Source organism: Pseudomonas sp. BRM28, assembly GCF_002939405.1.
Taxonomy (GTDB): Bacteria; Pseudomonadota; Gammaproteobacteria; order Pseudomonadales; family Pseudomonadaceae; genus Aquipseudomonas; species Aquipseudomonas palmensis.
Genome location: NZ_PEFV01000001.1, coordinates 2,175,108 through 2,231,511 on the forward strand (window position 1 = coordinate 2,175,108; position 56,404 = coordinate 2,231,511).

The 56,404-nt window shown below is 62.4% G+C and carries 56 protein-coding genes and 2 pseudogenes (2 of these 58 only partly in view); 31 read left to right on the plus strand and 27 right to left on the minus strand.

Annotated elements, in window-relative coordinates; all coding sequences use genetic code 11:
* Positions 1-437, minus strand: partial view of a LysE family translocator gene (locus tag CR917_RS10420; protein ID WP_104572257.1) — the 5' portion only. The gene continues 181 nt to the left of window position 1, outside the view; only the first 437 of its 618 coding nucleotides appear in the window; its start codon is at positions 435-437; its stop codon lies off the left edge, out of view.
* Between the two features lie 115 nt (positions 438-552).
* Between CR917_RS10420 and CR917_RS10425 the strand changes: the two genes are divergently transcribed.
* The gene (locus CR917_RS10425; RefSeq protein WP_043859822.1) at positions 553-1,401 is read left to right on the plus strand and encodes a LysR substrate-binding domain-containing protein; all 849 of its coding nucleotides are present in this window, start codon (positions 553-555) and stop codon (positions 1,399-1,401) included.
* Here the strand turns inward: CR917_RS10425 and CR917_RS10430 are convergent.
* Both CR917_RS10430 and CR917_RS10435 read right to left on the minus strand, forming a co-directional pair.
* Positions 1,388-3,031, minus strand: a complete 1,644-nt coding sequence (locus CR917_RS10430; RefSeq protein WP_104572258.1) for an AarF/ABC1/UbiB kinase family protein — start codon at positions 3,029-3,031, stop codon at positions 1,388-1,390. The genes CR917_RS10425 and CR917_RS10430 overlap by 14 nt on opposite strands.
* 96 nt (positions 3,032-3,127) lie before the next feature.
* Positions 3,128-3,721, minus strand: a complete 594-nt coding sequence (locus CR917_RS10435) for a D-Ala-D-Ala carboxypeptidase family metallohydrolase (RefSeq protein WP_104572259.1) — start codon at positions 3,719-3,721, stop codon at positions 3,128-3,130.
* A gap of 87 nt (positions 3,722-3,808) precedes the next feature.
* On the opposite strand from CR917_RS10435, the gene CR917_RS10440 reads away from it, so the two are divergent.
* Positions 3,809-4,933 carry a hypothetical protein gene (locus tag CR917_RS10440; RefSeq protein WP_043859819.1) on the plus strand — a complete coding sequence of 375 codons (1,125 nt, stop codon included), beginning with the start codon at positions 3,809-3,811 and terminating at the stop codon, positions 4,931-4,933.
* 88 nt (positions 4,934-5,021) lie between these two features.
* On the opposite strand, the gene can is transcribed toward CR917_RS10440, so the two are convergent.
* Positions 5,022-5,660 (minus strand): carbonate dehydratase, encoded by a 639-nt coding sequence (gene can, locus CR917_RS10445; RefSeq protein ID WP_043859818.1) that lies wholly within the window; start codon positions 5,658-5,660, stop codon positions 5,022-5,024.
* A gap of 118 nt (positions 5,661-5,778) precedes the next feature.
* On the opposite strand from can, the gene CR917_RS10450 reads away from it, so the two are divergent.
* A complete protein-coding gene (locus CR917_RS10450) occupies positions 5,779-6,102 on the plus strand; it encodes a serine kinase/phosphatase (protein ID WP_104572260.1) in 324 nt (107 codons plus the stop codon).
* Positions 6,103-6,106: 4 nt separating this feature from the next.
* On the opposite strand, the gene rimI is transcribed toward CR917_RS10450, so the two are convergent.
* Both rimI and CR917_RS10460 read right to left on the minus strand, forming a co-directional pair.
* Positions 6,107-6,562, minus strand: coding sequence for a ribosomal protein S18-alanine N-acetyltransferase (gene rimI, locus CR917_RS10455; RefSeq protein WP_043859816.1), 456 nt, complete (start codon positions 6,560-6,562; stop codon positions 6,107-6,109).
* A complete protein-coding gene (locus CR917_RS10460; RefSeq protein WP_043859815.1) occupies positions 6,555-7,337 on the minus strand; it encodes a hypothetical protein in 783 nt (260 codons plus the stop codon). The genes rimI and CR917_RS10460 overlap by 8 nt, the downstream gene beginning before the upstream one ends.
* A gap of 166 nt (positions 7,338-7,503) precedes the next feature.
* Here CR917_RS10460 and mksB point away from each other — a divergent pair, with 166 nt between their 5' ends.
* The 3 genes from mksB to mksF are packed head-to-tail and all read left to right on the plus strand — an operon-like array spanning position 7,504 to position 12,303.
* Positions 7,504-8,781: an Mks condensin complex protein MksB gene (gene mksB, locus CR917_RS10465; protein ID WP_078481776.1), complete on the plus strand. Its 1,278-nt coding sequence runs from the start codon at positions 7,504-7,506 to the stop codon at positions 8,779-8,781.
* Positions 8,771-9,472 carry an Mks condensin complex protein MksE gene (gene mksE / locus CR917_RS10470; protein WP_104572261.1) on the plus strand — a complete coding sequence of 234 codons (702 nt, stop codon included), beginning with the start codon at positions 8,771-8,773 and terminating at the stop codon, positions 9,470-9,472. Before mksB ends, mksE begins: the two co-directional genes overlap by 11 nt.
* Positions 9,469-12,303 (plus strand): Mks condensin complex protein MksF, encoded by a 2,835-nt coding sequence (gene mksF / locus CR917_RS10475; protein ID WP_054916262.1) that lies wholly within the window; start codon positions 9,469-9,471, stop codon positions 12,301-12,303. Before mksE ends, mksF begins: the two co-directional genes overlap by 4 nt.
* A gap of 107 nt (positions 12,304-12,410) precedes the next feature.
* Here mksF and CR917_RS10480 read toward each other — a convergent pair whose 3' ends face one another.
* The 5 genes from CR917_RS10480 to rplU all read right to left on the minus strand — a co-directional run bounded on the left by CR917_RS10480 (position 12,411) and on the right by rplU (position 16,088).
* A complete protein-coding gene (locus CR917_RS10480; protein WP_043860223.1) occupies positions 12,411-12,872 on the minus strand; it encodes a CreA family protein in 462 nt (153 codons plus the stop codon).
* 4 nt (positions 12,873-12,876) lie between these two features.
* On the minus strand, positions 12,877-13,995 hold the full coding sequence (gene proB, locus CR917_RS10485) for a glutamate 5-kinase (protein ID WP_043860222.1): 1,119 nt from the start codon (positions 13,993-13,995) through the stop codon (positions 12,877-12,879).
* 75 nt (positions 13,996-14,070) lie between these two features.
* Positions 14,071-15,294, minus strand: coding sequence for an Obg family GTPase CgtA (gene cgtA, locus CR917_RS10490; protein ID WP_043860221.1), 1,224 nt, complete (start codon positions 15,292-15,294; stop codon positions 14,071-14,073).
* A gap of 191 nt (positions 15,295-15,485) precedes the next feature.
* Positions 15,486-15,743: a 50S ribosomal protein L27 gene (gene rpmA, locus CR917_RS10495; RefSeq protein WP_010225698.1), complete on the minus strand. Its 258-nt coding sequence runs from the start codon at positions 15,741-15,743 to the stop codon at positions 15,486-15,488.
* Positions 15,744-15,776: 33 nt separating this feature from the next.
* Positions 15,777-16,088 carry a 50S ribosomal protein L21 gene (rplU, locus tag CR917_RS10500; RefSeq protein ID WP_038614793.1) on the minus strand — a complete coding sequence of 104 codons (312 nt, stop codon included), beginning with the start codon at positions 16,086-16,088 and terminating at the stop codon, positions 15,777-15,779.
* A 253-nt stretch (positions 16,089-16,341) separates the two neighbouring features.
* Here rplU and CR917_RS10505 point away from each other — a divergent pair, with 253 nt between their 5' ends.
* The 3 genes from CR917_RS10505 to CR917_RS10515 all read left to right on the plus strand — a co-directional run bounded on the left by CR917_RS10505 (position 16,342) and on the right by CR917_RS10515 (position 18,133).
* Complete coding sequence (locus CR917_RS10505; protein WP_104572262.1) at positions 16,342-17,310, plus strand: polyprenyl synthetase family protein; 969 nt, start codon at positions 16,342-16,344, stop codon at positions 17,308-17,310.
* Positions 17,311-17,409: 99 nt separating this feature from the next.
* Positions 17,410-17,751, plus strand: coding sequence for a zinc ribbon domain-containing protein YjdM (locus CR917_RS10510; protein WP_043860219.1), 342 nt, complete (start codon positions 17,410-17,412; stop codon positions 17,749-17,751).
* A gap of 133 nt (positions 17,752-17,884) precedes the next feature.
* Positions 17,885-18,133: a hypothetical protein gene (locus CR917_RS10515; protein WP_043860218.1), complete on the plus strand. Its 249-nt coding sequence runs from the start codon at positions 17,885-17,887 to the stop codon at positions 18,131-18,133.
* Between the two features lie 79 nt (positions 18,134-18,212).
* On the opposite strand, the gene CR917_RS10520 is transcribed toward CR917_RS10515, so the two are convergent.
* The 5 genes from CR917_RS10520 to CR917_RS10540 form a co-directional block, all read right to left on the minus strand.
* Positions 18,213-18,830, minus strand: coding sequence for an FKBP-type peptidyl-prolyl cis-trans isomerase (locus CR917_RS10520; protein ID WP_043860217.1), 618 nt, complete (start codon positions 18,828-18,830; stop codon positions 18,213-18,215).
* Positions 18,831-18,916: 86 nt separating this feature from the next.
* Complete coding sequence (locus tag CR917_RS10525) at positions 18,917-19,222, minus strand: DUF6482 family protein (RefSeq protein WP_043860216.1); 306 nt, start codon at positions 19,220-19,222, stop codon at positions 18,917-18,919.
* Positions 19,223-19,358: 136 nt separating this feature from the next.
* A complete protein-coding gene (locus tag CR917_RS10530) occupies positions 19,359-19,847 on the minus strand; it encodes a TIGR00645 family protein (protein ID WP_043860215.1) in 489 nt (162 codons plus the stop codon).
* 108 nt (positions 19,848-19,955) lie between these two features.
* Entirely contained in the window at positions 19,956-20,297 is a 342-nt protein-coding gene (locus tag CR917_RS10535) for a hypothetical protein (protein WP_043860214.1), read from the minus strand.
* A gap of 216 nt (positions 20,298-20,513) precedes the next feature.
* Positions 20,514-22,952: a Lon protease family protein gene (locus CR917_RS10540; protein WP_043860213.1), complete on the minus strand. Its 2,439-nt coding sequence runs from the start codon at positions 22,950-22,952 to the stop codon at positions 20,514-20,516.
* Between the two features lie 276 nt (positions 22,953-23,228).
* Between CR917_RS10540 and CR917_RS10545 the strand changes: the two genes are divergently transcribed.
* From CR917_RS10545 to CR917_RS10560, 4 genes are all read left to right on the plus strand, one after another.
* Positions 23,229-23,717 carry a DUF3015 domain-containing protein gene (locus tag CR917_RS10545; RefSeq protein ID WP_043860212.1) on the plus strand — a complete coding sequence of 163 codons (489 nt, stop codon included), beginning with the start codon at positions 23,229-23,231 and terminating at the stop codon, positions 23,715-23,717.
* 79 nt (positions 23,718-23,796) lie between these two features.
* Entirely contained in the window at positions 23,797-25,650 is a 1,854-nt protein-coding gene (locus CR917_RS10550; protein ID WP_104572263.1) for a DUF4105 domain-containing protein, read from the plus strand.
* Positions 25,651-25,805: 155 nt separating this feature from the next.
* Complete coding sequence (locus CR917_RS10555; protein ID WP_043860210.1) at positions 25,806-26,156, plus strand: hypothetical protein; 351 nt, start codon at positions 25,806-25,808, stop codon at positions 26,154-26,156.
* Positions 26,157-26,223: 67 nt separating this feature from the next.
* Entirely contained in the window at positions 26,224-26,712 is a 489-nt protein-coding gene (locus CR917_RS10560; protein ID WP_054916265.1) for a GreA/GreB family elongation factor, read from the plus strand.
* Here CR917_RS10560 and gdhA read toward each other — a convergent pair.
* From gdhA to CR917_RS28050, 9 genes and pseudogenes are all read right to left on the minus strand, one after another.
* Complete coding sequence (gene gdhA / locus CR917_RS10565; RefSeq protein ID WP_043860208.1) at positions 26,709-28,046, minus strand: NADP-specific glutamate dehydrogenase; 1,338 nt, start codon at positions 28,044-28,046, stop codon at positions 26,709-26,711. The two genes, CR917_RS10560 and gdhA, sit on opposite strands and share 4 nt — an antisense overlap.
* Positions 28,047-28,311: 265 nt before the next feature.
* Complete coding sequence (gene ettA / locus CR917_RS10570) at positions 28,312-29,976, minus strand: energy-dependent translational throttle protein EttA (protein WP_043860207.1); 1,665 nt, start codon at positions 29,974-29,976, stop codon at positions 28,312-28,314.
* Between the two features lie 120 nt (positions 29,977-30,096).
* Entirely contained in the window at positions 30,097-30,360 is a 264-nt protein-coding gene (locus CR917_RS10575; RefSeq protein WP_054916267.1) for a PAAR domain-containing protein, read from the minus strand.
* 217 nt (positions 30,361-30,577) lie between these two features.
* Complete coding sequence (locus tag CR917_RS10580; protein WP_256589648.1) at positions 30,578-31,216, minus strand: SMI1/KNR4 family protein; 639 nt, start codon at positions 31,214-31,216, stop codon at positions 30,578-30,580.
* Between the two features lie 113 nt (positions 31,217-31,329).
* A complete protein-coding gene (locus CR917_RS27055; RefSeq protein WP_146094998.1) occupies positions 31,330-31,716 on the minus strand; it encodes a hypothetical protein in 387 nt (128 codons plus the stop codon).
* 307 nt (positions 31,717-32,023) lie between these two features.
* Positions 32,024-32,410 (minus strand): hypothetical protein, encoded by a 387-nt coding sequence (locus CR917_RS27060; protein WP_146094999.1) that lies wholly within the window; start codon positions 32,408-32,410, stop codon positions 32,024-32,026.
* A gap of 129 nt (positions 32,411-32,539) precedes the next feature.
* Positions 32,540-32,821: pseudogene (locus tag CR917_RS27065) on the minus strand (hypothetical protein); the annotation flags it as partial.
* A 293-nt stretch (positions 32,822-33,114) separates the two neighbouring features.
* Entirely contained in the window at positions 33,115-33,471 is a 357-nt protein-coding gene (locus CR917_RS27070) for a hypothetical protein (RefSeq protein ID WP_146095001.1), read from the minus strand.
* 340 nt (positions 33,472-33,811) lie between these two features.
* A pseudogene (locus tag CR917_RS28050) lies at positions 33,812-34,016 on the minus strand (RHS repeat-associated core domain-containing protein); the annotation flags it as partial.
* Positions 34,017-34,071: 55 nt separating this feature from the next.
* On the opposite strand from CR917_RS28050, the gene CR917_RS10590 reads away from it, so the two are divergent.
* Positions 34,072-35,291 (plus strand): IS3 family transposase gene (locus tag CR917_RS10590; protein WP_104571780.1). Its coding sequence is split into 2 segments (ribosomal slippage): positions 34,072-34,420 and positions 34,420-35,291, totalling 1,221 coding nucleotides; the frame shifts between segments, so codons are not numbered across the junction.
* Between the two features lie 56 nt (positions 35,292-35,347).
* Here CR917_RS10590 and CR917_RS10595 read toward each other — a convergent pair.
* Positions 35,348-37,012, minus strand: coding sequence for an electron transfer flavoprotein-ubiquinone oxidoreductase (locus tag CR917_RS10595; RefSeq protein WP_043863152.1), 1,665 nt, complete (start codon positions 37,010-37,012; stop codon positions 35,348-35,350).
* Between the two features lie 543 nt (positions 37,013-37,555).
* Here CR917_RS10595 and CR917_RS10600 point away from each other — a divergent pair.
* From CR917_RS10600 to CR917_RS10640, 9 genes are all read left to right on the plus strand, one after another.
* Positions 37,556-38,305 (plus strand): electron transfer flavoprotein subunit beta/FixA family protein, encoded by a 750-nt coding sequence (locus tag CR917_RS10600; RefSeq protein WP_043863151.1) that lies wholly within the window; start codon positions 37,556-37,558, stop codon positions 38,303-38,305.
* On the plus strand, positions 38,306-39,235 hold the full coding sequence (locus CR917_RS10605) for an electron transfer flavoprotein subunit alpha/FixB family protein (RefSeq protein ID WP_104572265.1): 930 nt from the start codon (positions 38,306-38,308) through the stop codon (positions 39,233-39,235).
* 94 nt (positions 39,236-39,329) lie between these two features.
* The gene (locus CR917_RS10610) at positions 39,330-40,136 is read left to right on the plus strand and encodes an ABC transporter substrate-binding protein (RefSeq protein WP_244988700.1); all 807 of its coding nucleotides are present in this window, start codon (positions 39,330-39,332) and stop codon (positions 40,134-40,136) included.
* 9 nt (positions 40,137-40,145) lie between these two features.
* Positions 40,146-40,499, plus strand: a complete 354-nt coding sequence (locus CR917_RS10615; protein WP_043863148.1) for a DUF4398 domain-containing protein — start codon at positions 40,146-40,148, stop codon at positions 40,497-40,499.
* Entirely contained in the window at positions 40,496-41,305 is an 810-nt protein-coding gene (locus tag CR917_RS10620) for an OmpA family protein (RefSeq protein WP_043863147.1), read from the plus strand. The genes CR917_RS10615 and CR917_RS10620 overlap by 4 nt, the downstream gene beginning before the upstream one ends.
* A gap of 189 nt (positions 41,306-41,494) precedes the next feature.
* Positions 41,495-42,940, plus strand: coding sequence for a PLP-dependent aminotransferase family protein (locus CR917_RS10625; RefSeq protein WP_043863146.1), 1,446 nt, complete (start codon positions 41,495-41,497; stop codon positions 42,938-42,940).
* A gap of 67 nt (positions 42,941-43,007) precedes the next feature.
* On the plus strand, positions 43,008-43,538 hold the full coding sequence (locus tag CR917_RS10630; protein ID WP_043863145.1) for a hypothetical protein: 531 nt from the start codon (positions 43,008-43,010) through the stop codon (positions 43,536-43,538).
* Positions 43,539-43,665: 127 nt separating this feature from the next.
* Positions 43,666-43,920: a YkgJ family cysteine cluster protein gene (locus CR917_RS10635; protein ID WP_043863144.1), complete on the plus strand. Its 255-nt coding sequence runs from the start codon at positions 43,666-43,668 to the stop codon at positions 43,918-43,920.
* 35 nt (positions 43,921-43,955) lie between these two features.
* Positions 43,956-44,561, plus strand: coding sequence for an START domain-containing protein (locus CR917_RS10640; RefSeq protein ID WP_058541861.1), 606 nt, complete (start codon positions 43,956-43,958; stop codon positions 44,559-44,561).
* A 134-nt stretch (positions 44,562-44,695) separates the two neighbouring features.
* Here the strand turns inward: CR917_RS10640 and gltA are convergent, their stop codons facing one another.
* Positions 44,696-45,985, minus strand: coding sequence for a citrate synthase (gltA, locus tag CR917_RS10645; protein ID WP_043863142.1), 1,290 nt, complete (start codon positions 45,983-45,985; stop codon positions 44,696-44,698).
* A gap of 350 nt (positions 45,986-46,335) precedes the next feature.
* Here gltA and sdhC point away from each other — a divergent pair, with 350 nt between their 5' ends.
* The 8 genes from sdhC to sucC all read left to right on the plus strand — a co-directional run.
* A complete protein-coding gene (gene sdhC / locus CR917_RS10650; RefSeq protein WP_088515660.1) occupies positions 46,336-46,722 on the plus strand; it encodes a succinate dehydrogenase, cytochrome b556 subunit in 387 nt (128 codons plus the stop codon).
* Positions 46,716-47,084 (plus strand): succinate dehydrogenase, hydrophobic membrane anchor protein, encoded by a 369-nt coding sequence (gene sdhD, locus CR917_RS10655; protein ID WP_043863140.1) that lies wholly within the window; start codon positions 46,716-46,718, stop codon positions 47,082-47,084. Before sdhC ends, sdhD begins: the two co-directional genes overlap by 7 nt.
* A gap of 3 nt (positions 47,085-47,087) precedes the next feature.
* Positions 47,088-48,860 carry a succinate dehydrogenase flavoprotein subunit gene (gene sdhA / locus CR917_RS10660; protein WP_043863139.1) on the plus strand — a complete coding sequence of 591 codons (1,773 nt, stop codon included), beginning with the start codon at positions 47,088-47,090 and terminating at the stop codon, positions 48,858-48,860.
* A gap of 11 nt (positions 48,861-48,871) precedes the next feature.
* Positions 48,872-49,576: a succinate dehydrogenase iron-sulfur subunit gene (locus CR917_RS10665; RefSeq protein ID WP_043863138.1), complete on the plus strand. Its 705-nt coding sequence runs from the start codon at positions 48,872-48,874 to the stop codon at positions 49,574-49,576.
* A 244-nt stretch (positions 49,577-49,820) separates the two neighbouring features.
* Positions 49,821-52,652, plus strand: a complete 2,832-nt coding sequence (locus tag CR917_RS10670; RefSeq protein WP_043863137.1) for a 2-oxoglutarate dehydrogenase E1 component — start codon at positions 49,821-49,823, stop codon at positions 52,650-52,652.
* A 42-nt stretch (positions 52,653-52,694) separates the two neighbouring features.
* Positions 52,695-53,912 carry a 2-oxoglutarate dehydrogenase complex dihydrolipoyllysine-residue succinyltransferase gene (odhB, locus tag CR917_RS10675; protein WP_043863136.1) on the plus strand — a complete coding sequence of 406 codons (1,218 nt, stop codon included), beginning with the start codon at positions 52,695-52,697 and terminating at the stop codon, positions 53,910-53,912.
* Positions 53,913-54,006: 94 nt separating this feature from the next.
* Positions 54,007-55,443 carry a dihydrolipoyl dehydrogenase gene (gene lpdA, locus CR917_RS10680; RefSeq protein WP_043863135.1) on the plus strand — a complete coding sequence of 479 codons (1,437 nt, stop codon included), beginning with the start codon at positions 54,007-54,009 and terminating at the stop codon, positions 55,441-55,443.
* Positions 55,444-55,618: 175 nt separating this feature from the next.
* Positions 55,619-56,404, plus strand: the 5' portion of a protein-coding gene (sucC, locus tag CR917_RS10685) for an ADP-forming succinate--CoA ligase subunit beta (RefSeq protein WP_043863134.1). 381 nt of this gene lie beyond the right edge of the window; only the first 786 of its 1,167 coding nucleotides appear in the window; the start codon lies at positions 55,619-55,621; its stop codon lies beyond the right edge, outside the window.

The following is a 56,404-nucleotide window of genomic DNA, read 5'->3' on the forward strand; positions in this document are numbered from 1 at the left end:
TTGAGCCCCAGCGAGGCCCCCGGCTGCACCACCTGGCTGTAGGCGCTGACCACGAACAGCATGGTCTTGGGGTTCAGCGCATTGGTCAGAAAGCCCGATGCGAACGCCCCCCATGCACCGCGCCCCGTCACCCCCGCCGCGCCCTCCAGGGCCACCGGCGCACGAGTGCGCAGCGACCGATACCCCAGGTAGATCAGGTACCCTGCCCCCACCACCTTCATGGCCATGAACAGCCCCGGCGACTGGCTGATCAGCACTGCCACCCCCAGCACCGTGTACACCACATGCACCTGCACGCCGCAGGCAATCCCCAGGGCGGCGAGCAATCCGCTGCGCCTGCCAAACGCATAGCTGCTGCGTGTCACCATGGCAAAGTCCGCCCCCGGGCTGATCACCGCCAACACGGTAATCAAGGCCACCGCCAGCAATTCACCCACCGTCGATACTCCATGAAATGACGCAGATGATTCTGCGCAGCGCCATTATCGAAAGCTTCAGCACGGCAAAAAAGCGATTTATAGTGGCGCAAATCCGCTAGTTTTCCTCACACATATGAAACTGCCCGCCCTCGCCGCCTTTCGCTATTTCGACGTCGCCGCCCAGACCGAAAGCTTCGTGCGCGCCGCCCAACAGCTCAACGTCACCCACGGTGCGGTGAGCCGTCAGGTGCGTCTGCTGGAAGAATCCCTGGGGGTGCAGTTGTTCGAGCGGCGCAACCGCGCCATTTTCCTCACGCCGGCCGGGCGCGCCCTGCACGACACCACCCTGTCGGTGTTCGAGCAGCTGCACGCCAGCGTGCAACGCCTGCAGCAGGCCCGCGACAACGTGCTGGTGCTGTCATGCGAGCCGACCATCGCGATGAAGTGGCTGATCCCGCGGCTGCCGGCGTTCCATGCCGCGCACCCGGACATCCAGCTGCACCTGGTGGCCGCCGGCGGGCCGGTGGACTTTGCCCGCAGCGGCATCGACCTGGCGCTGCGCCGCGACGACTTCCACTGGGATGCCAGCCTGCACAGCCTCAAGCTCTGCAACGAGGCAGTGGGGCCGGTGTGTCGCGCCGACCTGGCACTGCCCGACAAGGGCTTTGCCGGTACCCGCCTGCTGCACAGCGCCACCCGTCCCGACGCCTGGAAGCACTGGCTGCGCCTGAGCGGCCAGTCGGCCAGGGGCAGCAGCCGCGCCGGCTACGAACACTTCTACCTGTGCATCCAGGCAGCCCTGGCCGGGCTGGGCGTGGCGCTGGCCTCGCGCATGATGGTGCAGGACGAGCTCGACAGCGGGCAGTTGGTGGCACCCTACGGGTTCACCGAGGACGGTTCGGCCTACTACCTGCTGAGCCCCGAGCCCTTCGCTGCCGGCACGGCGCAGCGGCGCTTTGCCGACTGGCTCACGGGCTCTTGAACAGGCTGCGCAAAAACGCCAGCAAGCCGCCCAGGGTGGCGATCGCCGCCAGCCAGCTGACGGCGGGCAAGCCCAGCCACACCGGCCCGGCAGCGGCGATCTGCGGGCCGAAGGCAATCACCAGCGCACTGATCAGCAACGCCAGCGACAGCCGCGTCGAGGCCAGGCGCAACGAACGCTCCAGGCGCTCCAGCCCCGGCACATCGACGCGCATCTCCAGCACACCATGCTTGAAGCGGTTCACCAGCAGCCGCGTCAGCTGCGGCAATTCGCCGAGCAGGCCGCGTCCCAGTTCCAGGCCATCGAGCCCCAGGCGCCTGGCAATCTTCCAGCTCAGCTGCGCCTTGAGCTGAGCCCTGATCGCCGGTCTGGCGGTGGCCACCAGGTCCAGTTGCGGGTCCAGCCGGGTCAGTACGCCGTCGGCGGTCACCAGGGCCTTGAACAGCACCAGCAGGTCGGGCGGCAGCAGCAGGCGGTATTCGCGCATCAGCCCCAGAAAATCCTCGATCAGCGCGCCCATCTTCAGCGCCTTGCCGCCGTGACGCGCCATGTACTCGCCGGCCGCCTGCTCGATGGCGGGCATGTTGCGCACGCCGTCGTCGTTCCAGTCCACCAGCACCGTCACCAGTGCATCGCTGTTGCCCTCTGTCAGGGCGCGCATGAACGTCATCACCTCCAGCCGACGGCGCTCGCCAAGGCGCCCGACCATGCCGAAGTCGATGAAGCCCACGCGGTTGTCGTCCATGGCCTTGAGGTTGCCCGGGTGCGGGTCGCCATGGAACAGCCCGTCCTCCAGCAGCATCTTGATGAACGCGGCGGCGCCGCGGCTGGCCAGCAGGCTCGGGTCCAGGCCCTGCGCGATCAGCGCCTCGCGCTCCAGCGGGGTATGGCTGGGCAGGTACTGCTGCACCAGCAGCCGCTCGCTACTGTGGGCCCAGTAGATGCGCGGAATGACGATGTGCGGCTGGCTGGCGAAATTGGCCGCCACCGCGTCGCAGTGGCTGCCTTCCTGGGTGAAGTCCAGCTCTTCGAGCATGGCCCGGGCCAGTTGCCGCACCATCTTGCGCGGCTGGTAGTCGGCCAGGGCGGTGTTTTGCTCGACCAGTTGCGCAACGCTTTCGAGCAGTTGCAGGTCGGCGGTCATCTTGCGCCGCAGCCCCGGACGCTGAACCTTGACCACCACCTCCTCGCCCCCGAGCAGGCGTGCCCGATACACCTGGGCCATGGACGCCGCCGCCAGCGGGGTGGTGTCGAACTCGGCGAACACCTGGTCCAGTTCGGCGCCCAGGTCTTCGAGCACCTGGGCCTGCAGCTGCGCCCAGGGCAAGGTAGCGGCGCTGCTGTGCAGGGCCTGCAACTCGTCGATCCATGCCGCCGGCAATATGTCGCTGCGGCTGGAGAGGATCTGCCCGAGCTTGACGAAGGTCGGGCCCAGCGCCTCCAGCGCCCGCCGCACGCGTTGCGGGGTGCCTTCGTCGGCGGGCAGGCCGGCCACCGTTTCGGCCTCCCCCAGCAGCCTGCCCAGCCCCAGGCGGAACAGAACGTCCTGGGCGCCGAAGTTGGCCAGCACCACGACAATCTCGCGCACACGCTGATGATGCTTGAGCGCAGTCCAGGTCGATTCGAGCATGGGGCGAGTCCTCGGGGCGGGTTGATGTGCAGGGGGTGAACTACTTCCGTACCTTGCGGGGCCCAGGAGTTCCTCGCCCCGCCATCGCCGAGCTGTTCAGGAGCTGGGCGCCAGGCGCGGGCAAAACGACGAGTCGGCACTCAGGTCGCCGCCCCAGGTGCGGTAGCCGGCGGTGTCGATATGGATGCGCCCCGACGGGTAGCGGCCAAGCCCCATGTTCCAGGCCTGGCCCTGGGTCTGCCAGAACTCGCACAATGGTCGCGGATCGGCCCACGCCGGCAGCAGCAGGTCGACCGCGAAGGCGCGGGTATGCGCACTGTCGCGGGCACCACCGGCGCAGCGGTTGAGGGTGGGGTTGCGATAGGCCGAGACCACTTCGTAGGTTTTCAGGCGCTGCTGCTCGCCCAGGGTCTTGAGCAACTGCAGGGTCGAGCGTACCGCCGGCCACTGGTCGGGCGGCGCCACGGCGAACGGCTCGGCGTTGCACAGGCGCCAGTCGCTGGCCGAGCGCAGCAGCTGGTACAACGGCACTACCCCATACAGCCGCGCCTGCACCAGCATTTCGCGAAACGCGCGCGTATCGTGGCTGCCCGTCCACTGCGCGAACGACCACAGGTCGCGCTCGTCGGCGTGGGCCGGCAACACGCTCAACAGCCCGGCGAACAGTGCAATGCCCGGATACCCCTTCATGATCCTGCCCCCTTCCCCTCGTCCTGAGAACTACCCCAGTATGGCAAGCCTTCCGCACATCGGGAGTTCATCGACAAGGAGTTGAACATGCGTACACCTTTTGCCCTGGGCCTGATCGCCCTTGCCGCCAGCAGCGCCGTGCTGGCCGACGCCCGCGTACCGCTGGGCGATGCGCAGCGCGTGACCCGCCTATTCGCCTACCCCAACAACTGCGGGGTGATCTGCTTTCGCGACTGGTCGCTGGAGCGCACCGTGGAGCACTACCTGACCCAGAGCGTGCAGCGCGATGGCTACCCGACCGCCACGGTGACGGTGCGTCGCGAGCACGACCAGCTGCATGCCGACATCAGCGGCGTACCGACCACCTACGCTGCCCCGCTCAAGGCCCTGCTCGACAGCGGCGAACTGGCCTATGCAGGTGCCGACCGGCTCAATCGCGAGGGCAAGTGGGCGTACAACTGGGCGTTGTTCCTGCCGTTGGGCATGGCCCTGGAGAACCGGCGCAGCATCGAGCTGCTGCACTTTCCGCCGGACTACTCGCTGACCCAGGCCCAGGACTACCTGCGCTCCAACACCACCGACCGCTGGGCCCAGCTGCTGACCTTCAACGGCGTGCCGGCGCAACACACCCCGGCCTACCAGACCATCGTGGACATCGCGCCGATTGCCGCGCCAGCCAGTGCCGGCAAGGACCTAGAAGGGGTGTACGGGTATTTCACCGACTACCAGGTGCGCATGGTCAGGGACATGACCGCGGCCGCTGACGGCGCCAGCCTGCCGATGGTGGCGTTCGGTGCGCCGGTGCGCAGTTGGGTGCAGCAGCAGTACGGGCCAGAGGTGAAGGTACTGGGGCTGGTGAGCATCAGCCCGGTGCCTGGGCGCAACGTGCCGGTGCTGGGCGCAAATCACCCGAGCGCGATCTGGTACGCCGCCGACCCGAAGAACAACGACAACGACCCGGACAAGGCCGATGCGGCCGGTTTGCGGATGATGGGGCAGGACTTGAGCGCGGCGTGCTGGCAGGCGGGAATGGGGCGCAACCCGAAGGCGGATGCAAGTGCCACGCTGGGGGCATGCACGCAAAAATGGCAGGTGAAGGAGAAGAAGCAGACCTGCGGGCTGTTTTTCCGCACGGTACGCCAGATGACGCCGGAGCAGGCCCATGCCAAGTGCAATACGGGGGTGATGACGCGGGCGTTACGCAACCTGTAGGAGCCGGCGTTGCCGGCGAAGGCCGCACCACGGACAGGTAGCGCGGCCTTCGCCAGCCAGGCTGGCTCCTGCAACAGCCAATGGGCGGTCAGTCCTGCGGACGCAACCGGTACTGCGGCGGCAGCTGCTCGAACCCGCTGATGGTGGTGTTCAGGCTTTTCCACAGGCCATCCTTGATCCCGTAGATGCACCCATGGATCGACAGGCTCTGCCCGCGATGCCAGGCGTTCTGCACGATACTGGTGTGCCCCACGTTCGCCACCTGCTGGATCACGTTCAGCTCGCACAGGCGGTCGACCTGCTCTTCCTCGGTCGCCAGCTTGGACAATTCCACACGATGCTCGTAGTACACGTCGCGAATCGCCCGAAGCCAGCCGTCGATCAGGCCCAGCTGACGGTCCTGCATCGAGGCCCGCACGCCGCCGCAACCGTAGTGCCCGGTCACCAGGATGTGCTTGACCTTGAGTACGTCCACCGCGTACTGGATCACCGACAGGCAGTTGAGGTCGGTGTGCAGCACCACGTTCGCCACGTTGCGGTGCACGAACAGGTCGCCCGGCAGCATGCCGACGATCTCGTTGGCCGGCACCCGCGCATCCGAACAGCCGATCCAGAGGAATTCCGGAGTCTGCTGACGCGCCAGCTTGGCGAAGAAGTCCGGATCTTCCTGCTTGATCGCATCGGCCCAGCGCGCGTTGTTATCAATCAGTTCTTGTAGATCGTGCATGGTCAAGCCTCATGGGAATGCGCATGTGTGACTGGCGCCACCCCGTTCGGGTCACGCCTTTGAATCTTCCCGCCAGTGGCCGGTCCACCCCTTACAGGCCACCCGCAGGAGAATAGACATGACCGAATCACATCGCCCGCCGCATTCCCCGGAACCCGTACCGATCGATACCATCGACGACCAGATGGGCTCGGTGCAGCCGCTGGACTTCGATCAAGACCCACCGGTGACCGACACGCACTACGACCCCAGCGACGATGACCTGACGCCCGAAACCCTGATCCCCGAAGACGGCGCCCGCTCAGCCGATGAAGTCGGCGGCGACCACCCGGCCGACTGGGACCTGAGCGTAGTCGACGAAGATGACATTGGCGGCGGCAACGGCCTGGACGAGGCCGAACTGGCACGCCGCGACCCGCTGGACGGCAAGCGCGAGCGCTGAAGGGTTATTCTTCGAACAACGTGCAGGCCATCACCAGCGCATCTTCGCGGCCACCTGCCACCGGGTAGTAGTCGCGTCGCCGGCCGATCTCGTTGAAGCCGAAGCGCTCGTACAGGCGATACGCCGACTGGTTGCTGGCGCGCACTTCGAGGAAGCACTCGCGGCCGTTGCTGGCGTAGGCGCGCTTCATCAGCTCTTCGAGCAGGCGCAAGCCCAGGCCACGGCCCTGGCTTTCGGGCTTGACGGTGATGTTGAGCAGGTGCGCCTCGTCGATGATCACGTTGATCACGCCGTGGCCCACCTGCTGCTGGCCTTCGAACATCAGCCAGATTTCGTAGTTCTTCAGCCCGTCGAGAAAGATCCCCCGGGTCCATGGGTGGCTGAAGGCGGCGTATTCGATCTTCAGCACGGCATCCAGATCCGCCTCGGTCATGCGGCGAAAACTGATGTTGTCACTCATTGCGTGGTTTCCAGCGCGCCATCAGCCGGCGCATGGCTTGCCAGACGTGCGCCTTGCGGGCGGGCTCGTCCATCAACAGTTCAAGGCCAGGCAAGGCCCAGCAGTTGCCCAGGCCCTCCACCGGCAATTCGCGGTAGTACGCCTGCTCGTCGGCTTCACCGGCAAAGCGCACCGCCGGCAGGCCGACCAGCCACAGGCAGCTGCAGGGCGCCTCTTCAAGGCGGGCCTGGATGAAACCCTGGACAAAATCACGCGCCGCCAGCGGGCCCTGGTCGAGGGTGCCGCGCACCAGCAACGGCCAGCGTACCGGCTCGCCGATGATCTGCGGGCTGTCGGGCAGGCCGGCGGCGCGCAGCATGTCCTTGAGCAGCAGGTAGGACGGGTCGCGGCTCTGGAACGGCTGGCCGGTGACCAGCTCCACCAGCACCAGGCAATCGCCGGCACGCAGCAACTGCAAGGCAAAGCGGGGCGGCGGTACCAGCGCTGGCTTGACCACGGCGGCGGTTTCTTCGGCGTCGAGCACCGGCTTGCTGGCCGGCTTGGCGCTGACCGTCGGTCGCGGAATCTCGATTTTTGGCCGCTCGGCCGGCTTGGCAGCCGGTGCAGACGCCTTGGCTACCACTGCCGGCAGCACCACCGGCGCCTCGACCAGCGGTTCGGGTACCCGCAGCAGCTCGGGGCGCGATGGCGCGGCGAACGGCAGTTCGGCGCGCGGCAGCCAGTGCACCACTTGCATGGCGTTCAGGTAGGCGCGGCGGCGGGACTCGGTAAGCAAAGGGCGGCCATCTGTGGATAAGTCGGGGCGAGCATTCTACCGCCGTTACGCCGCCGTTGCAGGCACAAAACCGCCCGACAACACCGGCAAACGATCAGGGGGTGAATCGATCCCCCCCTGATGCAGTACAATCGGCGCTTTTACTTGGCAGCGAGTCGACCCGCCAATGATCGAACCCAAGCGCGTCCTGCGCGCCCTAGCCGAACACTGGGCCCTGCTCGAGCCGTTGTGCGAGCGCTTCGACGGGGGCACCCTGAGCCTGGCCGAGCTGCGCGGGCAACTGGCCGCACAACAGCTCGACAGTACGCCCCAGGACATCACCAACCTGCTGGACGTGTGGATTCGCCTGGACATCCTGGTCCCGGTGGCCAAGAGCCCGAACCGCTTCGAGCTCAACGCCCAGATCCACGACTTCCTGGCCTACCTGCGGCGCGAGCACCGCCTGGGCCTGTGCCTGGAGATCGAAGCCTACCTGCGCCACCTCGAGCGCCTGGCCGGGCATATCCAGGACGCCTTCGACATCCGCGACGGCAACGACCTGGCGCGCCAGCTGCGTCTGCTCGACATGCGCGTGCGTGACGTGCTGAAAAAACTCGACAACGACGAGCAGGCGCTGGTGGCGGTGGCCGAGCGGGCCAAGACCAGCGACCGGCAGATCCCGCTGCGCCAGCGCTACGCCGAAGTGCTGGCCACCTGGGACGAATACGTCGAGCCGATGATCCAGCTGGTGAACGCCGACGGCGCCTTCGAACAGGGCGTGCGCAAGGTCGAGACCGTGCTGTTGCGCCTGCTGGGCGAGCAGGCGCGACTGGGCCACCTGGTCGATGACGACATGCTGCTGCGCACCCACGCGCGCATCCTCGAGATGCAGACCAGCGCCCAGCTGACCCTGCGCCACGCCCGCGAGCTGCTGCTGCCGCTGCGTGAAGAGGCGCGCCGGCACAACGCCGTGACCCGTGGCGCCGCACTGGCGCTGTCGGTGATCCGGCGCAAGGGCATCGACGCCGTGCCGCAGGCGGCCATGCCGCTGTTCACCCGCCCGCAGAGCACCTTCCTCGGCAGCGCCAGCCAGGTCGAGGCCTACGTGTATGCCCTGGCCCGCTTCGAAGCCAAGCCGGCGCAGTTCCCCAAGGCGCACAAGAGCCACAAGGGCGACGCGCCGCGTGCACCGCGCACGGTCAAGGAAATGCTCGAGCGCTGCGAAGACGCCCTGCCGCTGCCCGACCTGATGGTGTGGCTGCTGGAGCAGGAGCCCGAAGGCGCCACCGACGAACTGCTGTACTGGTTCTCGCGCCTGTCGCGGGAAAAACGCTTTACCCGCGCGCGCCTGGAGCGCCGCGAGTACACCACTCAGGAACACCTGGTCAGCCTGCGCTCGTTCGCCCTGACTTCAAGCCGCGAACCGTCGCCCGAGCCTACTGCGAGCCCTACCCATGCATCTTGATCTTTCCGAACTGTCCCAGCTCGCACCGATCTTCCGCGAGCTGTTCAAGGGCTTCCACATCAGCCGGCGCGACCCGGAGCTGTACGCCCAGCTGTCGAACTTCCAGGACCAGTACCGCGGCCTGTTCAAGGCTCTGGGCTTCGAACTGGTGTGCGACACCCGTGGCTTCTACTACTTCGTGCCGGAACTGACCGCTGCCCAGGTCAACAAGACCGCCCAGCGCCTGTCGCTGTTCACCTTCATCCTGGTGGAGCACCTGGCCGACCAGGGCCGCGACCCGATGTCGGTGCTCGACGGCGGCAGCCTGGGGCGCGACGAGCTGCCCTCGCTGCTGGAAAAGTACCGCGACCTGTTCCTGCAGGCCGAGGTGCAGACCCCCGACGAGCTGGAAGAGAAGATCATGCGCCGCATGACCCAGCTCGGCTTTGCCAGCGAAGACAACGGCATCTACCGCTTCCTGCCGCCGATGCACCGCTTCCTCGACGTGTGCCTGTCGGTGCAGCAGGACCGCGACCTGGCCGCCAGCCTGCACAGTGCCCTGCCGCTGCCGACCCCGGTGCTGGTGGTGGAAGAAACCCCTGAAGAGCTGAACAGGACCGACGACCCGCTCGACCTGAGCCCGTTCGAGGAAAGCGAAGAAGACGCCTTGGCCCGTGCCATTGCCCAAGAGCAACAGGAGATTGACGCATGAGCCAGGACCGCTACGGCATTCGCCGCTTTGCATTGCTCAACACCGCCGGCTACAGCCTGGGCCTGTTCCCGCTGGAGCACCCGCTGTCGGTGTACGGCGCCAACAACCTGGGCAAGAGTGCGTCGATCAACGCCCTGCAGTTCCCGATCCTGGCGCGCATGTCGGACATGAGCTTCGGCAAGTACAGCCTGGAGCAGTCACGCCGCTTCTACTTCGCCAGCGACACCAGCTACATCCTCTGCGAGGTCAACCTGCCCCACGGCCCGCACGTGATCGGCGTGGTCGGGCGCGGCCCTGGCGGCGGCTTCGGCCACCAGTTCTTCGCCTATGCCGGCGAGCTGGACCTGGGCCACTACCAGAAGAACGACACCTGCCTGCGCCAGAAGGAGCTGTTCACCAACCTGGAGCGCAACGGCCTGAAAGCCTACGAGCTCAAGCCCGACGAACTGCGCCGGCTGCTGGTGGGCGGGCACACCTCGGTGCCGCTGGACCTGACTCTGATTCCGCTGCGCTCCACCAGCGAGCAGAGCCTGAAGACCTTCCGCGCCCTGTTCATCAACCTGCTGCACATGCGCGAGATTACCGCGGCCAAGCTCAAGCAGCTGTTCCTCGATGCGTTCGAGCACAGCCTGCGCTCGGGCAGCGTCGACTACATCGCTGCCTGCGAAGAAGCCTTCCGCGACGTGCGGCGCATGGAACAGGACTACAACTCGCTGGTAGCCGCCGGCCCGCTGGTCGAGGCCCTGGCCAATGGCGTGGCCCAGCGCGACATCCTGCGCGGCAAGCTGCACCGCCTGTCACCGCTGCTCGACCAGTTGCTCGGCACCTGGCAGGACTACGCCGGCGCACGCAAGGAAGAACTGGTGCTGCAGGCCGAGCACTACAGCCACGAGCAGGACGCGCTGCAGAACAACCAGCGCGGCGGCACCCAGGAGCTGATGCGCCTGGAACGCGAAATGACCGGTATCCAGCGCTGGCTGGGCGAACTGTCGGTGCTCAAGCACCGCTTCGCGCTGGTGGATGACGTCAAGGTGCTGGAGCAGCAGCTGCTGGCCGCCAAGGACGCCCACGACGAACTGGCCGGTGCCCTGGCGCAGTCGCGCCAGTTCAGCGCCGAGGACCTGGAAGAGCGCCTGCGCGACCTGGAGAAACGCCTGAAGTCGGTCAAGCAGCAGCTCGACCATGCCGACAACAACAGTTATGCACGCCTGCGCGAAGAGTTCTCGCAGCAGGACGTCGAGCGCCTGATGCGCCTGTTCAACGGTGCGCTGTTCAGCCTGCCGCTGGGCGAGCGCGGCATTGAGCTGGATGACAGCGACGTGTGGGTCAAGTCTCTGGAAGCGGTACTCGACGGCTTCAAGGGCGAGCGCTTCGAGGCGCCGGGGCTGTCCATCGACCTCAGCCATATCGAGCCGCCGGCCTTGCAGGCTCTGGCCGACCGCGCCGCGCTGCGCGACCAGAAGGAGCGCCTGGAAAAAGAGCTCAAGCAGCTCAAGACCCAGCAAGCCGTGGCCGCCGACCGCGCCGCGAGCAAGACCCAGACCGAAGCGCTGTACCAGCAGGTGCTGGATGCGCAAAAGGCCCTGGAAGACTACCGCCGTACCCAGACCCTGTCGGCCGAGGAAGGCGACAAGCTGGAACAGCTGGCGCAGATGGAGGCGGCCCAGGACGAGCTCAAGCGCTCCAGCGACGCGTTCACCGAGCGCGTGCAGCAACTGTCGGCCAAGCTGCAACTGGTCGGTCGCCAGATCGCCGACATGGAGGCCAAGCAGCGCACCCTCGACGACGCCCTGCGCCGTCGCCAGCTGCTGCCGGCCGACCTGCCGTTCGGCACGCCGTTCATGGACCCGGTCGACGACTCCATGGACAACCTGCTGCCGCTGCTCAACGACTACCAGGACAGCTGGCAGGGCCTGCTGCGGGTGGATGGCCAGATCGAGGCGCTGTACGCCCAGGTACGCCTCAAGGGCGTGGCCAAGTTCGACAGCGAAGACGACATGGAGCGCCGCCTGCAGCTGCTGATCAACGCCTATGCGCACCGTACCGACGAAGCCCTGACCCTGGGCAAGGCGCGGCGCGCGGCGGTGACCGACATCGCGCGTACCCTGCGCAACATCCGCAGCGACTACGACAGCCTCGAGCACCAGCTGGCACTGTTCAACCGCGAGATCAACAAGCGCCAGGTATCCAACCTGCAGAGCTTTCGCATCGTGCTGGCGCCGAACAAGGAAGCGCTCAAGCACATCGACCAGATCATCCACAGTGCCGGCCAGTACGAGGAAGGCGAGACCCTGTCGGTGTTCGACCTGAGCCAGAGCGCCGAGCAAGACAACAAGAACGAAGAGGCCAAGGAGTACCTGGCGCGGCTGGTGGCAGCCAACCACAACCAGCTGGGCCTGAAGGACCTGTTCGAGCTGGCGTTCGAGATCACCAAGGTAGGCGGCCAGCCGATCATCCATACCGACATCGATGGCGCGGCCTCCAACGGCACCACCATGACCATCAAGGCGCTGACCAACATGTACCTGTTGCTGCACCTGATGGACCGCGACCAGGCCGGGCGCGTGCGCCTGCCGTACTACCTGGACGAGGCGGCCGACATCGACGAACGCAACCAGGCGGCATTGCTGGAGACCAGCCTGCAGTTGGGCTTCGTGCCGATTCTGGCGAGCGTGAAGCCGCAGGTATCGGCGCACGTTGCAATCGACCTGGAGGGCGGTAGCGGGCCGAACGGGATCTACATCGACGAGGCGGACTGGAAGTACATCAGCCGTCGCGATCAGGTGAAGGTCGAGGTGCGGGAAGTGGAGGTTGAGCCGGCGTCGATCTGACGGCCTTGGGGGCCCTTTGGGCCCCATCGCGGGTCAAGCCCGCTCCCACAGAGGGCACCATTGGACCTGTGGGAGCGGGCTTGACCCGCGATGGATTCAACGCGGTCTTATTCTGCCCAAGGCAGAATCGGAATCGCTGTCACCGCGTTCTGCGGGCTGCCTTCGATCAGGCGGTCGCTGTACACCAGGTACACCAGCGTGTTGCGCTTCTTGTCCAGAAAGCGCACAACCTGCATGGTCTTGAACACCAGCGAGGTGCGCTCCTTGAACACTTCATCGCCATCCTTGAGCTCGCCCTTGAAGCGAATCGGCCCCACCTGACGGCAGGCGATCGACGCCTCGGCACGGTCTTCGGCCAACCCCAGCCCACCCTTCACGCCGCCGGTCTTGGCGCGCGACAGGTAGCAGGTCACGCCCTCCACCTTGGGGTCGTCGAACGCCTCGACCACGATGCGGTCGTTGGGCCCGACGAACTTGAACACCGTCGACACCTGGCCGATTTCCTCGGCACCGGCCAGCATCGGCAAGGCCAGCAAGGCGGCTGCAAAAATCCCTTTGATCACGCTCATTTCCTCATACCAGAATCAGGTTGTCGCGGTGCACCAGTTCCGGCTCGGCGCTGTAGCCCAGCACGGCCTCGATGGCCTCGGATGACTGGCCGATGATCTTCTGCGCTTCCAGCGCACTGTAGTTGGCCAGGCCGCGGGCCACCTCAAGGCCGTCCGGCCCTACGCACACGACCATCTCGCCACGCCGGAAACTGCCCTGCACGGTCTTGACGCCCACCGGCAGCAGGCTCTTGTTGGCCTGGCGCAAGGCCTGCACCGCACCGGCGTCCAGCACCAGGGTGCCGCGGGTCTGCAGGTGCCCGGCCAGCCATTGCTTGCGTGCCGCGAGCATGCCGCGCTCGGGCGAGAGCAAGGTGCCCAGGCGCTCGCCGGCCTTGAGGCGGTCGAGCACGCGCTCGATGCGCCCGCCGACGATGATGGTGTGCGCCCCCGACCGCGCGGCCAGGCGCGCCGCACGCAGCTTGGTCTGCATGCCGCCACGCCCCAGTGCGCCACCGGTGCCGCCGGCCACGGCGTCCAGCGCCGGGTCATCGGCGCGCGCCTCGTAGATCAGCTGGGCTTCGGGGTTGTTGCGCGGGTCGGCATCGAACATGCCGTCGCGGTCGGTGAGGATCACCAGCAGGTCGGCTTCCACCAGGTTGGCCACCAGTGCGGCCAGGGTGTCGTTGTCGCCGAAGCGGATCTCGTCGGTGACCACGGTGTCGTTCTCGTTGATCACCGGTACCACGCCCAGCTCCACCAGGGTGCGCAGGGTGCTGCGGGCATTGAGGTAACGCTTGCGGTCGGAGAGGTCGTCGTGGGTCAGCAGAATCTGCGCGGTGTGCCGGCCATGCTCGGCAAAGCTCGACTCCCAGGCCTGCACCAGGCCCATCTGGCCGATGGAGGCGGCAGCCTGCAGCTCGTTCATCGCACTCGGTCGCTTGCTCCAGCCCAGGCGGCTCATGCCGGCAGCCACGGCCCCCGAAGAGACCAGCACCAACTCGACCCCTGCCTCATGCAGGGCCACCATCTGCTCGACCCACACGCCCATCGCCGCGCGGTCCAGGCCCTTGCCATCCGCCGTCAGCAACGCGCTGCCGATTTTCACGACCCAGCGCTGCGCACCCGTCACCTTGCTCCGCATCTTCTTCCAACCTATAGAGATCTTTAGATACCAAAACGCCGCTTGAAAAAGCGGCGTTTAGTGTACTGCAACGAATCAGTCGCGCACGTAAATGATTTCCGGGCCGTCTTCGTCGTCTTCCCAGTCGTCATCGTCATCATCGTCGCCGATGTCGTGCACGCTCTTGACGCCGGTACGGCGCAGGGCGCGCGCGTCGTCCAGGGCCTGCAGCTGGGCACGGGCCTCGTCTTCGATGCGCTGGTCGAGGTCGGCCAGCTCGTCGCGGTAGGCAGGGTCGGCCGCCAGGCGGTCGGCACGGTCTTCGAGGTAGCGCATGATGTCGCGGCTGAGCTGCTCGGTGCCCTGCTTGGAGATCGCCGAGATCACGTACACCGGGCCTTCCCACTGCAGGCGCTCGACCACTTCCTTGACGCGCTCGTCGCGCTCGTCGTCCATCAGCATGTCGGTCTTGTTCAGCACCAGCCAGCGGTCACGCTCGGCCAGCGACGGGCTGAAGCGGGTCAGCTCGTTGACGATGACTTCGGCGGCGTCGGCGCTGCTGCTTTCATCCAGCGGGGCCAGGTCGACGAGGTGCAGCAGCAGGCGGGTACGCGCCAGGTGCTTGAGGAAGCGGATACCCAGGCCGGCGCCTTCCGAAGCGCCTTCGATCAGGCCGGGGATGTCGGCGATGACGAAGCTCTTCCAGCGGTCGACGCTGACCACGCCCAGGTTCGGCACCAGGGTGGTGAACGGGTAGTCGGCGACTTTCGGCTTGGCGGCCGACACCGAACGGATGAAGGTGGATTTGCCGGCATTGGGCAAGCCCAGCAGGCCGACGTCGGCCAGCACTTTCATTTCCAGTTTCAGGTCACGCTGCTCCCCGGGCTTGCCCGGGGTGGTCTGGCGTGGCGCACGGTTGGTGCTGGACTTGAAACGGGTGTTGCCCAGGCCGTGCCAGCCGCCCTGCACCACCATCAGTTTCTGCCCGGCCTTGACCAGGTCGCCGATCACTTCCTGGGTGCCCGCGTCGATCACGGTGGTGCCGACCGGCACGCGCAGGATCAGGTCGTCGCCCTTCTTGCCGGTGCAGTCGGTGCTGCCGCCATTGGAGCCGCGCTGGGCCTCGAAGTGACGGGTGTAGCGGTAGTCGACCAGGGTGTTGAGGTTTTCGTCGGCAACCATGTACACCGAGCCGCCGTCGCCACCATCGCCACCGTTGGGGCCACCGTTCTCGATGAACTTCTCGCGGCGGAAGCTCATGCAACCGTTACCGCCGTCACCGGCCTTGACCTTGATCGATACTTCGTCAACAAACTTCATAAAAACCGCCTCTCGTCAGTTGGACGAGCTGAGTGACACAAAGACATAAGGCTCTTGCAAAAGTGAGCGCGGCGGCCCCGATACGGCCAGAACACCAGCGCCGGCAGCCCATACAAACAGCTTTGCAAGAGACTCACCCCACAAACGAAAAAGCCCCGTCGCGAGACAGGGCTTTTCCAGCGATCGCGCGATTACTCGGCAACGACGCTCACGTAACGACGACCGAAGGCGCCTTTTACTTCGAACTTGATCTTACCCGCGATCTTGGCGAACAGGGTGTGATCCTTGCCCATGCCAACGCCGTAGCCAGCGTGGAATTGGGTGCCGCGCTGACGCACGATGATGTTGCCCGGGATGATAGCCTGGCCGCCATACATCTTCACGCCAAGGCGTTTGGCTTCTGAGTCGCGACCGTTACGGGTACTACCACCAGCTTTTTTGTGTGCCATGGTTCAATTCTCCAGAAATGGGGATTTGGGCGATTAAGCCGAAATACCGGTGATCTTGATTTCGGTGAACCACTGGCGGTGGCCCATACGCTTCATGTGGTGCTTACGGCGGCGGAACTTGATGATGCGCACTTTGTCGTGACGACCTTGCGAGATCACTTCAGCAACAACCTTGGCACCAGCAACGACTGGAGCGCCGATGTTCACGTCGTCGCCATTGGCAACCAACAGAACGCGGTCGAAAGTCACGGATTCGCCAGTGGCGACTTCCAGTTTTTCGATTTTCAGGTATTCACCTTCGGCGACTTTGTACTGCTTGCCACCGGTAACAATTACTGCGTACATGGGTATTTCTCCGATAATCCTGCTCACCCAGCTCTTTATAGGAAGAGTATTGGCTGGCATGGCTGCATAGGGCTGGAACGGCCCAGTGCAATTGCGTAAGGCAGGTGCTGCCCAGGAAGTTCAGGGTGCGCGATTGTACGCAAGCCAGCTTTGCCTTGCAAGTGTGGCCATTGACCCCACGGGCAGTGCGCCTTGACACGCCGGGACCCGCAACCTAGCATGCCGCGCAACCCTTATGGAGCACCTGTGGCCGATGCAACCCCAAGCTTTCTACCGTGCGGTAGCGGACGACTTCAGCGCCGTTGACGAGATCATCAAGAAGCAGCTGACTTCGCGTGTGCCGCTGGTATCGAAAATCGGCGACTATATTACCTCGGCCGGGGGCAAGCGTCTGCGCCCGCTGCTGGTGTTGCTGTGCGGCAAGGCACTGGGCCGCGAAGGCGACGACCTGCGCCTGCTGGCAGCCACCATCGAGTTCCTGCACACCGCCACCCTGCTGCATGACGACGTGGTCGACATGTCGGGCATGCGCCGTGGCCGCTCTACCGCCAATGCCCTGTGGGGCAACGCGCCAAGCGTGCTGGTGGGCGACTTCCTGTACTCGCGCTCGTTCGAGATGATGGTCGAGCTGGGCTCGATGCCGGTCATGCAGATCCTCTCCAAGGCCACCCGCGTGATTGCCGAGGGTGAAGTGCTGCAGCTGTCGCGCATTCGCGACGCCAGCACCACCGAGGAAGTCTACATAGACGTCATCCGCGGCAAGACCGCCATGCTGTTCGAAGCTTCCACCCACAGCGCCGCCGCACTGGCCGGCGCCAGCGATGAACAGCGCGAAGCCCTGCGTACCTTCGGCGACCACCTGGGCGTGGCCTTCCAGTTGGTCGACGACCTGCTCGACTACAAGGGCGACGCCGAGACCCTGGGCAAGAACGTCGGTGACGACCTGGCCGAAGGCAAGCCGACCCTGCCGCTGATCTACACCATGCGCGAAGGCACCCCCGAGCAGGCGGCGCTGGTGCGCCAGGCCATCCAGAAAGGTGGCCTTGAAGACCTGGAGAGCATCCGCAACGCAGTGGAGGCCGCCGGCGCGCTGGAGTACACCGCACAGATGGCGCGTGACTACGTGGCCCGTGCCATCGCCTGCCTGGACGTGCTGCCGGCCAGCGAATACCGCGATGCGCTGGTCGAACTCAGCGAATTCGCCGTCGCCCGCACGCACTGATCCCCTGCCCCGGCCCATCGCTCGATGGGCCTGCTTTTCCTCTGGCCGGCAAAACCCTATACAATGTGGGTTTTCTGCACGTAGTCCTGAGGAACCGTAGTGAGCACTTTGCCACCCTGCCCCAAATGCAACTCCGAATACACCTACGAAGACGCCAGCCAGCTGATCTGCCCCGAGTGCGCCCACGAGTGGTCGGCCAGCGGTGAAGCCGAAGCGGCCAGCGACGAAGCGGTGAAGAAGGATTCGGTGGGCAACGTCCTGCAGGACGGCGACACCATCACCGTGATCAAGGACCTCAAGGTCAAGGGCACCTCGCTGGTGGTCAAGGTCGGCACCAAGGTCAAGAACATCCGCCTGTGCGACGGCGACCACGACATCGACTGCAAGATCGACGGCATCGGCCCGATGAAGCTGAAATCGGAATTCGTGCGCAAGGTCTGACCCCTGCCTGCCCGGGGCTGCACTCGCAGCCTCGACCCTACCGCCCGGCGGTAATCGCAAGAAAAATCCAATAGTCACTTGCTATTTTGATAATAAGAATTATTCTCATTGAACGCTTTCAAGGAGAATAGCCATGACTTATCTGATAGACGCCTGGCTTGACCGCCCCCATCCGTACCTGCGCATCCTGCACCGCGAAACCGGCGAGGTATGCGCCGTGCTCGAAGAAGACGCGCTGGGCGAACTGCGCGACCAGGGCGACCTGGATCTTCACGGGTTGAATTCGAGCGAGCCTGTGGTGCTCAAGGAGCTGGTGAGGAATCTGTTCCTGTTCTGCTATGCCCGGGCGTTGCGCCCTGGGGGTGGCGCGCAGTGGAACTGAAAACGCTTCGCCGGCAAGGCCGGCTCCTACACGGGTACGCGCTGACCCTGTAGGAGCCGGCCTTGCCGGCGAAGAGGTATTACAGTACGTCCAGCAGCTCGACGTCGAACACCAGCACGCTGTGCGGCGGGATGCTGCCAACGCCCTGGGCGCCGTAAGCCAGCTCGCTCGGTACGTACAGGCGCCATTTGCTGCCCGCGTTCATCAGTTGCAGGGCCTCGGTCCAGCCAGCGATCACGCCGCCGACCGGGAATTCTGCCGGCTGGCCACGCTCGTAGGAGCTGTCGAACACGGTGCCGTCGATCAGGGTGCCGTGGTAGTGGGTGCGCACGCTGTCTTCACGGCTTGGCTTGGCGCCTTCACCGGCAGTCAGTACTTCGAACTGCAGGCCCGAGGCCAGGGTGGTGATGCCGTCACGCTTGGCGTTCTCGGCCAGGAAGGCCTTGCCTTCGCCAGCGGCCGCTTCGGCCTTGGCAGCCGCTTCGGCCTGCATGATTTCACGGATGACCTTGAAGCTGGCCGACAGGTCTTCTTCGCTGACGCGGCTGGCCTGGCCATTGAAGGCGTCGGTCAGACCGGCCAGGATCGCGTCCAGGTTGACGCCCGGTGGCGGGTTGTCACGCAGCTGGCCACCCAGCTGACGGCCAATGCCGTAGCTGACGCGGGTTTCGTCGGTGGACAGGTTGAGTTCGGACATGTTTCTGCTCCGCTACAGGGCGCACAAAAGCCGCGCCCGCTGTGAAAAGGGCAAGCAGCCTAGCACACTGCGGCAAAGCAGTTCAGCTACCAGGCAGTACGTCGCGGCATCGGCACCTTGAGGTCTTCTTCGGGGGTGCCGTGCAGGCCGCACATCTCGTCCTGCACCGACCAGTGCACCAGGTGCAGCGGCACGGCGGGCAAGCCATTGAGCAGGCGCTGGCCATCGACCACCGAGTGCACCTTGAGACGTACCCCCTTGGCATCCAGCAACGGGTGCGCCTTGCCCTTGACCCGGGCCTCGAGCACGAAGTCCCCCCCTTCGATGGCGATCAGGTTCAGTTCGTCCACGCGGCCGGCCCTGGCCTCGCTGTTCAGTTCATGCAGGTTCATTGCGATACCTCGCTACTGGAACATTCCACAGGCCGTTCATTTTTTGTACAGCATCGACCAAAGCACAAGCCAGAAACGCAACCGCCCGTCCGTTATGCACCGGACGGGCGGCTGACAAGGCGTGATACCCCGCAGGTCAGTGCTTGGTCATCTTGTCCAGGTAGCCCATGGCGAACGCCGAGACCACGAAGGTCATGTGGATGATCACGTACCACATCAGGTACTGGGTCTCGATGTTGCGCGCGTCCATGAACACCCGCAGCAGGTGGATGGAGGAGATCGCCACGATCGAGGCGGCCACCTTCATCTTCAGCGAGGAAGAGTCCATCTTGCCCAGCCAGTTGAGCTTTTCGGTGCCTTCGGCGATATCCAGCTGCGACACGAAGTTCTCGTAGCCGGAGATCATCACCATCACCAGCAGGCCGCCCACCAGGGCCATGTCGATCAGCGACAGCAGTACCAGGATGAGGTCGGACTCGGCCAGCGAGAAGACGTTGGGCAGCACATGGAAGATCTCCTGAAAGAACTTCAGCGCCAACGCCAGCAGCCCCAGGGACAGGCCAAAATAGATGGGTGCGAGCAGCCAGCGTGAGGCGTACATCGCATTTTCGATAAAGCGTTCCATTGAGCAGATCACCAGGTGGCTGGAAAAAAACGAGCGCGAGTATAGCAGCCACCTGTGACAGGAAAAGCCCGCGACACGCTGCCACAGGCCGGAGGATGAACGGTCGGCTCAGGTGTCGGGGTTGGACTGCAGGTCACCCACATGGTGAACCCGTTCGCCGTTGATGCGACGCAGCTGCGCCTGCAGGTGCACGCACCAGATCTGCGGGTCGTCGGCCACCTGGTAGCCGTGCAGGGTCAGGCTGTCGACAATCGCGCTGAGCACCGACTCGGCCACGAACGGCCCGTGAAACGGCCCCTGGGCCTTGATCGCGGAGGGTTGCTCGCCGGCCATGCCGGCGGCGAACAGCAGTGTCCACATGCCGGTGTCACCGGCCAGCGGGCGGATACGGCACTCAATGCGGGTCACCAGGCCCAGGCATTGACGGGTAAGGCTGAGGGTACGCGGCATGGCGACGGTCCTCGGTGAGGCGTTGCGTAGCCTGTGGCCAGGCTGGTTTCGATCCTTTTGCGCACGACGGTCCATGCCTTGAGGATAGAAGAAATCCGCCGGCGACAAGCGGTCGGCGCCGAGCGGTCATGTGCCGTGCGCCGAACTGCCCCCTTCGCCCGTAATGCCGACTCCCACGTGTGGGAGCCGGCATTACGGGCGAAGAACCCACCGCGGTCAGGAAGGCTTCACCTGCGCCAGCGCCTCTTCGGCCTGCTCCTTCTCGGCTTCCTTGAGGTCCTCTTCGCTGATCATCTCGGCAATCACCCGCAACCGCTCGACTACCCGCGCATTGATGCTGCCTTCGGGGAACTCGCCCTCCTCGTTCGGCTGCCCGGCCGGCTCGCCCACCAGCAGGCTCAGGGCCTCGTCGGCCTGGCTGACTGCGTACACATGGAATTGCCCGGCGCGCACCGCCTGCAGCACGCGCTCGTCGAGCATCAGCGTGGCCACGTTGGCCCGCGGGATGATCGCGCCCTGCTCACCGGTCAGGCCACGAGCCTCGCACAGGCGGAAGAAGCCCTCGATCTTCTCGTTGACCCCGCCCACCGCCTGCACTTCACCGAACTGGTTGATCGAGCCGGTGATCGCAAAGCACTGCTTGAGCGGGGTTTTCGACAGGGCCGAGATCAGCGTGCAGGCCTCGCCCAGCGATGCGCTGTCGCCATCCACATAGCCGTAGGACTGCTCCAGCGCGATGCTGGCCGAAATGGCCAGGGGGAACTCCTGGGCATAGCGGCTGCCCAGGTACCCGGTGAGGATCATCACGCCCTTGGAGTGGATCGGCTGGCCCAGGTTGACCTCACGCTCGATATCCACGATGCCGCTGCCGCCCGGGTACACCGTGGCGGAAATCCGCGCCGGCACGCCGAACGCCGAATCGCCCACCTCCAGCACGGTCAGGCCGTTGCACTTGCCCACCGCCGCGCCTTCGGTGTCGATCAGGATGATCCCGGCCAGCATGTCGTCGAGAATCCGCGCCGATACCCGCCCGGTACGCGTGGCCTTGGCCTTGAGCGCCCGCTCGATGTGCCCGGCGTCGGTCATCTCGTCGTTGGCCAGGTGGCGAATGAAATCCGCCTCGCTGACCAGCTGGAACAGGTCGCCGATGCGCGCCGACAGGCGCCCCTGGTGCTCGGCCAGGCGGGCGCTGTAGGTGGCCAGGCGCGCCACCGCATCGGCGGTCAGCGGGGCCATGCCCTCCTCGCTGGTGCGGGTCTTGAGCAACTGGGCGAACTGCTCCAGGCTCTCCTCGACCATGGGAATGTCTTCGTCGAAGTCCACCAGCACCCGGAACATCTCCTGGAAGTCCGGGTCGTGGTCCTGCAGCGCGTAGTACAGCTGGCGGGCGCCGATGATGATCACCTTGACCTGCAGCGGGATCATCTGCGGGGTGAGGGTCACGGTGGCCAGGCGACCGAACTCGCCCAGCGGCGACTCCATCTTCAGCTTGCGCGATTGCAGGGCGCGCTTGAGCGCATCCCACACGAACGGCTCGCCGAGCATCTTCTCGGCTTCCAGAATCAGGAACCCGCCATTGGCGCGGTGCAGAGCCCCCGGGCGCAACTGGCGATAGGTGGTGTACAGCGCGCCCTGGTCGTTGCCGTATTCGATGCGGCCGAACAGGTTGTCGTAGGTAGGGTGCGGCTCGAACACCACGGGCGCACCGCCGCTGGCGTGATGGCCGACCACCAGGCTGGGGGCGTACTGCTCTTCGAGCATCTTGCGCGCCACGGCGTCGGTCTTGCTGTCGTCGACCAGTTGCTCGACCACGGTGCGCAGCAGGTTGACCTGCATGGCCTGCAGGTAGGCGCACACCGCGGCGTTCTCGGCGTATTTCTCCGACAGCGGGGCCAGCAAGGGCTGCAGGGCCAGGGTGATGGTTTCTTCGTTGAGCTGGCGCAGCTGGTTGTTCGACTCGCGCTTCCACTGCGGCAGGCTGGCGAGCTCTTCGTTGAGGCGCTCTTCCAGCGCGGCGATGTCCTCGTGGAAGCGCTCGCGCTCGGCCTCAGGCAACTGGGCGAACTCGGCCTCATCCAGCGCCTTGCCATCGGCCATGGGGGTGAAGGCGACGTTGCTGCTGTCGCGGTACAGGGCCACGTCCTTTTCCAGCGAGGCGCGCTCGATCACATCCAGGGCACGGTCGTAGCGCTGGTTGAAGGCGCGGTCGATGGCGCTTTTCTTCTGCTGATAGGACGGGTGCTCGAACACCGCCGGAAAGGTCGCCAGCAGGTTGTCGATCAGGCCCCCGATATCGGCGATGAAGGCCCCGGCACTGCCGGCCGGCAGCTCGAACGCCTTGGGCTCGCGGGGCTCGTCGAAGTTGTTGACGTACAGCCAGTCGGACGGCGTCTGCAGGCGCTTGCCTTCTGCCTTGAGGTAGCGCTTGACGAACGAGAAGCGGCCGGTGCCCGGCTCGCCCATGACAAACACGTTGTAACCGGGGCGTGGCATGGCGACGCCGAACTGCAAGGCTTCGACTGCACGTTCCTGGCCTAGCACACCGCGAAAGGGCTCCAGATCATTGGTGGTGGAAAAATCGAACTGTTCAGCGGAAAACGGCCGGGTCAGGGCTTCGGGCGCAAGACGCAGGCTCGCAGCAACAGGATCGGGCATCGGGCTTCCTTACTTCGGCGGGGCGGATGACGGCATTCTGGCGCCGCCTGCGCCCGGCTTGCAAGGCTCTTCAACGCTTTAGCGCGCAGGGTCGAAAACCTGCTCCGCGTCAATTATTTCAAGCAATCTTTTGCAATTAATCACGGAACCCTTAGATCGTGCCTAAACTCCAAACTGCGCGGCTGGGTAAACAACCGACCCGTCCTGGCAACTAGTCCTACAGACATGCCAGATAACCCTGACCTTTGGTTTGAACATCAGAAAGAGAACAATGCTATGAAACGGATTCTTCTGGGTACTCTGTTCACCGCGGTTTCGCTCAACGCCATGGCCCAGGCGCCAGGCGGCCCGGACTGCGGCTGGGGCAACATGCTGTTCGAGGGCCAACGCGGCACGCCGGCTCACTTCCTCGCATCCACCACCAACGGTACCTCGGGCAACGCCACCTTCGGCATGACCTCGGGCACCAACGGCTGCTCCACCAATGCGTCGCTGACCTATGGCGGCAAATCCTGGTTCGCCATGAATGGCATGATGAACGAGCTGTCCGAAGACATGGCGCAAGGCCAGGGCGAAGCACTGACCACCTACGCGGTGGTACTGGGCGTCGCACCGGAAGACCGTGCGCACTTCGCGGCCGTGACCCACCAGCACTTCCAGGAAATCTTCACCACAGCCGACGCTACCGCTGAAGATGTTCACACCAACACCCTCGCCGTCCTGAAAAGCGACGCCCGTCTGGCCAAATACGCAACCCCGGCCTAAGCTCGGCACACCCGCCCCGACCACGGGGCGGGTTTGTTTGCCCGCCTCTATCGGCATCATTCAGACGTAGTTGCCCGACATGCTCAAACGCCTTGCCTACCTGGCGCTCTGTGCCTGCGCCCCGCTGCACGCTGCTACCGTGCTGGACGATGCTCGTCTGCACGCACTGGCCAACGACCGCTACTGGATCTCCCTGGGCCATTACGAAACCGCCAAGCTCGGCGGATGGCGCAGCTACGTGGACGACCCCAAATTCTTCCTGGCCAAGGACGGTGCGCACCACCCTGACCAGGAACTGCGCGCCACCTATGAGGCGCTGTACGCCCCGGCCAGCCTGGGCGACCAGCACGCGCAATGCGTATTCCCGGCGCGCACCCGCTGGCTGCGCGAGCAGTTGCAGCTCACCGACCTGCCGGCGCCGGACTGCAAGGCCTACACCCAGTGGTACTCGGACGTGTCGCCGCACAGCGCGGTGATGATCTTCCCGGCGGCCTACCTGAACAGCCCCTCGTCGATGTTCGGGCACACGCTGCTGCGTATCGACCAGGCCGACGTGCAGAGCGACAACACCGCACTGCTGAGCTACGCGATCAACTTCGGCGCCTACATCGAGGGCAACGACAACAGCATCCTGTATGCCTGGAAGGGCCTGATGGGCGGCTACCCCGGCCTGTTCGCGCTGGTGCCCTACCAGGAGAAGCTGTCCGAATACCGCAGCCTGGAAAACCGCGACCTGTGGGAATACCGGCTGAACCTCACGCCCGAGGAAACCGGGCGCATGGTCGAGCACATCTGGGAACTCAAGCAGATCCAGTTCGACTATTTCTTCTTCGACGAAAACTGCTCGTATCGCCTGCTCGAACTGCTGCAGGTGGCACGGCCGAGCCTGGACCTGACCTCGCAGTTCCCGCTCACGGCGATCCCCACCGACACGGTCAAGGCGGTGAAACAGTCCGGGCTGGTGGCGCGTACCGACTACCGCCCATCGCGCGAGCGCGAGCTGCTGGAGCGGGCCAAACCGCTGGACCATGCCGAACAGCAGCAGGTGCTGGCCGTGAGCGCCGACACCGCGCAACTGCAGAGCCCCGCCTTCACCGAGCTGCCGCGCGAGCGCCAGGCGCTGGTGCAGGACGCCGCCTATCGCCTGGAGCGCTACCGCGCCAATGGCCTGGAGCGCGACTCGGAGCGGGCCAGGCGCAGCTTCGAGTTGCTGCGCGCGATCAACCGCAACCCGCCACCGCCGTTGCAGATCGAACGCCCCGGGCTGCCGGAGGACGGCCACGAGTCGCGCACCTGGCACCTGGGCGTGGGTACCCGAGAAGACCGGGCCTTTGCCGAGTACGGGCTGCGCATGGCCTATCACGACCTCAACGACAACGCCTACGGCTTCCCGCTGGGGGCGCAGATCGAGATCCTGCAACTGAAGGTGCGCCAGTACGAACACAACGACTGGCAGGTGCAGCGCCTGGACCTGGCCACGATCCGCTCGCTGACGCCGCGCAACGACCTGCTCAAGCCGTGGTCGTGGCAGGTGGCCGGCGGGTTGGAACGGGTGCTGGGCAAGCATGAGAACGAGGTGCTGGTCAGCCATGTGAATGGCGGCGCCGGGGGCACCTGGCAGTTGGGCGAGGACATGCTCGGGTTTGCCCTGGGCACGGTGCGGGTGGAGCACAACAATGACTTTGCCGGGTTCATCGCACCCGCGGCAGGGTTCAACACCGGCGTGCTGTGGCGCAACGGGCTGGGCAACCTGAGCCTGGAGGCCAAGGGCGACTACTTCACCAATGGCGAGGTCCGCCGCAGCCTGAGCCTCAACCAGCAGTGGGAACTGTCGCGCAACCTGGGCCTGCGCCTGAGTGCCAGGCGCGAGTTCAGCCAGCTGGCGACGGCGCAGAACGAGGTGATGCTCGAGGTGAAGTGGTACAACTACTGAAGTCATCGCGGGTCAAGCCCGCTCCCACAAGGGCAGTGAGAAACCTTGTGGGAGCGGGCTTGACCCGCGATGCGATCCAATTGTTTGACATCTTTTTGACCTCTCTTGCACACACCAGCACCTAGACTTCCCCCCAACAGGTGGAGAGTTCGAACATGCGCGGGCACTGGGTACTGGTGGCAATGATGCTGGGCGGTTGCGCCAGCACCCACGATCAACTGATCGAGCAAGGCTACCCTGCCCCCTACGCCGACGGCTTCCAGGCCGGCTGCAGCAGCGGCCACCAGGCCGCAGGCGTGATGATGGGCGAGTTTCGCAAGGACGTGCCGCGCTATCTGCACGACCGCCAGTACGAGACCGGCTGGGACGACGGCTTTCGCCAGTGCCAGGCCATGCAGCAGAGCCAGGACCAGGACACCTACCGCAGCCGCCACTGGGACGAGCGGGACCAGCAGTGGCAGCAGGAAAAGGACCGCGACGCCGCCCGCGCCTATCGACGCCAATAGGTCGCCCTCGAACATTCGATGCAACCGGTGACCGCGCATCATGGTCTTCCTACAAAGGAGGCCAACCATGAGCCGAGCATTCGTCAACGAAGACCAGGCCGCCGATCAGGCCAATCAACCGGTAGAGCGGCGCATCAGCGAACAACCCAACCACGTCACCGCCCAGGGCCTGACCCTGCTCAAGCAGCGGGTCAGCGAACTGGAGACCCTGCGCAGCACGCTGCTGGGCGACCCCGACAAACAACGCCTGGCCGAGGTCGAGCGCGACCTGCGCTACTTCAGCGCCCGCGTGCAGAGCGCCCAGGTGGCCGCACCCGCCACCTCGCAGAGCAAGGTGCAGATCGGTAGCCGGGTGGTGTTTGTCGATGAAGAAGGCCGCCAGCATGAAGTGCAACTGGTCGGCGAAGACCAGGCCTATGCCGCCAGTGGCCTGATCAACTGGGGGTCACCCCTGGGCCGGGCACTGCTGGGGGCAGCGCCCGGTGACGAGGTGCTGTGGCGACGACCGGCGGGTGATCAACTGATCGAGGTCGTCGCCATCGAGCCGCAGGCCTAGACCACGCCCTGGGCCAGCATGGCGTCGGCAACCTTGACAAAGCCGGCGATGTTGGCGCCCTTGACGTAGTTGATGCGGCCGTTCTCTTCGCCGTAGTACACGCAGGCATGGTGGATCGACTGCATGATGTTGTGCAGCTTGCTGTCCACCTCGCCGGCCGTCCACAGCAGGCGCATGGCGTTCTGCGACATCTCCAGGCCGCTGACGGCCACGCCGCCGGCGTTGGAGGCCTTGCCCGGGGCGAACAGGATGCCGGCCTCGATGAAGAGGTCCACGGCGTCCAGGGTGGTCGGCATGTTGGCGCCTTCGGCCACGCAGATGCAGCCGTTGCGCAGCAGGGTGCGTGCGTCTTCGGCGTCCAGCTCGTTCTGGGTGGCGCACGGCAGGGCGATGTCGCAGGCCAGGCTCCAAGGGCGCTGGCCGGCGCGGAACTCCAGGCCGAACTCGCCGCCCAGCTCGCTCAGGCGGCCGCGCTTGACGTTCTTGAGCTCCATCAGCGCATCCCACTGCGCATCGTTCAGGCCGGCTTCGCAGTACAGGGTACCCTCGGAGTCGGACAGCGAGATGACCTTGCCGCCCAGGTCCATGACCTTGCGCGCGGCATATTGCGCCACGTTGCCGGAGCCGGAGATGGCCACACGGCGACCGTCGATGCGCAGGCCGTCGCGCTTGAGCATTTCTTCGGCGAAGTACACGCAGCCGTAGCCGGTGGCTTCGGGGCGAATCAGGCTGCCGCCGTAGTTCATGCCCTTGCCGGTCAGCACCGAGGTGAACTGGTTGGCCAGGCGCTTGTACTGGCCGAACAGGAAGCCGATTTCGCGACCACCTACGCCGATGTCACCGGCCGGCACGTCGAGGTCGGCGCCGATGTGGCGGTACAGCTCGCTCATGAATGCCTGGCAGAAGCGCATGACTTCGGCGTCGCTCTTGCCCTTGGGGTCGAAGTCCGAGCCGCCCTTGCCGCCGCCCATGGGCAGCGAGGTGAGGGAATTCTTGAGTACCTGTTCGAAGGCCAGGAACTTCAGCACGCCGAGGTTCACCGAAGGGTGGAAACGCAGGCCGCCCTTGTATGGGCCGATGGCGCTGCTCATCTGGATGCGGTAGCCACGGTTGACACGCACCCTGCCCTTGTCGTCGACCCACGATACACGGAACAGAATGGCCCGCTCCGGCTCGACCATGCGTTCGAGAATACCGGCCTGCAGGTAGTGCGGGTTGGCTTCGAGGAAGGGCCACAGGCTGCGCAGTACCTCTTCCACGGCCTGATGGAACTCGGGCTGGGCAGGGTCGCGTTTTTGCAGGCGTGCGAGGAAGTCTTCGACGGATTCGATCATTTAGACATTCACCAGATAGAGTTGGACTTATTAGTTTTTTCAGGACTTTACCAAGAACCACTCGCACCGCAACAGGGCAAAATGTCGTTTTTATGGAAATAAATGGTGCATTTCTATAAATGTATACACCTTCGCCGGCAAAGCCGGCTCCTACAGGAGATCGCACAACCCTGTAGGAGCCGGCCTTGCCGGCGAAGGATTCACCCGGATTCCAGGCAAAAAAAACGGGGCCCGAAGGCCCCGTTTCAGTGCAAGACCGTGAAGGTCATGCCAGTTTCTTGTGCCGTACCCGGTGCGGCTGGGCAGCGGCTTCACCCAGGCGCTTCTTGCGATCGGCTTCGTACTCGGTGTAGTTGCCTTCGAAGAACACCGCCTGCGAATCGTCTTCGTAGGCCAGGATGTGGGTAGCCACACGGTCAAGGAACCACCGATCGTGAGAGATCACGATAGCGGCGCCCGGGAAGTCCAGCAGGGCTTCCTCCAGCGAACGCAGGGTTTCGACGTCGAGGTCGTTGGACGGTTCGTCGAGCAGCAGCACGTTGCCGCCCTCTTTGAGCGTCAACGCCAGGTGCAGGCGGCCACGCTCACCACCGGAGAGGTCCTTGACGAACTTCTGCTGGTCGCCGCCCTTGAAGTTGAAGCGCCCCACGTAGGTACGCGCCGGGATCTCGTAGTTGCCGATGCGGATCTGGTCGGAACCGTCGGAGATCTGCTGGAACACGGTCTTGCCGCCGTCCAGGTCTTCGCGGCTCTGGTCGACGCAGGCCAGTTGCACGGTTTCACCGATCTCGATGCTGCCCGAGTCCGGTTGCTCCTTGCCCATCAGCATGCGGAACAGGGTCGATTTACCGGCGCCGTTACCGCCGATCACACCGACAATGGCGCCTTTTGGCATGCTGAACGACAGGTTGTCGATCAGAACGCGGTCGCCGTAGCCCTTGGTGACGTTCTTGAACTCGATGACCTTGTCACCCAGGCGCGGGCCGGCCGGGATGTAGATCTCGTTGGTTTCGCTGCGCTTCTGGAATTCCTGCGACTGCATTTCTTCGAAGCGTTGCAGACGCGCCTTGGATTTGGACTGGCGGGCCTTGGCGCCTTTGCGCACCCATTCCAGTTCTTCCTTCATGGCCTTTTCATGGGCCGACTGCTGCTTGGACTCCTGGGCCAGGCGGTCCGACTTGGCTTCCAGCCAACCCGAATAGTTGCCCTCGTAAGGAATACCGGCGCCGCGGTCGAGTTCCAGAATCCAGCCGGCGACGTTGTCCAGGAAGTAACGGTCGTGGGTAATCGCGACCACGGTGCCCGGGAAGTCGTGCAGGAAGTGCTCCAGCCAGGCGACCGAGTCGGCATCCAGGTGGTTGGTCGGTTCGTCGAGCAGCAGCATGTCGGGGGCCGACAGCAGCAGGCGGCACAGGGCCACGCGGCGCTTCTCGCCACCGGACAGGTGTTCGACCTTGGCGTCCCAGGCCGGCAGGCGCAGCGCGTCGGCGGCGACTTCCAGCTGGCGCTCGAGGTTGTGACCGTCGCTGGCCTGCAGGATCGCTTCCAGCTTGGCCTGTTCGGCGGCCAGCTTGTCGAAGTCGGCGTCCGGGTCGGCATAGGCGGCGTAGACCTCGTCCAGGCGGGCCTGGGCGTCCTTGATCACGCTGACGGCCTCTTCGACCACTTCACGCACGGTCTTGGTCGGGTCCAGTTGCGGCTCTTGCGGCAAGTAGCCGACATTCAGATCGGGCATCGGACGCGCTTCGCCGTCGAACTCGGTGTCGACGCCGGCCATGATTTTCAGCAGGGTGGATTTACCCGAACCGTTGAGGCCGAGTACGCCGATCTTGGCGCCGGGGAAAAAGGACAGCGAAATGTTCTTGAGGATTTCCCGCTTCGGCGGCACAACTTTGCTCAGCCGATGCATGGTGTAGACGTATTGAGCCAAAACGTGAGCTCCAGTAAGTAGGTCAATCAAAGGAGCTGATTGTAGACACAATTGGGTACCCCGGCCATCGTCGCGACTGGCGGTGCGGCCGGGGGGGAAAGTGCACGTTGCGGGCAATGCCTAGCTGATGACTGCGCCCTTGGGGCCACTGGCGATCAGCGCGGCGCCGCAGGCGGTCTTCATGCCATCCAGCGCCACGGGCGTACCGCCGACGCTGTAGGTGCTGCTGCCCTCGGCAATGGGAAATACCCCTTTGCACAGGGGGCAACTGACGCTGTGCCCTACCCCGGCAATCGGCTTGCCATTGAGGTTGGTGTTGGAAAAGGCTTCGAGTACCACGCCACCGTGGGTGGTGGCATCGCCCAGGCGAACAATGTCTTTCATGAGGTGGGTCCGTCCTTGTGTGATGGGATGTATTACGTGTGGAGGTGCAGGCCTTTGCACTCACGTCCGATGGTGCCTGATTGGAAGAGGGCTGAACATCAACATGCCGTTGCATGTCGTGGGAAGGCGGGCGTCATCGAGCGGGTATCACGCTGGGCTGCCCAGATCCTCATAGTCGCTGTCAAACATTCAAGCCATCCAGGGCTACTGATGATCGTTAAGGAGCAGGATCAACGCTACTCAGCCACTGCTCAAAGTCATCCGCAACACGGCGGGCACTGCCCGTTTCATGATCCCACAACACCACGGCAGGTTCGCCTGAGGCGCCTCGCGCGTCATAATCGAAGCAATAATAATCACCTGTTCCAAACTCTGCGAAGGGCAACAGCGGTGCAAAACGCTCAGGCGATTGCGAGAAATTTTCCAGCCACGCCTGCCACCCTGACGTGTAATTTCGGACGATCGAGTCCCAGGTCTTCCTCGGGTCTCGGCTGTCGAACACGGGGAACACCACCAGGCCACCCAGTGACCGTCCATTGTTGGCAAGCAGCCAGCGGGAAAAGGATGTGGGGAACGTTCTGTTCAGTTCCTTCTCTGCAGAAGCGATTGCAGAAAGCGTTGTGCCGATGACACGCGTTTTTGACATTCGGTTTCGATGTCCATCACTGGAGGCTACAAGAATCCCGCGTTGAGCACTGTATTGGTGGCCCTGACTCACGTCCAGAGGATCATCGTGCAGCAAGTAGTGATTGAAGCAGGTTTTCAAAACGTCTGAGGACACTGCGCTGTCCTGCGAATATGCCAGATCGGTAACACCCTGAAACGGCTCCATCATGTAACAGAATTTGAGATCCAACTCCTTGGCACGCTATGGCCTGGTCGATCACGCCGCATGAGGTCGCTTGTATTTTCGTTCACATGCCAGTAACTGCTTTAACCTGCGCCACGTCCGAGCACAAAAAATACAACTCACTCAACCTCAACCACCTCGACAGTATCGCCAGTTATGTAGCAAGAACCGTACTTTCTAATTTCTTCAAGAGAAGATGGATCATTTGGCCCGTAATCTCCATCCACCTCAACACACCACACCTCACCGAATTTCAAAAGCTTGACACCAGAGCATACAACATTTGTTTGCCCACCAGAAAATGTAGAACGAACTTCGTCAACGTGAGCAACAATCACCCTGACCCTTTTCCATACATTCCCCTCAATCCTGTAATCACGGGCGCAGAATTCGATATGCACAGAAAGCGTACCGTCCCCCAAAAATTCATACTTAAAATAGTTCATTACTCCATCATTGAATCGATCAAATCCGTCAACAAGCCCAACTGCGTCTTCATTAAACATTTCAACCACCTAATGGCTGCGAAGGCTTGGTGCCAGGTGGAATAATACTCCAACCGTCTGGAACCTTGCTTGGGTGAACATGTACCGCGCCGGATCCATGTGCACTCTTGAAGTTACCGGGAGGATCTAGAAGGTGCCCATGACCTGACGCAGCTGTACCGTGCCGCGTAAACTCACACTAAAAGTGTTCACGATACCATCGTGAAATCGACCCAATCCTCCAGCAAACCTAACTAACCCTTCCAGTTAATCTGAAAACAATTTTAACCAGCCACTCCCAAACAGCATCCGACATTAAGCTGCTACGTTATTCATCGACCTCCAGCACTTCCACCCTCTCCCCCAGAACGTAGCACATACTGTAGCTTCTAATTGCCTCCAGCGATATAGGGATATCACCAAAGTCTCCATCGACCTCAACACACCATTTACCATCAAAATTCAATAGCTTCACACGAGAGCAAATAACATTAAAAGCACCCGCTTCGAACACAGACCGCACCTCACTGACACCATCAATAATTATTCGAACAGTTCGCCACACATCACCTTCGAGTTCATAGTTCCTAGCATACACATCTATTTTTATTCTCAATGCATCCGCGTGAAAAAAATCATATTCAAATGATTTGATCAAACCATCATCAAAACCATAATAGTCATCGAATATTTTACTTGCTGCTTCGTTAAGCACTTTAACCTCTTATCGGTTGTGATGGTTCAGCCCCCGGGGGGGAATGACGCTCCATTCTTTAGGGACTTGGTTTGGCGGAATGTGAACCGCACCCGGGCCATGCCCGCTTTTGATATTTTCAGGCGGAGACAACCGTATCGGGGCCTTGCGCAGAGCCTGCGCCACCGGCACAAAGCTCCCCGGTTCGTACAGGTAGTGCACCGTGCGCCCGGTGTCACCTTCATCCTGCGCAGGCGAGCTTTCCAAGGCGAGGGAGTCGCCGTCCCAGCCGAACAGGGTGAAGCCGCAGTTCAGCTCGCGCTGGCGCTTTGCTCGCTCAAGCTGGTTCCAGCCAGTACCGGCTTCAGGTTTGTTCCAGTAATGCGCCGTCGAGTGCTTGTGCAACCGACGCCCAAAGGCGTCATAGCTGTACTAGTCCTTGAGCTTGTCGTTCTAGGCTCGGTACGAAAAGCCTTGATACTCGGCGATGCTGCGTTGAAAACAACCTCGGAATGCTCATTTACAACCCGTAAACTCCGCTTCCTAGGCTGTTTTCGTCTTGCCTGACCTTCGTCTCAAGACTTTTCATACAGCCCCTAGTAGCGGTGCAGTCAACATCAGGGCGTGTAATTAACGGCAACGTTCAAATGAACCCTTTCACAATCCCCACTCATGGCCATTTCTTCCGCCATACTTTCCGAAATTTGCGCATACACCTTGCGCAATTAAGCCCCCCTCATGTCCTTCAAGGCTTTTTCAAGTGCAGAAATATCCGGAGGATTTTTCTTTGACGCTTTACTTCTCATCCAGGCTGGTACCTTTTTCCGACATAGCTCAAATCCTTCATCAGAAAAATCTTTTCTCCTATACACCCTATCTATAAGCTCCCCTTCTTCCGAAAATGGATTTACAAGCAAAAGCCCATTTCGATAAAAAAAATCATACTTAGCAGCTATCGCCTTCTTCACAAGATCCTGAGACTCGATATCATCCACCAACTCATTTTCACTATTCATTTTCTTATAAGCGGAAACCAATTCACTAACCGCCCCCCAAACAGCAAAGTTATTTTTTATTGTCATGGCAGCCTAACAACCTCTGAAATCCCCATAACAGGTACAAGTTTTTTTGTACTTCTATCACGAATGAACGTTCCGCCCTCATCCCGGATATTCTGTTCCTTCATAAGCTGATCCGTCTTATCCGCAGTCATACTTGTAACCTCATAAGTGTCCGCCTTGCCATTCTCAATTACTGCAGTATCAACCCTCCTCCGCTCATTCGTCACAGGGTCTCTTACTGACTTTCCGTTAGCATCTCGAAGATAACATTCGCTCTGTATCGTAGCATTAGGGTGCTGAGCACTCATTCGTGCATTAAACTCTTGATGCCGCCTATCACCTTCAACAGCATTCTTGATCCGAGCCAGCCCCCAAGGATCGATCCAATCAATCGGATTCGGAACATATTGGTAGAGATTGAAGCCGCCCAGGTAGCCAATCGGATCCTGCCCAACAAACCGCCCAACCGCCGGATCATAGTACCGATACCGGTTGTAATGCAGTCCCGTCTCATGGTCGTGATACTGGCCCTGAAAGCGGATCGGGTTGTTCAACCCCACCTGTTTCTGTCCCGTCCTGAATAAGGTTTACACCTCCCATCCCGAATTTCCGGAGAGTCAGATGGAGCAAGGTGTAAAGCGCACACAGCGTGATTACTCACTGTCTTTTAAATTGGCGGTGGTTGATCAGATTGAAAAAGGCGAACTGACCTACAAGCAGGCCCAGGTGCGGTATGGCATCCAGGGACGGTCGACGGTTCTGGTATGGTTGCGTAAGCACGGTCGGCAGGATTGGAGCCAGGGGGCCTCGATCCGCGACGAGAGGAGCTGCGCGATGTCTGACCCCAAAATGCTCACTCCAGAGCAGCGAATCAAAGAGCTTGAGCAGCAGCTTGAGCTGATGAGCCAGAAGGCCCAGTTCTTTGAAACGGTCGTTGATGTTCTGAAAAATGACTATGGTGTCTCGGTCGTAAAAAAGCGATCCGGCAAGTCCTCTCGCAAGGTCAAGTCGCAGGACTGAGCATTGCCAGGGCTTGTCAGTTTCTAGGCATCAGTCGACAGGCTTACTACAAGCGCAACCGAGCTGCTGATGGCAAAGAGCGCCAGGCAGATCGGGTGGTTCAGTTTGTTCAGCAAGTCCGGCTGCGCCAGCCCCGTCTGGGTACCCGTAAGCTGCACTATTTGCTGCATTGCCAACCTGACAAACGATTCCAGGTCGGCCGAGATAGGCTGTTTCAGGTCTTGGGAGAGCGCCGTTTGCTGGTACTGCCCAAGCGGGCATACCACAAGACAACACAGAGCTTTCATCGCTTCTACCGCCATCCCAACTTAATCAAGCCCGGTCCAAGCCAAGTCGTTCCGACAAGGCCGGAGCACGTCTGGGTTGCCGACATTACTTATCTGCCCGCACGTAACGGCCCGCTGTACCTGAGCCTGGTAACGGACGCGTACTCCAGGAAAATTGTTGGTCACCACGTCCATGAAAGCCTGCATGCCGAGTCAGTAGCGCAAGCCTTCAAGCAGGCCTTACGAAAGCGACGTCGTCGCCAGCCATTAGTCCACCATTCGGATCGAGGCATCCAATATTGCTCGGCGCTATACCAGTCACTGCACCAACGGCACGGCGTTCAGTGCTCCATGACTGATGGGTATGACTGCTACCAGAACGCGCTGGCTGAGCGAATCAACGGAATCCTCAAGATGGAGCTGCTGTTAAGCAGACCTGAAGATCTGGAGCAAGCGAGGCAGATGGTTGATGAGGCAGTGCAGATCTACAACACAGAACGGCCCCATATGGCCCTGAAAAACAAAACGCCCGATGCGGTGCATCGGGCGTTTTGAGGCCTATCGGCCTACCTGAACAGGTGTAAACCTATTTCAGGACTAGACAGCGGTACTTACATGTTCGGGTAAGTCGGGCCGCCAGCACCTTCCGGGGTCACCCAGGTGATGTTCTGCGAAGGGTCCTTGATGTCACAGGTCTTGCAGTGCACGCAGTTCTGGGCGTTGATCTGGAAGCGCTTGCTGCCGTCTTCCTGGCTGATCACCTCGTATACGCCGGCCGGGCAGTAGCGCTGCGCCGGTTCGTCGTACAACGGCAGGTTGGTGCCGATCGGAATGCTCGGGTCGGTCAGCTTCAGGTGGCACGGCTGCTCTTCTTCATGGTTGGTGCTGGAGAGGAACACCGAGCTCAGCTTGTCGAAGCTCAACTTGCCATCGGGCTTGGGGTAATCGATCTTCTTCGAGTCGGCCGCCAGCTTGAGGCAGGCGTAGTCCGGCTTGGTGTCGTGCAGGGTGAACGGCAGCTTGCCGCCGAACCAGTTCTGGTCGACATAGTTGAATGCCGCGCCGAGCATCGGGCCGAACTTGTGCATCGCCGGGCCGAAGTTGCGGCTGGCGAACAGTTCTTCGTACAGCCAGCTGGCCTTGAAGCCGTCGACGTAGGCGGTCAGTTCGTCGCCACCCTCGCTACCGGCCAGCAGCGCATCGGCCACCGCTTCGGCTGCGAGCATGCCGGACTTCATGGCGGTGTGGCTGCCCTTGATCTTGGCCACGTTCATGGTTCCCAGGTCGCAGCCGATCAGCGCGCCGCCCTTGAATACCATTTTCGGCAGCGAGTTCAGGCCGCCCTTGGCCAGGGCACGGGCGCCATAGCTGATGCGCTTGCCACCCTCCAGGTACTGGGCGAGCACCGGGTGGTGCTTGAGGCGCTGGAACTCGTCGAATGGGGAGAGGTAGGCGTTGGCATACGACAGGTCGACGATCAGGCCGACCACCACCTGGTTGTTTTCCAGGTGATACAGGAACGAGCCGCCGGTGTTCTCGGTGCTCATCACGTCCAGCGGCCAGCCGGCGGTGTGGATCACCAGGCCTTGCTGATGCTTGGCCGGGTCGATTTCCCAGATTTCCTTGAGGCCGATGCCGTAGTGCTGCACGTCGCTGGCATTGTCCAGGTCGAATCGCTTGATCAGTTGCTTGCCGATATGCCCACGGCAGCCTTCGGCGAACAGCGTGTACTTGCCGCGCAGTTCCATGCCGGGGGTGTATACGCCTTCCTTGGGGTTGCCTTCGCGGTCGACACCCAGGTCGCCGGTGATGATCCCGCGGACCACGCCGTTTTCATCGAACAGCGCTTCCTGGGCAGCGAAGCCTGGGTAGACTTCCACGCCCAGGTTCTCGGCCTGCTGGGCCAGCCAGCGGCACAGGTTGCCCAGCGAGATGATGTAGTTGCCTTCGTTGTGCATGGTCTTGGGCACGAACAGATCGGGCACCTTGACCGAGCTGCTGGCGTCGCGCAGCACGTAGATGTCGTCGCGCTTGACCTCGGTGTTCAGTGGCGCGCCGAGTTCTTTCCAGTCCGGGAACAGTTCGTTCAGGGCACGCGGCTCGAACACCGCACCGGAGAGAATGTGTGCACCGACCTCGGAGCCTTTCTCGACCACGCAGACGCTGATTTCATTACCGGCTTCGGCGGCCTTCTGCTTCAGTCGGCAGGCGGCGGACAGGCCTGCCGGGCCAGCGCCGACGATGACCACGTCGAATTCCATGTATTCGCGTTCCACAGGTTCTCTCCTACTCAAGGCTCATCGGTTTTTCTTTGTTGGCGGGTGTCAGGCGGTCATTTCGAAGTACCCGGGTGTGTAGCTCGGGTGATGACGGACTACACCGCTTTCTCTTGGCCGCGCATTATATCTACACCACTTGCGAGGTCCAATACAAACGTTTGTTTGAATTTGCCGCAGCCCAGTAAAATCAAAGACGCACGGCTTGAAGCTGGCTGGTTTGCCGTATTGACCGGATTGGGCGTTACGGTCAAGATACGGGCGGTTTTACGCTCGCCGTAGGCTGACCGTCGGATGCAGGAGCACCCCTAAAAACCAGGCAAAAAGCAGGGCAGTTACGCCAGGACCCGCCTTTGTAGTGGAGTTTACACGCCACGACAAACAATGACCCACGGGTTTTGCGCGCAAGCGTCGAGAACAGACTGCACAGTCAGTTGAATTTCACCTGCTCGCGTTCGTTTTTGGAGGTGCCCTTGTACCCACGCGCAATCGCCCGGTTCTGCCCAGGCGACATTCTTTTCACCGGAGAGTAACGAGGAATCCATGAAGGTTCTTGTAGCTGTCAAACGAGTGGTCGACTATAACGTCAAGGTTCGCGTCAAGGCGGACAACTCCGGCGTAGACCTTGCTAACGTCAAGATGTCCATGAACCCCTTCTGCGAAATCGCCGTAGAAGAAGCCGTGCGCCTGAAAGAGAAGGGCGTGGCGAGCGAAATCGTCGTCGTTACCGTCGGCCCGGCCACTGCCCAGGAGCAGCTGCGTACCGCCCTGGCACTGGGTGCCGACCGCGCCGTGCTGGTCGAGTCGGCTGAAGAGCTGACCTCGCTGGCCGTGGCCAAGCTGCTCAAGGCTGTGGTCGACAAGGAGCAGCCGCAGCTGGTCATCCTTGGCAAGCAGGCCATCGACAGCGACAACAACCAGACCGGCCAGATGCTGGCTGCGCTGACCGGTTATGCCCAGGGTACTTTCGCCTCCAAGGTGGAAGTGGCCGGCGACAAGGTCAACGTCACCCGTGAAATCGATGGCGGCCTGCAGACCGTTGCTCTGAACCTGCCGGCGATCGTGACCACCGACCTGCGTCTGAACGAGCCGCGCTATGCGTCGCTGCCGAACATCATGAAGGCCAAGAAGAAGCCGCTGGAGACTGTGACTCCGGACGCGCTGGGCGTTTCCACCGCCTCTACCAACAAGACCCTGAAAGTCGAAGCGCCAGCTGCACGCAGCGCTGGTATCAAGGTCAAGTCGGTGGCTGAACTGGTCGAGAAACTGAAGAACGAGGCGAAGGTAATCTAAATGACTATCCTGGTTATCGCTGAACACGAAAACGGCGCCGTTGCCCCGGCGACCCTGAACACCGTTGCTGCCGCCGCGAAAATCGGTGGCGATATCCACGTACTGGTCGCTGGCCAGAACGTGGGTGGCGTTGCCGAAGCTGCCGCGAAAATCGCTGGCGTGGCCAAGGTGCTGGTAGCCGACAACGCTGCCTATGCGCACCAGCTGCCGGAAAACGTCGCGCCGCTGGTGGCCGAGCTTGGCAAGGCCTACAGCCACGTGCTGGCACCTGCCACCTCCAACGGCAAGAACATCCTGCCGCGCGTTGCCGCGCTGCTGGACGTCGACCAGATCTCCGAGATCATCGCGGTCGAGTCGGCTGACACCTTCAAGCGTCCGATCTACGCCGGTAACGCCATTGCCACCGTGCAATCGAGCGCTGCGGTCAAGGTCATCACCGTGCGTGCCACCGGCTTCGACCCCGTTGCCGCCGAAGGTGGTTCGGCTGCTGTCGAAGCGGTTGGCGCTGCCCACGATGCGGGCAAGTCGGCATTTGTCGGCGAAGAGCTGGCCAAGTCCGATCGTCCTGAGCTGACCGCTGCCAAGATCGTCGTTTCCGGCGGACGCGGCATGCAGAACGGTGACAACTTCAAGCACCTGTACGCGCTGGCCGACAAGCTCGGCGCCGCCGTGGGTGCTTCGCGCGCCGCGGTCGACGCAGGCTTCGTGCCCAACGACATGCAGGTCGGCCAGACCGGCAAGATCGTTGCGCCGCAGCTGTACATCGCCGTCGGTATCTCCGGCGCGATCCAGCACCTGGCCGGCATGAAGGACTCCAAGGTGATCGTTGCGATCAACAAGGACGAAGAGGCGCCGATCTTCCAGGTGGCCGACTACGGCCTGGTCGCCGACCTGTTCGAAGCCGTACCTGAGCTGGAGAAGCTGGTTTAATCCAGCCGCTTCACTTATAAAGAGCCCGGTCTTTTGATCGGGCTTTTTTATTTCGCGACGCAAGGGAGGCATGTGCATGGGGTGGCTTGGCCGAATGGCGATGGCGGGATTGCTGGGGTTTGCCTGCTTGCCCACGGCGGCGCTGGCGGTGGGCAAGTGCGAGCGTCTGGTGGCGACCGGCAGCCCCGATGCGCCGCCCTATGCCTGGCGCGACCCGCAGGACCCCAGGCACCTGATTGGCGCCAACGTCGACCTGCTCAAGCAGGTGGCGACGGAGCTTGGGCTGAAGGTCGAGGTGCTGTACGCAGGCAAGCGCAACGAGGCGCAGGATGAAGTGCGCAGCGGACGCATGGACCTGCTGGTGGATGCGCCGCTGGCCACTGAAGACCTGACCCGCGTCGACTTCATCCACCCGGCGCTGCTGCAGAACGACTACCTGGTGTGGACCCGGCACGACTCCACGCTGGCCTACGACGGCCTGGCCGATCTGCACCAGCACCAGGGCGCGATCTCGGAGAAGGCCAGACTGACCCCGGCGTTCGCCCAGTTTGCCAAGGACCAGTTGAAGCTGGCGCCGGCGCAGAACCTGACCCAGGCATTCCAGAAGCTTTTGCTTGGCCAGGTCGACTATGTGCTGGCCGGGCGTTACGCCGGCATGGCCATGGCGCAGACCCTTGGCATGGCCAACGACCTGATCGCCCGCGGCCTGCCGCTGGATCGGCCCGGGCTGTACCTGGCGCTGTCGCACAATTCGGCGTGCAATGACGCCTGGTTGCGCGGACAGCTGGCCAAAAAACTGACAGAATTGCCGGCCTCAGGCGTGCCTCAGGCAGTACTGCAACGCAATGTCGAGCGCTGGAAGGCGCAGCTGCAGCAACCGCTCGACGCCCCCAAACAGTAGGAAGATTGTGTGAGAACTCAACCGCTTTTCGCTGCCATGGCGTTACTGGCCCTGGCCGGTTGCGCTGCCGACCCGGCGCCCCACGAGCAGATGCGCCTGTCCGAACAGGCGCTGGAGCAGGCCAAGGCCGTCGGTGCCACCGACGAAGTGGCCGAGCTGAAGCTGGCCGAAGACAAGCTTGCCCGCGCCCGCAGCAACATGGCCAGCGAGTCGTACCGTGATGCGCGGCTGCGCGCCGAGCAGGCCGAACTTGATGCGCGGCTGGCCGAAGCCCGGGTGCTGACCCTCAAGAGTCAGGAGCAGCTGTCGCTGCTGCAATCGCGGGTCAATCGTCTGCGCAAGCAGTTGGGGGAGCAACAGTGAGTTCGATCAAGCCCTTGGTGGCCGTGTTGTGTGCAGGTGTGCTGGGGTTGCAGGGCTGCGCCAGCGAGCGCAGCGAAACCGCCCTCGACCAGGCCGCCGCCAGTTTCCAGGCAGTGAAGGACGATTCCAATGTGCTGCGCAGTGCGCCGCGTGACGTGATCCGCGCCGGCGAGTCGCTGGCCCGTGCCGAGCGGTTGTCCAGCTACGTGGGCAGTGGTGCGGACGTGCGCCATTACGCCTACCTGAGTCAGCGCTACAGCGAGATTGCCCGCGAGCACAGCAACCTGGTGCTCAATCAGGAGCGCCTGGCCAAGCTCGAACTGGAGCGCCAGCGCCTGCAGCTGGCCCTGCGCGAAGCCAAGCTGGTCAGCGTGCAGCAGCAGGGCAAATGGCTGGAGGCGCAGATCGTCAGCCTGGCCACGACCCAGAGCGACCGTGGCCTGGTGATGACCCTGGGTGACGTGCTGTTCGATACCGGGCAGGCCGAATTGAAGAACTCCGCCAGCCGTACCGTGCTCAAGCTGGTGCAGTTTCTGCAGCTCAACCCCCGGCGCGTTGTGCGCATCGAGGGGTATACCGACAGCACCGGCACTCCCGAGGACAACCTGACGCTGTCGCGTGATCGTGCGCAGGCCGTGGCGGACATGCTGGTCGACCTGGGCGTCGACGAAAAACGCATCCAGGTCGAAGGCTATGGCGACCAGTACCCGATCGAGGCCAATGCCTCGGAGCGGGGCAGGGCGCAGAACCGTCGGGTGGAGATCGTGTTTTCCGACGAGAAAGGCCACCTGGGCGCGCCGCGCTGAGGTCGAGGTAAACAAAAAACCGGTGATAGTCACCGGTTTTTTTATGCCGCAAAGCTTGAAAAAGCCGCTGTCACACAACTGTGTAGTCGACTATTCTGGCATCTGTGCCCGTACACTTATGCACTGTTCCGGTATTCTTCGCCGACTGTACAAGAACAATTAGATAGCCCGCGTTTCGAGATCCGTCCCATGACCAATCTGTTGCTCTACCAGCGCATCGCCCAGCAACTGGCGGAAGACATCCGCCGCGGCGTCTATCAGCCCGGTGAGCGCGTACCGTCGGTACGCAAGATGAGCTCGCAGCTCAATGTCAGCCATGCCACCGTGCTGCAGGCCTATGCCAACCTCGAGGACCAGGGGCTGATTCGCGCTCGGCCGCAATCGGGCTACTACGTCCACCAGACCCCGGCCCTGACTGCGCAGACCCCGGACATCGCGCGGGTCGAGCGTCCAGGGCTGGTCACGCGCAGCAGCATCATCCAGCAGGTACTGACCGAAGCCCGGCGTGATGGGGTGTTCCCGCTGGGGGCGGCGGTTCCGCATGTGGACTACCTGCCGGTGCGGGCGCTGCACCAGCAACTGGCCAAGGTCACGCGGTTCCAGAGCCCGCGCGCGTTCAGCTACATGTTCAGCCCGGGTTTCGAGCCGCTGCGCCGGCAGATCGCCATTCGCATGCGCGACGCCGGGGTGGTGGTCGACCCGTCCGAAGTGGTGGTGACCCACGGTTGCGTCGATGCGCTGCAGATGTCGTTGCGGGTGCTGACCCGGCCAGGCGACCTGATCGCCGCCGAGTCGCCCACCTATTACGGGCTGCTGCAACTGGCGGACCTGCTGGGGCTCAAGGTGATCGAGATCCCCAGCGACCCGGCCACCGGCATCAGCCTGGAGGCCCTGCAACTGGCGGCCAACCAGTGGTCGATCAAGGCGCTGGTGCTGACTGCGCGGTTGAGCAACCCGCTGGGCGGCACCATTCCCGAGGAACGCCAGAAGCAGTTGCTGCGCCTGGCCTCGGATTTCAATATCCAGATCGTCGAGGACGATATCTACGGCGAGCTGATGTTCGAGCAAGGGCGCACCAAGGCACTCAAGGCCTTCGACCGGCTGGGGCGGGTGATCTATTGCTCGAGCTTTTCCAAGACCCTGTCGCCGGGGGTGCGTATCGGCTGGATGATCGCGGGCAACTATCAGCAGGAAATTCAGCGACTGCAGACCTTTACCACGCACTCGGCGTGCAGTGTGACGCAGATGGGGGTGGCGGCCTACCTTGAAAATGGTGGCTATGACCGCCATCTGCGCTACATTCGCCAGGAATATCGCAAGAACCTCAGTGCCTACCAGCTGGCGGTACAGCAGCACTTTCCGGAAGGCACCCAGATGAGCCGGCCTACCGGGGGCTTCATCCTGTGGGTCAGCCTGCCGGGGCGGGTCAACACCCAGGAGTTGCATGTACGTGCCTTGCAGCAGGGCATCAGCATCGCGCCCGGGCTGATCTTCAGTAACACGGAGCAGTTCAACCACTGCATTCGCCTCAACTGCGGCATTCCGTGGAACCGCGAGGCTGAGCGGGCGCTGCTGACATTGGGGATGCTGGCCCATCAGCTTTGCCAGGAAACCGCCTCGGGCGGATACCTCTAGATCGCGGGCTTGCCAGCGACTGCAGGAACAAGGAGCATGTGCGACTCATGAATACGTCTCGTTGCCTATGAAAGCGTTGAGCTGTGCTGCCGTGATGTTGTGTGCGCTGGGCCTGTGTGCAACGGGCCCGGCACTGGCTGTGCCCGGACCGGGGCCGATACTGCTGGCACAGGCGTCGGCTGCCCCGGCACCGGACCGGAAGCCTTCGACCCAGGCCCCGGTAAAAGCGAGTGCCAAGCCACAGGCCAAGCCCAAGGCGCAACCCAAGACCAAGGCTGGCGACCCCAGGAAGACGCCGGCCAAGGCGGTAAAGTCGGGCAAGCGCAAGGCCTCCGAGGTGATTGCCGCGCCCTTGCCCAAGGCGCGCCTGGATCTGAGCCTGCCCCCGGAGATGGTCAAGGACCTGCAGCCGAGCAGTCAGGAGGAAGTCCGTGTGCGACGTCCGCTGCTGCCGTCGTTGTTCGAAGAAAAGCCTGCCGCGGACAGCCCGTTCCAGCTCAATGGCCGCTTGATCAGCAACGAAATGCAATTGCAGTTGCGCAATGATGCCCGTCAGGACATTGAGGGTGCAGCCATCGATTTCGAGTTCAAGCAATAAACGCTGCTCGACCTGCCGGTCACATTCTGCGCGGCGATATTTCATCTGAGCGGTAATTTCAAACACCTGTTTTAGCGGTTACTATCCCCATTCACCCATCATTTGTTAGGCCGAGGTCCATGTCGTCATGAACTGCCGTGAAGGCTGTGGCGCTTGCTGCATTGCCCCTTCCATCAGCTCGCCCATTCCTGGCATGCCGCACGGCAAGCCGGCTGGCGAACGCTGTGTGCAACTGTCCGAGCACAACCTCTGCAGCCTGTTCGGCCAGCCTGAACGGCCGGCGGTGTGCTCGGGCTTCCAGGCGGAGGTGGACACCTGCGGCAATGATCGCGACGAGGCGATCAGGATCATCGGTTGGCTGGAGCAAGTGACGGCGGCTTGAGTGAGTGGAACTTCGCAAACAAGGAAAACAACACGATGGGTTCGATGAAGCGGGTAGCGGTGATTTGTGGTCTGAGTGCGATGTTCATGTCGGTGGCGCAGGCTGAAGACTGGAAGGTTGCCAAGCAAGCGGATGGCATCAAGGTATCGCTGAGCGAAGTGAGTGGTTCGAACTACAAGGCCTATCAGGGCGTGACGACCATCAAGGCGCCGCTGGCCAAGGTCCGGGCGCTGCAGGAAGACGTGGCCGGGGCCTGTGCCTGGATTCACGAGTGCAAGAGCCAGAAGCTGCTCAAGCACGAGGGTGACCAGAGCTGGACCTACACCCAGTTCAATACGCCGTGGCCGGTCACCCCGCGCGATTCGATCATCCATGTAACCACCAGCGAAGGTGCTGACGGCAGCCTGACCCGCAAGCTGGAGGGTGTGCCCAAGTACCTGCCGGAAGAAAAAGGCTATGTGCGGGTGGCTGAAGTGCAGGGTTTCTGGAAGCTGGTGCCCAAGGGTGACACTACCGAGGTGACATACCAGGTGCACACCGAGCCAGGCGGGAGTGTGCCAGCGATGGTGGCGAACAAGTTCGTGGTCGATGCGCCGTTCAATACGCTCAAGGCGTTGAAGGAGCGGGCGGAGAAACCGTAACAGTTTGATGGTAGGCTGCAATATGCCTCAACTGTAGGGGCCGCCAAGGCTTGCTCCTCCTGCATGAAGCGTTACGCAACAAAAAAGGCTGCCCGAGGGCAGCCTTTCTTGTTGTTGCAGGCGAGCCGTTTGGCTTACTTGCGGTCTTCCAGTTTGACGATGTCACGTGACTCGTAGCCGGTGTACAGCTGGCGCGGACGGCCAATCTTGTACGGGCTGGAGAGCATTTCCTTCCAGTGCGAGATCCAGCCGACGGTCCGCGCCAGGGCGAAGATCACGGTGAACATGCTGGTAGGGATGCCGATCGCCTTGAGGATGATCCCCGAGTAGAAGTCGACGTTCGGGTACAGCGAGCGCTCGATGAAGTACGGATCGGTCAGGGCGATCTCTTCCAGGCGCATGGCCAGTTCCAGCTGCGGATCGTTGGTGATGCCCAGCTCGCGCAGCACTTCGTCGCAGGTCTGCTTCATCACGGTGGCACGCGGGTCGCGGTTCTTGTAGACGCGGTGACCGAAGCCCATCAGCTTGAACGGGTCGTTCTTGTCCTTGGCCTTGGCGATGAAGGTGTCGATGTTCGAGACATCGCCAATTTCGTCGAGCATGGTCAGCACGGCTTCGTTGGCGCCGCCGTGGGCAGGGCCCCACAGTGCAGCGATGCCGGCAGCGATGCAGGCGAACGGATTGGCGCCCGAGGAGCCCGCCAGGCGTACGGTGGAGGTCGACGCATTCTGTTCGTGGTCGGCGTGGAGGATGAAGATCCGGTCCATTGCCTTGGCCAGCACCGGGCTGATCGGTTTGATCTCGCACGGGGTGTTGAACATCATGTGCAGGAAGTTTTCGGCGTAGGTCAGGTCGTTGCGCGGGTACATCATGGGCTGGCCCATGGAGTACTTGTAGACCATCGCGGCCAGGGTCGGCATCTTGGCGACCAGGCGCACGGCCGAGATTTCCCGGTGCTGCGGGTTATTGATGTCCAGCGAGTCGTGATAGAACGCCGACAGGGCGCCAACCACGCCGCACATGACGGCCATCGGGTGGGCGTCGCGGCGGAAGCCGTTGAAGAACGACTTCAACTGCTCGTGCACCATGGTGTGATTTTTGACGGTGCTGACGAACTGAGCCTTCTGCTCGGCATTCGGCAGTTCGCCGTTGAGCAGCAGGTAGCAGGTTTCCAGGTAGTCGGATTGCTCGGCGAGCTGTTCGATCGGGTAGCCGCGATGCAGCAGGATGCCCTTGTCGCCGTCAATGTAGGTGATCTTGGACTCGCACGATGCGGTCGCCATGAAACCAGGGTCGAAAGTGAAGTGACCCGTGGCCCCCAACCCTCTAACGTCGATAACATCGGGACCAACGGTGCCGGTTAAAATGGGCAGCTCGACGGGGGCTGCGCCCTCGATGACCAACTGCGCTTTTTTGTCAGCCATGTGGCCTCCTATTAATGCTTGAAATCATCAGACAGACCCCCCACGCAGGGCCCGCACCACTATAGTGAGATAAATTCGAATGTCAATTTGCCTAAAGCACGGTTGTAAAGGGCTTTGGGCGCTGTTTTTCCGCGAAATTGCGGCCCGTTTACGCCTTTTGTTCGCCAAAGGCAATGCGCTATTTGGGCTAGGGCTTCACGTTGTCATTAGTAGCCTAACTGTCTATACTCGGCACCCGACCGCCAGGGGCTTTAAAGCCCGCTTTTCTGGGGTCGTCACTCCCTGGGTGGTGGGTACCTGACCAGTACACTTACCAACAACTTTGCCCTGCTTGCTAGGGGCTCTTCAGTGTGAAAAAAGCCGTGAAAAGCCAACGACCTGTAAACCTAGACCTAAGGACCATCAAACTCCCCATTACCGGCGTTACGTCATTTCTTCACCGTGTTTCCGGCATCATCCTCTTTCTGGGCCTGGGCATCATGCTGTACGCATTGAGCCAATCCCTGAGTTCCGAGGAAGGTTTTGCCGAGGTGAAGGCATGCCTGACCAGTCCGCTGGCCAAATTCGTGGCGTGGGGCCTTCTGTCCGCCTTGCTGTATCACCTGGTTGCCGGTGTGCGCCATCTGATTATGGACATGGGCATCGGTGAGACGCTGGAAGGCGGCAAACTGGGCTCGAAAATCGTTATCGCCATTTCCGTGGTGGTGATCGTTCTGGCGGGAGTTTGGATATGGTAACTAATGTCACGAACCTGTCGCGTTCGGGCCTCTATGACTGGATGGCGCAGCGCGTTTCTGCGGTCGTTCTCGCGGCTTACTTCATTTTTCTGATCGGCTACCTGGTGGCGCACCCTGGCATCGACTATGCCCAGTGGCACGCCCTGTTCTCCCATAACGCGATGCGGATCTTCAGTCTGCTGGCCCTCGTTGCCCTGGGCGCTCACGCCTGGGTCGGCATGTGGACCATTGCCACTGACTACCTGACGCCGATGGCGCTGGGCAAGTCGGCGACTGCAGTTCGTTTCCTGTTCCAGGCGGTATGTGGTGTCGCGATGTTCGCGTACTTCGTCTGGGGTGTGCAGATTCTCTGGGGTATCTGATTCATGGCTAACATTCCAACGATTTCCTTCGACGCCATCATCATTGGTGGTGGCGGTGCCGGCATGCGCGCTGCGCTGCAGCTGGCTCAAGGCGGCCACAAGACCGCCGTGATCACCAAGGTGTTCCCGACCCGTTCGCACACCGTATCGGCCCAGGGTGGCATCACCTGCGCCATCGCTTCGGCCGACCCGAACGATGACTGGCGCTGGCACATGTACGATACCGTCAAGGGTTCCGACTACATCGGTGACCAGGACGCTATCGAATACATGTGTCAGGAAGGCCCGGCTGCGGTGTTCGAGCTGGACCACATGGGTCTGCCGTTCTCGCGTACCGAAACCGGCCGTATCTACCAGCGTCCGTTCGGCGGCCAGTCCAAGGACTACGGTAAAGGTGGCCAGGCCGCCCGTACCTGCGCCGCTTCCGACCGTACCGGTCACGCGCTGCTGCACACCCTCTATCAGGGCAACCTGAAAGCCGGCACCACCTTCCTCAACGAGTGGTACGCGGTTGACCTGGTCAAGAACCAGGACGGCGCCTTCGTCGGCGTGATCGCGATCTGCATCGAAACCGGCGAGACCGTCTACATTCGCGCCAAGGCCACCGTACTGGCCACCGGCGGTGCAGGGCGTATCTACGCCTCCACCACCAACGCCCTGATCAATACCGGCGACGGTATCGGCATGGCCCTGCGTGCCGGCGTGCCGGTGCAGGACATCGAGATGTGGCAGTTCCACCCGACCGGCATCGCCGGCGCAGGTGTACTGGTTACCGAAGGCTGCCGTGGTGAAGGTGGTTACTTGATCAACAAGCACGGCGAGCGTTTCATGGAGCGCTACGCGCCAAACGCCAAGGACCTCGCCGGTCGCGACGTTGTGGCCCGCTCCATGGTCAAAGAGATCATCGCCGGCAACGGCTGTGGCCCGAACGGCGACCACGTGATGCTCAAGCTCGACCACCTGGGCGAGGAAGTGCTGCACAGCCGCCTGCCAGGCATCTGCGAGCTGTCCAAGACCTTCGCGCACGTCGACCCGGTCGTTGCACCCGTACCCGTCGTTCCAACCTGCCACTACATGATGGGCGGCGTTGCCACCAACATTCATGGCCAGGCGATCTCGCAGAACGCCGACGGCGAAGACACCATCATCGAAGGGCTGTTCGCGGTCGGTGAAGTGGCTTGCGTATCGGTTCACGGCGCCAACCGCCTGGGCGGCAACTCGCTGCTCGACCTGGTGGTGTTCGGCCGTGCGGCCGGCCTGCACCTGGAAAAGGCCCTGAGCGACGGTATCGAATACCGCGACGCCAGCGACACCGACGTGGAAGTCGCGCTGAACCGTCTGAACAAGCTCAACGAGCGTACCGACGGCGAAGACGTGGCAACCCTGCGTCGCGAGCTGCAAAGCTGCATGCAGAACTACTTCGGCGTGTTCCGCACCGGCGAATACATGCAGAAGGGTATCGAACAGCTGGCTGGCCTGCGCGAGCGTATCGCCAACGTCAAGATCAACGACAAGTCCCAGGCCTTCAACACCGCGCGTATCGAAGCGCTGGAGCTGCAGAACCTGCTGGAAGTCGCTGAAGCCACTGCAATCGCTGCTGAAGTGCGCAAAGAGTCCCGCGGTGCCCATGCCCGTGAAGACTTCGAAGACCGTGACGACGAAAACTGGCTGTGCCACACCCTGTACTTCCCGGGTGAAAAGCGGGTTGCCAAGCGTGCAGTCAACTTCTCGCCGAAAACCGTTCCGACGTTCGAGCCTAAAGTCCGGACTTACTAAGGGTGGCCACTATGTTGAAAGTCGAAGTTTATCGCTACAACCCCGACACCGACTCGGCACCTAAGACCCAGGTGTTCGAAGTCGATACCGGCGGCAAGGACCTGATGGTTCTGGATGTGCTGGCACTGATCAAGGAACAGGACGAAGGTTTCTCCTATCGTCGTTCGTGCCGCGAAGGCGTGTGCGGTTCCGATGGCATGAACATCAACGGCAAGAACGGCCTGGCCTGCATCACCCCGCTGTCGGCGGTGGTGAAGAAGAACAAGCTGGTCGTGCGTCCGCTGCCCGGCCTGCCGGTCATCCGTGACCTGGTCGTTGATATGAGCATCTTCTACAAGCAGTACGAGAAGGTGAAGCCGTTCCTGCAGAACGATACCCCGGCGCCGGCGATCGAACGCCTGCAGTCCCCGGAAGAACGCGAGAAGCTGGACGGTCTGTACGAGTGCATCCTGTGCGCTTGCTGCTCGACTTCCTGCCCGTCGTTCTGGTGGAACCCGGACAAGTTCCTGGGTCCGGCCGCTCTGCTTCAAGCTTATCGCTTCCTGGCCGATAGCCGTGACACCAAGACCCAGGAGCGCCTGGCGTCCCTGGATGACCCGTTCAGCGTATTCCGCTGCCGCGGGATCATGAACTGCGTAAACGTTTGCCCCAAAGGTCTGAACCCGACCAAGGCAATCGGCCACGTACGTAACATGCTGCTGCAAAGCGGCACCTGATTCAAAAGTGTTGTACCCGTAGCACACCGAAGTGCGGGCCCTTGCCCGCACCGAGGTGCAACTTGAGCAAAGGCCAAAAGCCCGAGCTTTTACCTATGAAGATATGAGACCAGCAGGGGCGTCCGGGCTGGTACCCGGTAAATCTGCGGAACTCTCGGTGGCTTGGTTCAGTCGCTGCATACGGACTCAACTCAGCTTGCTGTGGTTCTTGCCGATCGAGGCCCCTAACCGAGGGTGACCAAGCATGCAAGAAAGCGTGATGCAGCGCATGTGGAACAGCGCCCACCTTTCAGGTGGTAACGCTGCCTATGTGGAAGAGCTCTACGAGCTCTACCTGCACGACCCTAACGCTGTGCCAGAAGAGTGGCGCACTTACTTTCAGAAGTTGCCCGCCGAAGGCAGCACTGCCACCGATGTATCGCACTCGACGATCCGCGACCATTTCGTACTGCTGGCAAAGAACCAGCGCCGCGCCCAACCGGTTTCCGCCGGTAGCGTGAGCAGTGAACACGAGAAGAAGCAGGTTGAAGTGCTGCGACTGATCCAGGCCTACCGTATGCGCGGCCACCAAGCCGCGAAGCTCGACCCCCTGGGGTTGTGGCAGCGCCCTGCGCCAGTAGACCTGTCGATCAATCATTACGGCTTGACCAATGCCGATCTTGATACGACCTTCCGTGCCGGCGACCTGTTCATCGGCAAAGAGGAAGCGAGCCTACGCGAAATCTTCGAGGCGTTGCAGCAGACATATTGCCGCACCATCGGCGCCGAGTTCACCCACATCGTCGACTCCGAGCAGCGCAGCTGGTTCCAGCAGCGTCTGGAGAGCGTGCGTGGGCGTCCTGAATTTTCCGCAGACATCCAGAGCCACCTGCTCGAGCGCGTTACCGCGGCAGAAGGCCTGGAGAAATACCTGGGTACCAAATACCCGGGCACCAAACGTTTCGGCCTGGAAGGCGGCGAAAGCCTGATTCCGATGCTGGACGAGCTGATCCAGCGCTCCGGTTCCTACGGTACCAAGGAAGTCGTGATCGGCATGGCCCACCGTGGTCGCCTGAACGTTCTGGTCAACACCTTCGGCAAGAACCCGCGCGAGCTGTTCGACGAGTTCGAAGGCAAGAAGAAGGTCGAGCTGGGTTCCGGTGACGTGAAGTATCACCAGGGCTTCTCGTCCAACGTGATGACCGCCGGCGGTGAAGTTCACCTGGCCATGGCGTTCAACCCTTCGCACCTGGAAATCGTCTCGCCAGTGGTGGAAGGTTCGGTGCGTGCCCGTCAGGACCGCCGCAACGACAGCGTTGGCGACAAGGTACTGCCGATCTCGATCCACGGCGACGCGGCCTTCGCTGGCCAGGGCGTGGTCATGGAAACCTTCCAGATGTCGCAGACCCGCGGTTTCAAGACCGGCGGCACCGTGCACATCGTGATCAACAACCAGGTTGGTTTCACCATCAGCAACCCGCTGGACTCGCGTTCCACCGAGTACTGCACCGACGTCGCCAAGATGATCCAGGCGCCGATCCTGCACGTCAACGGCGACGATCCGGAAGCGGTGCTGTTCGTGACCCAGCTGGCGGTCGACTACCGCATGCAGTTCAAGCGTGACGTGGTCATCGACCTGGTCTGCTACCGTCGTCGCGGCCACAACGAGGCCGACGAGCCGAACGGCACCCAGCCGCTGATGTACCAGCAGATCAGCAAGCAGCGCACCACCCGTGAGCTGTACGCCGATGCGCTGACCCAGGCCGGTCGTCTGGATGCCGAGCGCGTCCAGGCCAAGGTCGACGAGTACCGCAATGCGCTGGACAACGGCCTGCATGTTGTGAAAAGCCTGGTCAAGGAGCCGAACAAGGAGCTGTTCGTCGACTGGCGTCCATATCTGGGCCACGCCTGGACCGCGCGTCACGACACCCGCTTCGACCTCAAGACCCTGCAGGAGCTCTCGGCCAAGTTGCTGGAGCTGCCGGAAGGCTTCGTGGTTCAGCGCCAGGTCTCGAAGATCTACGAAGATCGCCAGAAGATGCAGGCCGGTGGCTTGCCGATCAACTGGGGTTACGCCGAAACCATGGCGTACGCCACCCTGGCCTTCGAAGGTCACCCGATCCGCATGACGGGTCAGGATATCGGTCGCGGCACCTTCTCTCACCGCCATGCGGTGTTGCACAACCAGAAGGACGCCAGCACCTATATCCCGCTGCAGAACCTGTTCCCGGGCCAGCCACGTTTCGACCTGTACGATTCGTTCCTGTCCGAAGAGGCGGTACTGGCGTTCGAATACGGCTACTCGACCACCCAGCCCAATGCGCTGGTGATCTGGGAAGCCCAGTTCGGCGACTTCGCCAACGGTGCCCAGGTGGTTGTCGACCAGTTCATCACCAGCGGCGAGCACAAGTGGGGCCGTCTGTGCGGTCTGACCATGCTGCTGCCACACGGTTATGAAGGGCAGGGGCCTGAGCACTCCTCGGCGCGTCTGGAGCGTTACCTGCAACTGTGTGCCGAGCACAACGTTCAGGTCTGCGTACCGACCACGCCGGCTCAGATCTACCACCTGCTGCGTCGTCAGGTCATCCGTCCGCTGCGCAAGCCGCTGATCGTGCTGACACCCAAGTCGCTGCTGCGCCACAAGCTGGCCATCTCGACCCTGGAAGAACTGGCCGAAGGCTCGTTCCAGACCGTCATTCCGGAAATCGACAGCCTCGATCCGGCCAAGGTGACGCGCCTGGTGCTGTGCAGCGGCAAGGTCTACTACGATCTGCTGGAAAAACGCCGTGCCGAAGGTCGTGAAGACATCGCTATCGTGCGTATCGAGCAACTGTATCCGTTCCCTGAAGACGATCTGGTTGAAATCCTTGCGCCTTACACCGGTCTGAAGGACGTGGTGTGGTGTCAGGAAGAGCCGATGAACCAGGGCGCGTGGTACAGCAGCCAGCACCACATGCGTCGCATCCTGAGCCGTCACAACAAGGACCTGGTCCTTGAGTACGCCGGTCGTGACGCCTCGGCAGCACCTGCCTGTGGTTACGCTTCGATGCACGCCGAACAGCAGGAAAAACTGCTGCAAGCTGCCTTCACCGTTTAATGCCATCGCGCACCAGAAACCGAATTTAAGGAACCACTGATAATGGCTATCGAGATCAAAGCCCCTACTTTCCCGGAATCGGTTGCCGATGGCACCGTTGCCACCTGGCACAAGAAACCGGGCGAAGCCGTCAAGCGTGACGAGCTGATCGTCGACATCGAGACCGACAAGGTCGTCCTGGAAGTGCTGGCCACCGCCGATGGCGTGCTGGGCGACATCGTCAAGGGCGAAGGCGAGACCGTGCTGTCCGACGAAGTGCTGGGTTCGATCAATGAAGGCGCTGCACCAGCTGCTGCTCCGGCCGCCGCTGCCGCCGCACCTGCCCAGGCTGCTGCTGCGGCCGACGCTGGCGAAGACGACCCGATTGCTGCGCCTGCCGCACGCAAGCTGGCCGAAGAAAACGCCATCGACCTGGCCAGCGTCGCTGGCACCGGTAAAGGCGGTCGCATCACCAAGGAAGACGTCGTCGCTGCCGTCGCCAACAAGAAGGCCGCTCCGGCTGCCGCTGCTGCCAAGCCGGCCGCTGCTGCCGCTGCCCCGGTTGTCGCCACTGGCGACCGTACCGAGAAGCGTGTGCCGATGACCCGCGTGCGTGCCACCGTGGCCAAGCGTCTGGTCGAAGCACAGTCGAACATGGCGATGCTGACCACCTTCAACGAAGTCGACATGACCGAAGTCATGGCACTGCGTTCGAAGTACAAGGACCTGTTCGAGAAGTCCCACAACGGCGTGCGCCTGGGCTTCATGTCGTTCTTCGTCAAGGCTGCCACCGAAGCGCTGAAACGCTTCCCGGCCGTCAACGCCTCGATCGACGGCAGCGACATCGTCTACCACGGCTACGCCGACATCGGTGTTGCCGTGTCCAGCGACCGCGGCCTGGTGGTACCGGTACTGCGTAACGCCGAGCAGATGAGCCTGGCCGAAATCGAAGGCGGCATCGCCACCTTCGGCAAGAAGGCCCGTGACGGCAAACTGTCGATCGACGAGATGACCGGCGGTACCTTCACCATCACCAACGGTGGTACCTTCGGTTCGATGATGTCGACCCCGATCGTCAACCCGCCGCAGGCTGCAATCCTGGGCATGCACAACATCATCCAGCGTCCGATGGCCGTCAACGGCCAGGTCGTGATCCGTCCGATGATGTACCTGGCACTGTCCTACGATCACCGCCTGATCGATGGCAAAGAAGCCGTGACGTTCCTGGTGACCATCAAGAACCTGCTGGAAGACCCGGCTCGTCTGCTGCTGGACATCTGATAAACAGCTGCAGGCTGCAAGCGACAAGCTTCGAGCAGAAGCGTGTTCGCCTTGCCGCCTGCAGCTTGCCGCTTGACGCTAAAAGGAATCTTTTATGACCCAGAAATTCGACGTGGTAGTGATTGGTGCAGGTCCTGGCGGCTATGTAGCCGCGATCAAGGCTGCCCAGCTCGGCCTGAGCACTGCCTGTATCGAGAAGTACGTTGACGGCGAAGGCAAACTGGCCCTCGGCGGTACCTGCCTGAACGTGGGTTGCATTCCGTCCAAGGCGCTGCTGGACAGCTCCTGGAAGTACAAGGAAGCCAAAGAGAGCTTCAACGTGCACGGCATCTCCACTGGCGAAGTGAAGATGGACGTGGCTGCGATGGTTGGTCGCAAGGCTGGCATCGTCAAGAACCTGACCGGCGGCGTTGCCACCCTGTTCAAGGCCAACGGCGTCACTTCGATCCAGGGCCACGGCAAACTGCTGGCCGGCAAGAAAGTCGAAGTCACCAAGCCTGACGGCAGCACCGAAATCATCGAAGCCGAAAACGTGATCCTGGCCTCCGGTTCGCGTCCGATCGACATTCCGCCGGCTCCGGTCGACCAGAAAGTCATCGTCGACTCCACCGGCGCCCTGGAATTCCAGACCGTGCCAAAACGTCTGGGCGTGATCGGCGCCGGCGTCATCGGCCTGGAGCTGGGTTCGGTATGGTCGCGCCTGGGTGCCCAGGTGACCGTGCTCGAAGCCCTGGACACCTTCCTGATGGCAGCCGACACCGCTGTTGCCAAGGAAGGCCTGAAGACCCTGACCAAGCAAGGTCTGGACATCAAGCTGGGCGCTCGCGTGACCGGCTCGAAGGTCAACGGCGACGAAGTCGAAGTGACCTACACCGACGCCAACGGCGAGCAGAAGATCACCTTCGACAGGCTGATCGTTGCAGTCGGCCGTCGCCCTGTGACCACCGACCTGCTGGCTGCCGACAGCGGCGTGACCATCGACGAGCGCGGTTTCGTGTTCGTTGACGACTACTGCGCTACCAGCGTACCGGGCGTCTACGCCATCGGTGACGTGGTACGTGGCATGATGCTGGCGCACAAGGCCTCGGAAGAGGGCATCATGGTCGTCGAGCGCATCAAGGGCCACAAGGCCCAGATGAACTACGACCTTATCCCATCGGTTATCTACACCCACCCGGAAATGGCCTGGGTCGGTAAAACCGAGCAAGCCTTGAAGGCTGAAGGCGTTGAGGTTAACGTGGGCACCTTCCCGTTCGCGGCCAGCGGCCGTGCGATGGCGGCCAACGACACCGGTGGTTTCGTCAAGGTCATCGCCGATGCCAAGACCGACCGCGTTCTGGGTGTACACGTCATTGGCCCAAGCGCTGCCGAACTGGTGCAGCAGGGTGCAATCGCAATGGAATTCGGCTCCAGCGCCGAAGACCTGGGCATGATGGTCTTCTCCCATCCGACCTTGTCTGAAGCGCTGCACGAAGCCGCTCTGGCCGTGAATGGCGGTGCCATCCACGTAGCCAACCGCAAGAAGCGTTAAACAATAAGAAACCACGGCGGACGGCCCGTCGTGAGTCTTGCGTGCATGGCTCACCGCGGAAAGTCCGCCGGACTCGAACTCCCGGAGCATACCGGGGGCAAGCGGTCACAGGTGGCGCGGCACTCCACAGGAGCGCAGCGCCGAAGCGCAGTACCTAACGAAGACGGTAAAAAGCATGAATCTTCACGAGTATCAGGGTAAGCAGCTGTTCGCTGAATACGGCCTGCCAGTTTCCAAGGGTTTCGCAGTCGACACCCCTGAAGCTGCAGCAGAAGCCTGCGACAAGATCGGTGGCACCGAGTGGGTTGTAAAAGCCCAGGTTCACGCCGGTGGTCGCGGTAAAGCGGGCGGCGTAAAGCTGGTTCGCAGCAAAGAAGACGCCAAGGCGTTCGCTGCCCAGTGGTTGGGCAAGCGTCTGGTTACCTACCAGACCGATGCCAATGGTCAGCCAGTCACCAAGATCCTGGTTGAATCGTGCACTGATATCGCTAAAGAGCTGTACCTGGGCGCTGTCGTTGACCGTTCGAGCCGTCGTATCGTGTTCATGGCCTCCACCGAAGGTGGCGTGGACATCGAGAAAGTCGCTCACGACACTCCGGAAAAAATCATCAAGGCCACTATCGATCCACTGGTTGGCGCTCAGCCATTCCAGGGTCGCGAGCTGGCATTCCAGCTGGGTCTGGAAGGCAAGCAGGTTGCTCAGTTCGCCAAGATCTTCGTCGGTCTGGCCAAGCTGTTCAAAGAGCACGACCTGGCACTGCTGGAAGTGAACCCGCTGGTGATCAAGGCCGACGGCGATCTGCACTGCCTCGATGCCAAGATCAACATCGACGCCAACGCCATGTACCGTCAGCCCAAGCTGAAAACCTTCCACGACCCGTCGCAGGACGATCCTCGTGAAGCCCACGCTGCCAGCTTCGAGCTGAACTACGTGGCCCTGGAAGGCAACATCGGCTGCATG

Bases quoted from the DNA above. Each gene is read 5' to 3' on its own strand.
- CR917_RS10425 (WP_043859822.1), top strand. From the start codon at position 553: ATGAAACTGCCCGCCCTCGCCGCCTTTCGCTATTTCGACGTCGCCGCC.
- CR917_RS10430 (WP_104572258.1), bottom strand. From the start codon at position 3,031: ATGCTCGAATCGACCTGGACTGCGCTCAAGCATCATCAGCGTGTGCGC.
- CR917_RS10435 (WP_104572259.1), bottom strand. From the start codon at position 3,721: ATGAAGGGGTATCCGGGCATTGCACTGTTCGCCGGGCTGTTGAGCGTG.
- CR917_RS10440 (WP_043859819.1), top strand. From the start codon at position 3,809: ATGCGTACACCTTTTGCCCTGGGCCTGATCGCCCTTGCCGCCAGCAGC.
- can (WP_043859818.1), bottom strand. From the start codon at position 5,660: ATGCACGATCTACAAGAACTGATTGATAACAACGCGCGCTGGGCCGAT.
- CR917_RS10450 (WP_104572260.1), top strand. From the start codon at position 5,779: ATGACCGAATCACATCGCCCGCCGCATTCCCCGGAACCCGTACCGATC.
- rimI (WP_043859816.1), bottom strand. From the start codon at position 6,562: ATGAGTGACAACATCAGTTTTCGCCGCATGACCGAGGCGGATCTGGAT.
- mksB (WP_078481776.1), top strand. From the start codon at position 7,504: ATGATCGAACCCAAGCGCGTCCTGCGCGCCCTAGCCGAACACTGGGCC.
- mksE (WP_104572261.1), top strand. From the start codon at position 8,771: ATGCATCTTGATCTTTCCGAACTGTCCCAGCTCGCACCGATCTTCCGC.
- mksF (WP_054916262.1), top strand. From the start codon at position 9,469: ATGAGCCAGGACCGCTACGGCATTCGCCGCTTTGCATTGCTCAACACC.
- CR917_RS10480 (WP_043860223.1), bottom strand. From the start codon at position 12,872: ATGAGCGTGATCAAAGGGATTTTTGCAGCCGCCTTGCTGGCCTTGCCG.
- proB (WP_043860222.1), bottom strand. From the start codon at position 13,995: ATGCGGAGCAAGGTGACGGGTGCGCAGCGCTGGGTCGTGAAAATCGGC.
- cgtA (WP_043860221.1), bottom strand. From the start codon at position 15,294: ATGAAGTTTGTTGACGAAGTATCGATCAAGGTCAAGGCCGGTGACGGC.
- rpmA (WP_010225698.1), bottom strand. From the start codon at position 15,743: ATGGCACACAAAAAAGCTGGTGGTAGTACCCGTAACGGTCGCGACTCA.
- rplU (WP_038614793.1), bottom strand. From the start codon at position 16,088: ATGTACGCAGTAATTGTTACCGGTGGCAAGCAGTACAAAGTCGCCGAA.
- CR917_RS10505 (WP_104572262.1), top strand. From the start codon at position 16,342: ATGCAACCCCAAGCTTTCTACCGTGCGGTAGCGGACGACTTCAGCGCC.
- CR917_RS10515 (WP_043860218.1), top strand. From the start codon at position 17,885: ATGACTTATCTGATAGACGCCTGGCTTGACCGCCCCCATCCGTACCTG.
- CR917_RS10520 (WP_043860217.1), bottom strand. From the start codon at position 18,830: ATGTCCGAACTCAACCTGTCCACCGACGAAACCCGCGTCAGCTACGGC.
- CR917_RS10525 (WP_043860216.1), bottom strand. From the start codon at position 19,222: ATGAACCTGCATGAACTGAACAGCGAGGCCAGGGCCGGCCGCGTGGAC.
- CR917_RS10530 (WP_043860215.1), bottom strand. From the start codon at position 19,847: ATGGAACGCTTTATCGAAAATGCGATGTACGCCTCACGCTGGCTGCTC.
- CR917_RS10535 (WP_043860214.1), bottom strand. From the start codon at position 20,297: ATGCCGCGTACCCTCAGCCTTACCCGTCAATGCCTGGGCCTGGTGACC.
- CR917_RS10540 (WP_043860213.1), bottom strand. From the start codon at position 22,952: ATGCCCGATCCTGTTGCTGCGAGCCTGCGTCTTGCGCCCGAAGCCCTG.
- CR917_RS10545 (WP_043860212.1), top strand. From the start codon at position 23,229: ATGAAACGGATTCTTCTGGGTACTCTGTTCACCGCGGTTTCGCTCAAC.
- CR917_RS10550 (WP_104572263.1), top strand. From the start codon at position 23,797: ATGCTCAAACGCCTTGCCTACCTGGCGCTCTGTGCCTGCGCCCCGCTG.
- CR917_RS10555 (WP_043860210.1), top strand. From the start codon at position 25,806: ATGCGCGGGCACTGGGTACTGGTGGCAATGATGCTGGGCGGTTGCGCC.
- CR917_RS10560 (WP_054916265.1), top strand. From the start codon at position 26,224: ATGAGCCGAGCATTCGTCAACGAAGACCAGGCCGCCGATCAGGCCAAT.
- gdhA (WP_043860208.1), bottom strand. From the start codon at position 28,046: ATGATCGAATCCGTCGAAGACTTCCTCGCACGCCTGCAAAAACGCGAC.
- CR917_RS10575 (WP_054916267.1), bottom strand. From the start codon at position 30,360: ATGAAAGACATTGTTCGCCTGGGCGATGCCACCACCCACGGTGGCGTG.
- CR917_RS27055 (WP_146094998.1), bottom strand. From the start codon at position 31,716: ATGTTTAATGAAGACGCAGTTGGGCTTGTTGACGGATTTGATCGATTC.
- CR917_RS27070 (WP_146095001.1), bottom strand. From the start codon at position 33,471: ATGACAATAAAAAATAACTTTGCTGTTTGGGGGGCGGTTAGTGAATTG.
- CR917_RS10600 (WP_043863151.1), top strand. From the start codon at position 37,556: ATGAAGGTTCTTGTAGCTGTCAAACGAGTGGTCGACTATAACGTCAAG.
- CR917_RS10605 (WP_104572265.1), top strand. From the start codon at position 38,306: ATGACTATCCTGGTTATCGCTGAACACGAAAACGGCGCCGTTGCCCCG.
- CR917_RS10610 (WP_244988700.1), top strand. From the start codon at position 39,330: ATGGCGATGGCGGGATTGCTGGGGTTTGCCTGCTTGCCCACGGCGGCG.
- CR917_RS10625 (WP_043863146.1), top strand. From the start codon at position 41,495: ATGACCAATCTGTTGCTCTACCAGCGCATCGCCCAGCAACTGGCGGAA.
- CR917_RS10630 (WP_043863145.1), top strand. From the start codon at position 43,008: ATGAAAGCGTTGAGCTGTGCTGCCGTGATGTTGTGTGCGCTGGGCCTG.
- CR917_RS10635 (WP_043863144.1), top strand. From the start codon at position 43,666: ATGAACTGCCGTGAAGGCTGTGGCGCTTGCTGCATTGCCCCTTCCATC.
- CR917_RS10640 (WP_058541861.1), top strand. From the start codon at position 43,956: ATGGGTTCGATGAAGCGGGTAGCGGTGATTTGTGGTCTGAGTGCGATG.
- gltA (WP_043863142.1), bottom strand. From the start codon at position 45,985: ATGGCTGACAAAAAAGCGCAGTTGGTCATCGAGGGCGCAGCCCCCGTC.
- sdhD (WP_043863140.1), top strand. From the start codon at position 46,716: ATGGTAACTAATGTCACGAACCTGTCGCGTTCGGGCCTCTATGACTGG.
- sdhA (WP_043863139.1), top strand. From the start codon at position 47,088: ATGGCTAACATTCCAACGATTTCCTTCGACGCCATCATCATTGGTGGT.
- CR917_RS10665 (WP_043863138.1), top strand. From the start codon at position 48,872: ATGTTGAAAGTCGAAGTTTATCGCTACAACCCCGACACCGACTCGGCA.
- CR917_RS10670 (WP_043863137.1), top strand. From the start codon at position 49,821: ATGCAAGAAAGCGTGATGCAGCGCATGTGGAACAGCGCCCACCTTTCA.
- odhB (WP_043863136.1), top strand. From the start codon at position 52,695: ATGGCTATCGAGATCAAAGCCCCTACTTTCCCGGAATCGGTTGCCGAT.
- lpdA (WP_043863135.1), top strand. From the start codon at position 54,007: ATGACCCAGAAATTCGACGTGGTAGTGATTGGTGCAGGTCCTGGCGGC.